Origin of the sequence: Arachidicoccus sp. BS20 (assembly GCF_001659705.1) — a bacterium.
Taxonomy (GTDB): Bacteria; Bacteroidota; Bacteroidia; order Chitinophagales; family Chitinophagaceae; genus Arachidicoccus.
In genome coordinates this window covers 1,612,180-1,669,850 of sequence record NZ_CP015971.1, presented here as the reverse complement: position 1 = coordinate 1,669,850, position 57,671 = coordinate 1,612,180, and the positions used below count along the sequence as shown (strand labels likewise).

General features: G+C 38.9%; 58 protein-coding genes and 2 tRNA genes (2 of these 60 only partly in view). 35 read left to right on the top strand and 25 right to left on the bottom strand.

The window, feature by feature from the left end; all coding sequences use genetic code 11:
• From A9P82_RS07490 to A9P82_RS07440, 11 genes are all read right to left on the bottom strand, one after another.
• Window positions 1-249, bottom strand: partial view of a M20 family metallo-hydrolase gene (locus A9P82_RS07490; RefSeq protein WP_066206194.1) — the beginning only. It extends 873 nt beyond the left edge of the window; 249 of the gene's 1,122 nt are visible here — the first part of the coding sequence; it begins with the start codon at window positions 247-249; its stop codon lies beyond the left edge, outside the window.
• Window positions 250-279: 30 nt separating this feature from the next.
• Complete coding sequence (gene argB, locus A9P82_RS07485) at window positions 280-1,113, bottom strand: acetylglutamate kinase (RefSeq protein ID WP_066206191.1); 834 nt, start codon at window positions 1,111-1,113, stop codon at window positions 280-282.
• 136 nt (window positions 1,114-1,249) lie between these two features.
• Complete coding sequence (locus tag A9P82_RS07480; RefSeq protein WP_066206188.1) at window positions 1,250-1,567, bottom strand: hypothetical protein; 318 nt, start codon at window positions 1,565-1,567, stop codon at window positions 1,250-1,252.
• Window positions 1,568-1,593: 26 nt separating this feature from the next.
• Window positions 1,594-2,571 (bottom strand): Rossmann-fold NAD(P)-binding domain-containing protein, encoded by a 978-nt coding sequence (locus A9P82_RS07475; protein ID WP_066206185.1) that lies wholly within the window; start codon window positions 2,569-2,571, stop codon window positions 1,594-1,596.
• Window positions 2,568-3,410, bottom strand: a complete 843-nt coding sequence (locus tag A9P82_RS07470; RefSeq protein ID WP_066206182.1) for a BRO family protein — start codon at window positions 3,408-3,410, stop codon at window positions 2,568-2,570. The genes A9P82_RS07475 and A9P82_RS07470 overlap by 4 nt, the downstream gene beginning before the upstream one ends.
• A gap of 11 nt (window positions 3,411-3,421) precedes the next feature.
• Window positions 3,422-4,732, bottom strand: coding sequence for a TIGR00341 family protein (locus A9P82_RS07465; RefSeq protein WP_066206180.1), 1,311 nt, complete (start codon window positions 4,730-4,732; stop codon window positions 3,422-3,424).
• 129 nt (window positions 4,733-4,861) lie between these two features.
• Window positions 4,862-6,022: an aspartate aminotransferase family protein gene (locus A9P82_RS07460; RefSeq protein WP_066206178.1), complete on the bottom strand. Its 1,161-nt coding sequence runs from the start codon at window positions 6,020-6,022 to the stop codon at window positions 4,862-4,864.
• Window positions 6,023-6,052: 30 nt separating this feature from the next.
• On the bottom strand, window positions 6,053-6,406 hold the full coding sequence (locus A9P82_RS07455; protein WP_066206175.1) for a four helix bundle protein: 354 nt from the start codon (window positions 6,404-6,406) through the stop codon (window positions 6,053-6,055).
• Window positions 6,407-6,429: 23 nt separating this feature from the next.
• A complete protein-coding gene (argC, locus tag A9P82_RS07450) occupies window positions 6,430-7,443 on the bottom strand; it encodes an N-acetyl-gamma-glutamyl-phosphate reductase (RefSeq protein WP_066206172.1) in 1,014 nt (337 codons plus the stop codon).
• An 87-nt stretch (window positions 7,444-7,530) separates the two neighbouring features.
• Window positions 7,531-8,724, bottom strand: coding sequence for an argininosuccinate synthase (locus A9P82_RS07445; RefSeq protein ID WP_066206169.1), 1,194 nt, complete (start codon window positions 8,722-8,724; stop codon window positions 7,531-7,533).
• A 76-nt stretch (window positions 8,725-8,800) separates the two neighbouring features.
• A complete protein-coding gene (locus A9P82_RS07440) occupies window positions 8,801-9,505 on the bottom strand; it encodes a GNAT family N-acetyltransferase (protein ID WP_066206166.1) in 705 nt (234 codons plus the stop codon).
• A 372-nt stretch (window positions 9,506-9,877) separates the two neighbouring features.
• Between A9P82_RS07440 and A9P82_RS07435 the strand changes: the two genes are divergently transcribed.
• The 11 genes from A9P82_RS07435 (at window position 9,878) to A9P82_RS07390 (ending at window position 19,229) form a co-directional block, all read left to right on the top strand.
• Window positions 9,878-10,906, top strand: coding sequence for a radical SAM/SPASM domain-containing protein (locus A9P82_RS07435; protein WP_066206163.1), 1,029 nt, complete (start codon window positions 9,878-9,880; stop codon window positions 10,904-10,906).
• A gap of 19 nt (window positions 10,907-10,925) precedes the next feature.
• A complete protein-coding gene (locus A9P82_RS07430) occupies window positions 10,926-11,387 on the top strand; it encodes a MarR family winged helix-turn-helix transcriptional regulator (protein WP_066206161.1) in 462 nt (153 codons plus the stop codon).
• 2 nt (window positions 11,388-11,389) lie between these two features.
• Window positions 11,390-12,946, top strand: a complete 1,557-nt coding sequence (locus tag A9P82_RS07425; protein WP_066206159.1) for a glycoside hydrolase family 10 protein — start codon at window positions 11,390-11,392, stop codon at window positions 12,944-12,946.
• Window positions 12,947-13,014: 68 nt separating this feature from the next.
• On the top strand, window positions 13,015-13,560 hold the full coding sequence (locus A9P82_RS07420; protein ID WP_156522623.1) for a hypothetical protein: 546 nt from the start codon (window positions 13,015-13,017) through the stop codon (window positions 13,558-13,560).
• 115 nt (window positions 13,561-13,675) lie between these two features.
• Window positions 13,676-14,851 (top strand): hypothetical protein, encoded by a 1,176-nt coding sequence (locus A9P82_RS07415; protein WP_066206153.1) that lies wholly within the window; start codon window positions 13,676-13,678, stop codon window positions 14,849-14,851.
• A 12-nt stretch (window positions 14,852-14,863) separates the two neighbouring features.
• Window positions 14,864-15,322 carry a methylglyoxal synthase gene (locus tag A9P82_RS07410; protein WP_066206148.1) on the top strand — a complete coding sequence of 153 codons (459 nt, stop codon included), beginning with the start codon at window positions 14,864-14,866 and terminating at the stop codon, window positions 15,320-15,322.
• Window positions 15,323-15,324: 2 nt separating this feature from the next.
• Window positions 15,325-15,819 (top strand): metallophosphoesterase family protein, encoded by a 495-nt coding sequence (locus tag A9P82_RS07405; protein WP_066206146.1) that lies wholly within the window; start codon window positions 15,325-15,327, stop codon window positions 15,817-15,819.
• Window positions 15,820-15,881: 62 nt separating this feature from the next.
• Entirely contained in the window at window positions 15,882-16,913 is a 1,032-nt protein-coding gene (locus tag A9P82_RS07400; RefSeq protein ID WP_066206143.1) for a S66 peptidase family protein, read from the top strand.
• A 45-nt stretch (window positions 16,914-16,958) separates the two neighbouring features.
• Complete coding sequence (locus A9P82_RS15410; RefSeq protein ID WP_156522622.1) at window positions 16,959-17,123, top strand: hypothetical protein; 165 nt, start codon at window positions 16,959-16,961, stop codon at window positions 17,121-17,123.
• 15 nt (window positions 17,124-17,138) lie between these two features.
• Window positions 17,139-18,041 carry a S66 peptidase family protein gene (locus A9P82_RS07395; protein ID WP_066206140.1) on the top strand — a complete coding sequence of 301 codons (903 nt, stop codon included), beginning with the start codon at window positions 17,139-17,141 and terminating at the stop codon, window positions 18,039-18,041.
• Window positions 18,042-18,137: 96 nt separating this feature from the next.
• Window positions 18,138-19,229: an anhydro-N-acetylmuramic acid kinase gene (locus A9P82_RS07390; RefSeq protein ID WP_066206137.1), complete on the top strand. Its 1,092-nt coding sequence runs from the start codon at window positions 18,138-18,140 to the stop codon at window positions 19,227-19,229.
• On the opposite strand, the gene A9P82_RS07385 is transcribed toward A9P82_RS07390, so the two are convergent.
• Complete coding sequence (locus tag A9P82_RS07385; protein WP_066206134.1) at window positions 19,226-19,699, bottom strand: ribonuclease H-like YkuK family protein; 474 nt, start codon at window positions 19,697-19,699, stop codon at window positions 19,226-19,228. The two genes, A9P82_RS07390 and A9P82_RS07385, sit on opposite strands and share 4 nt — an antisense overlap.
• 171 nt (window positions 19,700-19,870) lie before the next feature.
• Here A9P82_RS07385 and ygiD point away from each other — a divergent pair, with 171 nt between their 5' ends.
• Entirely contained in the window at window positions 19,871-20,704 is an 834-nt protein-coding gene (gene ygiD, locus A9P82_RS07380; protein WP_066206132.1) for a 4,5-DOPA-extradiol-dioxygenase, read from the top strand.
• A gap of 55 nt (window positions 20,705-20,759) precedes the next feature.
• On the opposite strand, the gene zwf is transcribed toward ygiD, so the two are convergent.
• Window positions 20,760-22,274 carry a glucose-6-phosphate dehydrogenase gene (zwf, locus tag A9P82_RS07375; RefSeq protein ID WP_066206126.1) on the bottom strand — a complete coding sequence of 505 codons (1,515 nt, stop codon included), beginning with the start codon at window positions 22,272-22,274 and terminating at the stop codon, window positions 20,760-20,762.
• A 369-nt stretch (window positions 22,275-22,643) separates the two neighbouring features.
• On the opposite strand from zwf, the gene A9P82_RS07370 reads away from it, so the two are divergent.
• Together A9P82_RS07370 and A9P82_RS07365 are read left to right on the top strand one after the other, a co-directional pair.
• Complete coding sequence (locus tag A9P82_RS07370; protein WP_066206120.1) at window positions 22,644-23,729, top strand: ParM/StbA family protein; 1,086 nt, start codon at window positions 22,644-22,646, stop codon at window positions 23,727-23,729.
• A 19-nt stretch (window positions 23,730-23,748) separates the two neighbouring features.
• Window positions 23,749-24,207 carry a bactofilin family protein gene (locus A9P82_RS07365; RefSeq protein ID WP_066206118.1) on the top strand — a complete coding sequence of 153 codons (459 nt, stop codon included), beginning with the start codon at window positions 23,749-23,751 and terminating at the stop codon, window positions 24,205-24,207.
• Between the two features lie 175 nt (window positions 24,208-24,382).
• On the opposite strand, the gene A9P82_RS07360 is transcribed toward A9P82_RS07365, so the two are convergent.
• A tRNA-Asp gene (locus tag A9P82_RS07360) sits at window positions 24,383-24,456 on the bottom strand.
• A gap of 134 nt (window positions 24,457-24,590) precedes the next feature.
• Between A9P82_RS07360 and A9P82_RS07355 the strand changes: the two genes are divergently transcribed.
• Both A9P82_RS07355 and dapA read left to right on the top strand, forming a co-directional pair.
• The gene (locus tag A9P82_RS07355; protein WP_066206114.1) at window positions 24,591-25,568 is read left to right on the top strand and encodes an acetyl-CoA carboxylase carboxyltransferase subunit alpha; all 978 of its coding nucleotides are present in this window, start codon (window positions 24,591-24,593) and stop codon (window positions 25,566-25,568) included.
• Window positions 25,569-25,594: 26 nt separating this feature from the next.
• Window positions 25,595-26,476, top strand: a complete 882-nt coding sequence (gene dapA, locus A9P82_RS07350; protein ID WP_066206110.1) for a 4-hydroxy-tetrahydrodipicolinate synthase — start codon at window positions 25,595-25,597, stop codon at window positions 26,474-26,476.
• Between the two features lie 83 nt (window positions 26,477-26,559).
• On the opposite strand, the gene A9P82_RS07345 is transcribed toward dapA, so the two are convergent.
• On the bottom strand, window positions 26,560-27,513 hold the full coding sequence (locus A9P82_RS07345) for a hypothetical protein (protein ID WP_066206107.1): 954 nt from the start codon (window positions 27,511-27,513) through the stop codon (window positions 26,560-26,562).
• 294 nt (window positions 27,514-27,807) lie between these two features.
• Here A9P82_RS07345 and proS point away from each other — a divergent pair, with 294 nt between their 5' ends.
• Entirely contained in the window at window positions 27,808-29,286 is a 1,479-nt protein-coding gene (gene proS, locus A9P82_RS07340; protein WP_066206104.1) for a proline--tRNA ligase, read from the top strand.
• 9 nt (window positions 29,287-29,295) lie between these two features.
• Window positions 29,296-29,676, top strand: coding sequence for an RDD family protein (locus A9P82_RS07335; protein WP_066206101.1), 381 nt, complete (start codon window positions 29,296-29,298; stop codon window positions 29,674-29,676).
• A 72-nt stretch (window positions 29,677-29,748) separates the two neighbouring features.
• On the opposite strand, the gene A9P82_RS07330 is transcribed toward A9P82_RS07335, so the two are convergent.
• On the bottom strand, window positions 29,749-30,735 hold the full coding sequence (locus A9P82_RS07330) for a pyruvate dehydrogenase complex E1 component subunit beta (protein WP_066206099.1): 987 nt from the start codon (window positions 30,733-30,735) through the stop codon (window positions 29,749-29,751).
• A 126-nt stretch (window positions 30,736-30,861) separates the two neighbouring features.
• Here A9P82_RS07330 and A9P82_RS07325 point away from each other — a divergent pair, with 126 nt between their 5' ends.
• Both A9P82_RS07325 and A9P82_RS07320 read left to right on the top strand, forming a co-directional pair.
• Window positions 30,862-31,491, top strand: coding sequence for an ABC transporter ATP-binding protein (locus A9P82_RS07325; RefSeq protein WP_066206096.1), 630 nt, complete (start codon window positions 30,862-30,864; stop codon window positions 31,489-31,491).
• 8 nt (window positions 31,492-31,499) lie between these two features.
• Window positions 31,500-32,609 carry a hypothetical protein gene (locus A9P82_RS07320; RefSeq protein ID WP_156522621.1) on the top strand — a complete coding sequence of 370 codons (1,110 nt, stop codon included), beginning with the start codon at window positions 31,500-31,502 and terminating at the stop codon, window positions 32,607-32,609.
• On the opposite strand, the gene A9P82_RS07315 is transcribed toward A9P82_RS07320, so the two are convergent.
• Together A9P82_RS07315 and A9P82_RS07310 are read right to left on the bottom strand one after the other, a co-directional pair.
• Entirely contained in the window at window positions 32,597-33,205 is a 609-nt protein-coding gene (locus A9P82_RS07315; protein ID WP_066206086.1) for an aminotransferase class IV, read from the bottom strand. The two genes, A9P82_RS07320 and A9P82_RS07315, sit on opposite strands and share 13 nt — an antisense overlap.
• A complete protein-coding gene (locus A9P82_RS07310) occupies window positions 33,189-34,175 on the bottom strand; it encodes an aminodeoxychorismate synthase component I (RefSeq protein WP_066206083.1) in 987 nt (328 codons plus the stop codon). The genes A9P82_RS07315 and A9P82_RS07310 overlap by 17 nt, the downstream gene beginning before the upstream one ends.
• Before the next feature lie 8 nt (window positions 34,176-34,183).
• Here A9P82_RS07310 and A9P82_RS07305 point away from each other — a divergent pair, with 8 nt between their 5' ends.
• Window positions 34,184-34,789 carry an anthranilate synthase component II gene (locus A9P82_RS07305; RefSeq protein ID WP_066206080.1) on the top strand — a complete coding sequence of 202 codons (606 nt, stop codon included), beginning with the start codon at window positions 34,184-34,186 and terminating at the stop codon, window positions 34,787-34,789.
• A gap of 7 nt (window positions 34,790-34,796) precedes the next feature.
• Here the strand turns inward: A9P82_RS07305 and cysM are convergent, their stop codons facing one another.
• From cysM to A9P82_RS07290, 3 genes are all read right to left on the bottom strand, one after another.
• Window positions 34,797-35,669 (bottom strand): cysteine synthase CysM, encoded by an 873-nt coding sequence (gene cysM / locus A9P82_RS07300; protein WP_066206074.1) that lies wholly within the window; start codon window positions 35,667-35,669, stop codon window positions 34,797-34,799.
• A 271-nt stretch (window positions 35,670-35,940) separates the two neighbouring features.
• Complete coding sequence (locus tag A9P82_RS07295; protein ID WP_066206072.1) at window positions 35,941-36,753, bottom strand: serine O-acetyltransferase; 813 nt, start codon at window positions 36,751-36,753, stop codon at window positions 35,941-35,943.
• Between the two features lie 68 nt (window positions 36,754-36,821).
• Window positions 36,822-37,814 carry a sugar phosphate nucleotidyltransferase gene (locus A9P82_RS07290; RefSeq protein WP_066206069.1) on the bottom strand — a complete coding sequence of 331 codons (993 nt, stop codon included), beginning with the start codon at window positions 37,812-37,814 and terminating at the stop codon, window positions 36,822-36,824.
• Window positions 37,815-38,161: 347 nt separating this feature from the next.
• On the opposite strand from A9P82_RS07290, the gene A9P82_RS07285 reads away from it, so the two are divergent.
• The 4 genes from A9P82_RS07285 (at window position 38,162) to A9P82_RS07265 (ending at window position 40,971) form a co-directional block, all read left to right on the top strand.
• Entirely contained in the window at window positions 38,162-39,442 is a 1,281-nt protein-coding gene (locus tag A9P82_RS07285; protein ID WP_066206065.1) for a serine hydroxymethyltransferase, read from the top strand.
• Window positions 39,443-39,541: 99 nt separating this feature from the next.
• Window positions 39,542-39,745: a DUF6496 domain-containing protein gene (locus tag A9P82_RS07280; protein WP_066209709.1), complete on the top strand. Its 204-nt coding sequence runs from the start codon at window positions 39,542-39,544 to the stop codon at window positions 39,743-39,745.
• A 493-nt stretch (window positions 39,746-40,238) separates the two neighbouring features.
• Window positions 40,239-40,312, top strand: a tRNA-Asn gene (locus A9P82_RS07270).
• A 131-nt stretch (window positions 40,313-40,443) separates the two neighbouring features.
• Complete coding sequence (locus tag A9P82_RS07265) at window positions 40,444-40,971, top strand: hypothetical protein (RefSeq protein WP_066206060.1); 528 nt, start codon at window positions 40,444-40,446, stop codon at window positions 40,969-40,971.
• Window positions 40,972-41,283: 312 nt separating this feature from the next.
• Here A9P82_RS07265 and A9P82_RS07260 read toward each other — a convergent pair whose 3' ends face one another.
• Together A9P82_RS07260 and A9P82_RS07255 are read right to left on the bottom strand one after the other, a co-directional pair.
• Entirely contained in the window at window positions 41,284-41,508 is a 225-nt protein-coding gene (locus tag A9P82_RS07260; RefSeq protein WP_066206057.1) for a hypothetical protein, read from the bottom strand.
• A 31-nt stretch (window positions 41,509-41,539) separates the two neighbouring features.
• On the bottom strand, window positions 41,540-41,857 hold the full coding sequence (locus A9P82_RS07255) for a tyrosine-type recombinase/integrase (protein WP_066206054.1): 318 nt from the start codon (window positions 41,855-41,857) through the stop codon (window positions 41,540-41,542).
• Window positions 41,858-41,944: 87 nt separating this feature from the next.
• On the opposite strand from A9P82_RS07255, the gene A9P82_RS07250 reads away from it, so the two are divergent.
• Window positions 41,945-43,150, top strand: a complete 1,206-nt coding sequence (locus A9P82_RS07250) for an IS4 family transposase (RefSeq protein ID WP_066205739.1) — start codon at window positions 41,945-41,947, stop codon at window positions 43,148-43,150.
• On the opposite strand, the gene A9P82_RS07245 is transcribed toward A9P82_RS07250, so the two are convergent.
• Entirely contained in the window at window positions 43,140-44,204 is a 1,065-nt protein-coding gene (locus A9P82_RS07245; RefSeq protein WP_066206052.1) for a phage integrase SAM-like domain and Arm DNA-binding domain-containing protein, read from the bottom strand. The two genes, A9P82_RS07250 and A9P82_RS07245, sit on opposite strands and share 11 nt — an antisense overlap.
• 490 nt (window positions 44,205-44,694) lie before the next feature.
• Between A9P82_RS07245 and A9P82_RS07240 the strand changes: the two genes are divergently transcribed.
• A complete protein-coding gene (locus A9P82_RS07240; protein WP_066206050.1) occupies window positions 44,695-45,516 on the top strand; it encodes a universal stress protein in 822 nt (273 codons plus the stop codon).
• 56 nt (window positions 45,517-45,572) lie between these two features.
• Here A9P82_RS07240 and A9P82_RS07235 read toward each other — a convergent pair whose 3' ends face one another.
• Window positions 45,573-46,502: an AraC family transcriptional regulator gene (locus A9P82_RS07235; protein WP_066206045.1), complete on the bottom strand. Its 930-nt coding sequence runs from the start codon at window positions 46,500-46,502 to the stop codon at window positions 45,573-45,575.
• A 362-nt stretch (window positions 46,503-46,864) separates the two neighbouring features.
• On the opposite strand from A9P82_RS07235, the gene A9P82_RS07230 reads away from it, so the two are divergent.
• The 8 genes from A9P82_RS07230 to A9P82_RS07195 all read left to right on the top strand — a co-directional run.
• On the top strand, window positions 46,865-47,764 hold the full coding sequence (locus A9P82_RS07230) for a dihydrodipicolinate synthase family protein (protein WP_066206041.1): 900 nt from the start codon (window positions 46,865-46,867) through the stop codon (window positions 47,762-47,764).
• A 12-nt stretch (window positions 47,765-47,776) separates the two neighbouring features.
• Window positions 47,777-49,240: an aldehyde dehydrogenase (NADP(+)) gene (locus A9P82_RS07225; RefSeq protein ID WP_066206038.1), complete on the top strand. Its 1,464-nt coding sequence runs from the start codon at window positions 47,777-47,779 to the stop codon at window positions 49,238-49,240.
• A gap of 9 nt (window positions 49,241-49,249) precedes the next feature.
• Entirely contained in the window at window positions 49,250-50,251 is a 1,002-nt protein-coding gene (locus A9P82_RS07220; RefSeq protein WP_066206035.1) for a 4-hydroxyproline epimerase, read from the top strand.
• Window positions 50,252-50,273: 22 nt separating this feature from the next.
• The gene (locus A9P82_RS07215; RefSeq protein ID WP_066206032.1) at window positions 50,274-51,698 is read left to right on the top strand and encodes an APC family permease; all 1,425 of its coding nucleotides are present in this window, start codon (window positions 50,274-50,276) and stop codon (window positions 51,696-51,698) included.
• A 90-nt stretch (window positions 51,699-51,788) separates the two neighbouring features.
• The gene (locus A9P82_RS07210; protein ID WP_066206029.1) at window positions 51,789-54,149 is read left to right on the top strand and encodes a glycoside hydrolase family 127 protein; all 2,361 of its coding nucleotides are present in this window, start codon (window positions 51,789-51,791) and stop codon (window positions 54,147-54,149) included.
• Window positions 54,150-54,433: 284 nt separating this feature from the next.
• Window positions 54,434-55,699 carry an NAD(P)/FAD-dependent oxidoreductase gene (locus tag A9P82_RS07205; protein ID WP_066206026.1) on the top strand — a complete coding sequence of 422 codons (1,266 nt, stop codon included), beginning with the start codon at window positions 54,434-54,436 and terminating at the stop codon, window positions 55,697-55,699.
• A 19-nt stretch (window positions 55,700-55,718) separates the two neighbouring features.
• A complete protein-coding gene (locus A9P82_RS07200; protein WP_197492267.1) occupies window positions 55,719-57,464 on the top strand; it encodes a M1 family metallopeptidase in 1,746 nt (581 codons plus the stop codon).
• Window positions 57,465-57,480: 16 nt separating this feature from the next.
• Window positions 57,481-57,671 carry the 5' end (the start) of an aminopeptidase P family protein gene (locus A9P82_RS07195; protein WP_066206023.1) on the top strand. 1,195 nt of this gene lie beyond the right edge of the window, so 191 of the gene's 1,386 nt are visible here — the first part of the coding sequence; its start codon is at window positions 57,481-57,483; its stop codon lies off the right edge, out of view.

Genomic DNA, 57,671 nt, shown 5'->3' with positions numbered 1-57,671 from the left:
CGGCTTTACCGTGTCGTGATGTGAATTCAATAACAGCGTTGGTTTCAGCGAATCAAAATATTTATTGATTGCCCAAACATTATTCAGAAATCTTTGAGAAGGAATATTTTTGCTTTGAAAAAATTGTTCAATTATCGTAGCTGTTCCGTCTTCTTCTTTGGAAAAAGACGGCGTTGCAACTAATTGTTTTAAGAGATTAATTGCATCGGTGTAAAGTGAATCGTGAGTCGTGAGTCGTGAGTCGGACATAATAATTTTTAATTGTCAATTATTCGTTTTTCAATTGATAAGCGTTCCCTCCGTTTCATCCGTTGTATTTTTCAATAAATCATTCGCATCGCCTATCAGCACTTCTTTCACGCCTGCATCGATTGCAGCAAAAGCATTGTCTATTTTCGGAATGATACCTTCAAATAATTTTTGCTCTTGCAACAGTTGCTGATATTTTTCTTTATTAATATTCCGGATAACTGAATTTTCATCATCCACATTTTCCAGCACGCCTTTCTTTTCAAAACAATAAATCAATCGTGTATCGTAATATTGCGATAATGCAATAGCTAAGAAAGATGCAATGGTATCGGCATTCGTGTTTAAAATGTGTCCTTGTCCGTCGTGCGTAAGCGGCGCAAACACAGGCGTGATGCCGTTTTTAATTATTAATTCTAAATTATTAATTTTTAATTCGCTTGCGTTAATGTCGCCCACCCAACCGAAATCAACACCCCTGTCCCCTGAAGGGGAATTTGCAATAGGACGTTTTGTTGCAGGAATAATATTTGCATCTGCGCCTGTTAAACCGATTGCGTTGCAATTGTTTGCTTGCAGTTTCGCAACAATTTTTTTATTGACCAAACCGCCATACACCATCGTGACTAAATCAATTGTACCGTCATCGGTAATTCTGCGACCATTGATATAATTAGATTTGATGCCCAACCGGTCTCCGATTTTTGTAGCGATTTTTCCACCGCCGTGAACCAAAAGCCCCCGTCCCCTAAAGGGGTGCGCATCAGCACCAAACAAATCCGCAAATTGTTTTAAGAATGATGAGAGATTTTCTTCATTGTCTATTACGTTGCCGCCGATTTTAACTACAAATAATTTATCCATACAAAACAATATTCTTCAGTTTTTTATTTTGTAAATTCTTTTGTGATTATTTCGCCTGTATAATAATCGACAGTAACAGTAAATCCATTCCAACTTGAACATAAAAAAGTTTTTGAATTGTCAATGATTTCAAGTGTCAAATAGCCATTGTCTTTTGCAGTCTTATTGTCTGTTTATTCCAAATAATAGGATTTAGATTAGGAAAACTATCATTTTTAAAAGGGGCTTTAATCGTCCAAACAATATGAAACTTCTCATCTAAACAATAAATATTTGCGAAGCCTGATTTATCCAAAAATTTTTCTGCACTTTCTTTCACGATGATGCAGTTGTATTCAATACGTTTAAACTCTTTAAATTCTGTCCAACGTGGCTTGTGAGTTAAAAGAATATTTCCTTTATCATCAAACAAACAAAGAGTTTTGTTGCCTATCAGTTTAATTGAATTATCCATTTCTCTCACAATTAATTTATTTGCATTTACAAAAACTCACTAATCACCGCTTGCGCAGCCCACACTCTGTTTCCCGCTTCCTGCGTTACAATGCTGTGCGCGCTGTCCAATACTTCATCGCTTAATTCCACATTGCGGCGAACAGGTAAACAGTGCATTACTTTGGCATTGTTGGTTTGTTTTAGTTTATCTAACGTCAACATCCATGACGGGTCGTTTTCATAGATTTTTCCGTAATCATTATAGGTACTCCAATTTTTCACATACACAAAATCCGCGTCTTTCAATGCTTCATCCTGGTTGTGCGTGATGGTAGCACCTTTGGTAAATTGTTCTGCCAATTCATAATGTTCAGGATGCGCAATCACAAATTCGCCTTTGCCGTCCCACGCATTTATCCATTGCGAAAAACTGTTGGAAACGCATTGTGGCAAGGCTTTCACGTGCGGCGCCCAAGTGAGAACAATTTTTGGTTTGCCCCCAACCCCTAAAGGGGTGTTTTGTAATTGCTCGGTAATCGTAATTACATCGGTCAAGCTTTGCAAAGGATGCAACGTAGAACTTTCCAAACTAATCACGGGACGACCGCAATATTTGATGAACTCGCTAATGTACAATTCGCTGTAATCATCTTCCCGATTGACGAGCGAGGGAAACGTGCGAATGCAGAGAATATCAAAATAACTTCCGAGAATAGGCGCGGCATCTTTCACGTGTTCGGAAGTGTTGCCGCTCATAATCGCGCCTTCTTCAAATTCGAGTTTCCAACCTTCTTTGTCCACGTTGAAAACAATGGCTTCCATTCCGAGATTTTTCGCGGCTATCTGCGTGCTTAACCGCGTGCGCAAACTCGGATTTAAAAACAACAGACCGATTCTTTTATTCACGCCCAAAGCCACGTCAGCAAAGGGATTGGCTTTGTATTGCAATGCTTTTTGCACCAATGCGTTTATATCCGCAACGTCTTCTACCGAAGTGAATTTTTTATTTTTTATAAGACTCATTTTAATTTCTTTTTCTCTTCCAATAATTTTTTCGCTGAAATATTTGTAACGATTTTTTTGCCTGTTTTCTCTTCGATTTGCTTGCGTGTATTACCTGCGATGGTTCCGCCTTGCTGCGCAATAATTTTATTTTCCCGAAAATTTTTCGGCTTCTTTTCTTTGCTGATTTCCGTAGTTGTCGCTTCTGCGAGCATATTCAAGACTAACTCAAGATTAGTCATATTGTCGCGCAGGTTTTCTTTCTTCAAGCCTTTGTATTTCTTATAATCTTTCACCGAAAAACCCGACCACGCTTTTGTAATTTCATCGGTCAGGATTGCATATTCCTGTCCTTTCTTCACGCCGCGTTCGTCCCATTCATCCGTCAGTTCTTTACGAACTTCGATGCTTTTCAAACGCTGATTTATCCATTCTTTGCTGTAACCTTTTTTAAGATAAGTTTCCATCAAACGGTCGATGCCGATTTCGGGGTCTTCGATTTCATCAATTCTTTCGCGACCAACTTTCGCCAGCCACAATTTGAAAGGCTCTGCTTTCTTCGACGGAACAGATTGAATAAGACGAAATAATTGTTCTGTGTCTGCAACATCTGTATTGTAATATTTGCCGTCTGCCGATTGCAATTTCAGTTGGTTACAATCTGTAACCGACTGATTTCCTTCCTTTGCTAATCGGTGTTTCAGCACTTTCCAATAATTGCGCGCGCCTTGCTGCGTCGCTTGGTCGGTAAGAACAGCAATTACATCAACAATGGAAAAATACCATTTTTCATCATCATCGCTCCAAACGGAACGAACTTGCTTTTGCTCGAAGAGCTGTATGGACGTTTCTTTTTTCACATTGCAAAAGATTATTTATCGGTTGAAGATAAGACCAAAGTATCTATATTCAGTCTTTTCTTTGCCCAATCTTTGAATTTTATTTTATCGTCATTCTTTAGCAGCGAAGTTGCATTATAATATACCATCGTTATATTTTGTGTGCTGTCGGCAACCGCAATATTTTGATTGGAAACCGCTAACGCATTGATGCCCGGAAACAAAATTTTCGCTTCGGAAAGCAGTTGCTTGTTGTCAAAATTATTTTTTGCAATAATGCTTTCGAGCTTGGCGATTTGTTTGTCTTTATCGTCGAGGATGATTTTATTTTTGCCTACTTCATTTAAAATATCATTGCGCAGCGATTGAATATTTGTCGAGTCATTTTGCTTGATAAAAAGCTGTGTGTTCGACAAGCCGTAGCTTTCCAGCTTTTGACTCAGCGTTTTGACTTCGGCAGGCGAATAATTTTTTTGCCAGAAAGCCAACGTGATTTTTTTAGGATTGGACGAATAATCGGTTTGCTTAAACACCAGAATATCGCCGTTGTTTACAAATTCTTTTGTAATAAAATCATTGGTATTCTGAATAAATTTTTGTTGCTGATACAATGAAAACGCGAAGTAAACACTCGGCACAATCATCAGCACAAGCAACGCTGTAATGCCATACTGCACGCGCTTTTGGTACTTTTTATCGACTTGTGTCGCAGCGGGATATTTCAGGTATTTTACAATTACGAAAGTAGAAATGCAAATAAAAACGCAGTTGATGCTGTACAAAAAAAGCGCCCCGAAAAAATATTTGATATTGCCCGTAGCCAAGCCGTAACCCGCCGTACACAAAGGCGGCATCAACGCCGTAGCAATGGCAACGCCCGGAATAGGATTTCCTTTCTCGACGCGCGTAATGGCGATAACGCCAACCAATCCGCCGAAGAAAGCAATAAGCACGTCGTAAATGTTGGGCGAAGTTCTTGCCAACAGTTCGGACTGCGCTTCCTTGAAAGGGCTTAATAAAAAATATAAGGAAGAAACAATCAGACTCGAAACGGTTGCAATCAACAGGTTGGACAAAGATTTTTTAAGCAAATCAAAATCGTAAATGCCGAGCGCAAAACCCGCGCCCACAATGGGACCCATCAAAGGCGAAATCAACATAGCGCCGATGATAACCGCCGTAGAATTAATGTTCAAACCGATGGACGCAACAATAATGGCGCAAGCCAAAATCCAGAGATTAGAACCTTTGAACGAAATATTGCTGACAACATTTGTAAGCGTTTGACGCTTGTCCTGCTCGCCTCTGTGAAGGTTGAGAAGATTGAATAATGAGTTTTTCATATTTGGAAGTTTTATTTAAATCTATAAATATTCCTTTAAACTTCTTTAAAGTGTATAATCATAGAATTCCAATCCATGCTTTACACGAAATCTGTTTTTACATACAAGTTGTTGGAAACAACATTGTAATTAAACAACAGCATTTTCTTTTACACTCAAATTTTCCACTTCTTCTTTCAACACATCCAAAAACTCATCAACCTGCTTTCTTGTAATTGCCAAAGACGGCAACAAACGAATCACATTCGGCTTTGCTTCGCCTGTAAATACGTGATGGTTCCACAACAGGTTTTTGCGCAAATCTTTAATCGCATCAGGCACGTCAAAGCCAAGCATCAAACCGCGACCACGCACGTTTTCAATGCCGTCAATACTTTTCAATCTGTTCAGTAAATAAGTGCCGCGCTGCTTGGATTGTTCAATCAAATTTTCCTGTTCTATCACTTCCAACACAGCCAACGCAGCCGCGCAAGCCAAATGATTACCGCCGAAGGTAGTTCCCAACATCCCGTATTTCGCTTCAAACTTCGGCGCAATCAAAATGCCGCCAATCGGGAAACCATTGCCCATTCCTTTCGCCATTGTATAAATATCTGCATCAACATTGGCGTAGTCCGTTGCGAAAAATTTACCGCTTCTTCCATAACCGCATTGCACTTCATCGGCAATAAAAACCGCGCCATATTCATCGCACAACGAACGGATTTTTTGCAGGAACGAATCGTCTGCAATCCTTATGCCGCCTACACCTTGAATGGCTTCGATAATAACAGCCGCAACTTCTTTCCCGTTTTCCTTGAAATAATTTTCTAATGCCGCTTCATCATTGAACGGCAAAAAAACAATGTTGTCCGTTTCGTTCACGGGCGCAACAATATTCTTGTTGTCCGTTGCTGCAACGGCAAGCGAAGTACGTCCGTGAAATGCCTTGTTAAACGCAATCACTTTCTTTTTTCCTGTGTGGAACGATGCGAGTTTCAACGCATTTTCATTTGCTTCCGCGCCGCTGTTCACAAGGAATAATTGGTAATCATTCTTGCTGCTAACTTTCACCAATTTATCAGCAAGCTCTTGCTGCAAAGGAATATGCACCGAGTTGGAATAGAACGAAATTTTATGCAATTGGTCTTCAATGCGCTTTACCCAATGCGGATGCGTGTGCCCGATAGAAATCACGGCGTGTCCGCCATACAAGTCAAGATACTGCACGCCGTTTTCGTCCCAAACATAAGAGCCGAGCGCTTTTGTAATGGTTACATCGTTGAGCGGATAAACGTTGAAGAGAGACATAGTTTTAAGTTTTAAGTAATAAGTTTTAAGTTATGCCCGCACTTTGTTTATTAAAGCGATGAGCATTCCTTTTACTTCGTTAACGAGATTATATAATTGATTAAATTTTTCTTCTGATAAATAGTGTAAATCTTTGCTAAGTATTAAAAAATATTCTGCCTCATTTGATAAACCTAACGATATATTTAAAAAATGTGCAAGTTCATTATTTGTATTCTTGCCACAACCTTCTGCAATGTTTGCGGGAATTGATGAGGCGGCTCTTCTAAGTTGATTTGTCAAACTATAAAGTTCTTCTTTGGGAAAAGACTTCGTTTGCTCATATACTTTTAAAGTAAATAAATGAGCTTTCTCCCAAACTTTTAAATCTTTATAATTCTGCATACTTAATACTTATTACTTACAACTTAAAACCCTGTTGCTTTCAATTTTAATCCTGTTGTTTCTTCCAAGCCGAACATCAAATTCATATTCTGAACAGCCTGTCCTGATGCGCCTTTCAGCAAATTGTCCAATGCTGAATGAACAACCAATTTAGTTCCGACTTTTTCCAAATAAATAACGGCTTTATTGGTATTCACAACTTGTTTTAAAAAAATCGGTTCATCACTTACAAAGGTAAATGCTGTGTCTTTGTAAAAGTCTTTATACAAATCATTGAGTTCTGCTAAAGTCAATTTGCAAGTAACAGTTGAACTGATGAAAATGCCGCGTGTAAAATCGCCGCGCCAAGGAACAAAACTCAATGCTTCGCTGTTTTCCTCTGCCAACGGAAAACTGTTTTGCAACTGATGCAACGATTGTTGAATCTCGCCGAGATGTTGATGCGTCAGGGTTTTGTAAGCCTGAATATTATTCGCGCGCCAACTAAAATGCGAAGTCGCAGCAAGTTTTTGTCCTGCACCTGTTGAGCCTGTGATGCCCGTTGTATAAATTTCATTCAGCAAATTTGCTTTTGCCAAAGGCAACAAACCCAACTGAATAGAAGTAGCGAAACAGCCCGGATTCGCAATGCTTTGCGCCGATTGAATTTCCGTTTTATTGATTTCGGGTAAGCCGTAAATGAATTTGCGATTTCTGATTTCTGATTTCTGATTTAACCTAAAATCATTTGCAAGGTCAATCACTTTTATGCCATCGGGAATATTATTTTCCTCCAAAAATTTTCTTGAATCGCCGTGTCCCAAACATAAAAACAAAACGTCAATATCAGCCTCACCCCGACCCTCTCCAAAGGAGAGGGAGTTTGAAAATTTCAAATCCGTTTCGCCAATTAAATCCTGATGAACGAATGAAATAAGATTGCCTGCGTTGCTTTTACTGTTTACAAAAACAATCTCCGCCTGCGGATGATTGATGAGTAATCTTATCAGCTCGCCGCCTGTATAGCCCGCTCCGCCTATGATTCCAACTTTTATCATAATTAAAAATTTCACACAACGAAACAAAGTTTACCAACGAAATAGCGTTGTGTGCTTTGTTTATCGTTGTGCCTTTGTGTGAAAAAATTATTGCCCATTCTTTATGCTCTCATAAATCGCCACCTGATTACCAAAAATCTTGCTGAAACCGCGCACGTCTTCGCCTGTCCAACCATTGTTCATTTCGCCGTATTTGCCAAACTTCGCGCTCATCAAATCGTACTTCGATTCGATACCCAACACCAGGAAACGATAAGGGAACAACTGCACAAACACATCGCCCGTTACGTGCTGCTGCGAGCTTGTAAAAAACGCTTCAATATCGCGCATTACCGGGTCGAGGATTTGTCCTTCGTGTAAATAGTTGCCGTAGAAAATAGCGAGATTATCTTTGGTCGGTAATTGCCATTTACTCAATACATGTTTTTCCAAAGTGTGATGCGCTTTGATGATGACAACAGGCGCAGCCGCTTCAAAACCCACACGACCTTTGATGCCGATAATGGTATCGCCTACATGAATATCACGACCGATTCCGTAAGGCGCAACAATGCTTTGCAAATACTGAATGGCTTCGGACGGATGCTCAAATGTTTTATCGTTCACGGAAGTGAGTTCGCCTTTTTCAAAATGCAATTTTACTTCTTCCGTTCCTGTTTTTGTAACCTGTGTAGGAAATGCTTCTTCGGGCAGAAAGCCTTTGCTGGTCAGCGTTTCGCGACCGCCAACGCTTGTTCCCCACAAGCCTTTATTGATGGAATAAGCCGCTTTTTCAAAATTCATTTCCACTCCTTTCTTTTTCAGGTATTCGATTTCTTCTTCGCGGCTCAGCTTCAAATCGCGAATCGGCGTGATGATTTCAATGCCCGGAACAACGGTGTTTAAAATCATATCGAAACGCACCTGGTCGTTGCCAGCACCTGTGCTGCCGTGTGCAACTGCATCAGCATTCAGTTGCTTTGCGTGTTCCGCCATGTGCAAGGCTTGCACCAAACGTTCGGCACTTACGCTTAAAGGATACGTGTTGTTCTTCAGCACATTTCCGAAGATGAGGTACTTCACGATTCTGTCGTAATAATTTTTTATCGCGTTAATCGTGGTGTGCGTTTTCACGCCGAGCTTGTAAGCGTGTTCTTCAATCTTTTTCAGTTCATCATCATTGAAACCGCCTGTATTTACAATGATGCTGTGAACGTCGTAACCTTTGTCTTCACTTAAATATTTTACACAAAACGTAGTATCCAATCCGCCCGAAAAGCCTAATACAACTGATTTTGACATGATTTTATCCAATTATAAATTAAAAATTATGAATTATAAATTGAGATGCGTAACTTTCTGACTTGGTCTTCCGATTCTAAAAATGAAACCTTTCAAAGAAATGATGCTTCGGTTTTATATCTCCGCCGCCTGCTTCGGCAGTTTCTTTCTTTAAGAATAATTGTTTAAAGCGCAACAGACGCTCGTATATCTTCGATTTTTCTTTAAAATGTTCCCGCGTTTCTTCTGGCTTGTAATGGTCTTTCGGGTCAAAGAGCATTGCGGTACACATACAATTCTTTCTGCCTTTGCTCATCAGGATGTCGTAGTTCACACAGCTTTTGCAACCTGCCCAAAAAGATTCGTCCTGCGTCAGTTCGCCGTAAGTTACCGGCTCATAACCCAAGTCGGAATTGATTTTCATCACAGCCAAACCTGTTGTCAAGCCGAAAATTTTTGCATCGGGATATTTTTTCCGCGACAGCGCAAAGATAGTTTCTTTAATGCGCTTTGCCACGCCGCTTTTGCGAAACTCCGGCGATACAATCAATCCGCTGTTGGCGACAAATTCGCCGTGGCTCCATTCCTCAATATAACAAAAGCCAACCCACGCACCATCGGTCGTAACGGCAATTACGGCTTTGCCTTCGTTCATTTTGTTGGCAACATATTCGGGTGTGCGCTTTGCAATGCCCGTGCCGCGTGCCTTTGCGGACGATGCCATTTCATCTACGATTTGTTGCGCATAATGTGTGTCATTTTCATTTGCCACACGAACGATAATATTATTTGTATTTTCCACTTGTTGTATTATGATAAGACGATAAATTACTTCATGCGCTTAATACACATAAAGCATAATTTGTATTGCCCGAAATTGAACATGATTAGTTTCTCGGTCGTCGTGGTTGTGGAAAGCAGGAGCGGGGAGCGTTAACAACAAAAAAATTAGCGCACATCAACTCGTGATGCGTAGCCAATAAATCGTTTTGTAATTGATAGTTTTTCAACTTCTTAAAAATGAAGTGTGAATAAAAATTGTTAATGCGCTTTTTAATTGCGGCGTAAAATTACAACAGTTCTAAAAACAAAACGTTATTTCTGAATAAATTTTATGTAAAATGTTTATGACAGAAATTTCGCATGGTTCGTATTCTCTGTTTACTTTTGTAATATGTATTTTAATTGGAACGATACTCTTAACCTTGTAAGCAAGCTCACGCCCCGCCGTTTTTGGAATGCGGCAAAAGTGGTGGCAAGCTATCAGTTGAGCAAATTGTTTAAAAAGCCCATACAATGGGGCTTGCCTATTTCTATTTCTTTCGAGCCTACAACATCGTGCAACCTGCGCTGCCCGGAATGTCCCAGCGGGTTACGTTCTTTTACGCGCGGGCGCGGAATGTTGAAAGACAATTTTTTTACCAATACGATTGACGATATTTGTAAAGACATTCTTTATCTCATTTTTTATTTTCAGGGCGAACCGTTTCTCAATCCCGATTTTTTGAAAATGGTAAAGTATGCACACGACAAAGGAATTTATACTGCAACTTCGACTAATGCGCATTATCTTACCGATGCAAAAGCCAAAGAAACTATCGAAAGCGGTTTGGACAGACTGATTATTTCCATTGACGGAACTACGCAAGATGTTTATGAACAATATCGCGTAGGTGGAAAATTGGAAAAAGTATTGGCAGGTGCGCGCAACATTGTGAAATGGAAAAAAGAACTGAACAGTAAAACGCCTTTTGTATTTTTTCAGTTTCTTGTAGTAAAGCCGAACGAACATCAGATTGAAGACGTAAAACGCTTGGCAAAAGAAATAGGCGTGGACGAAGTGCGTTTTAAAACTGCGCAGGTATACGATTATGAAAACGACCCGCATCAGCTTATTCCCACAATTGATAAATACAGCCGGTATAAAGTGGGTAAGGATGGAAAAATGCAAGTGAAAAGCGGCATGAAAAATCATTGCTGGAAACTTTGGCACGCCAATGTGATTACGTGGGACGGACTTGTTGTGCCCTGCTGTTTCGATAAAGACGCGATGCACCGCTTGGGAAATTTAAAAATGCAGTCGTTCCGCGATATTTGGAACAATGACAATTACAAGCAATTTCGTAAAGAACTAATGACAAGCCGGCAAAATATCGATATTTGCGCCAACTGTTCGGAAGGACTTACCGTATGGGAAGATTAATCAACCACAATTAGCTATAATGAAAAGTTTAATACCAGATGATTACAGAAGTAAATATCATCGTGCGAGAGTAAATATTTTGTATTCTGCTATTTGGATAAACGAATATATTCGTGGGTTTATGGAGCAATTTGATTTGACGCCGCAGCAGCACAATATTCTGCGCATCATTCACAGAAGCGACAAGCCTCTGAACGTGTTGCAAATCCGGGATAGAATGTTTGAAAAATTGTCCGATGCAAGCCGTTTGATAGACAGGCTTGAGCTGAAGGGCTTGGTCCAGAAAAAGAAATCTGTCGAAGACAGGCGCTTGGTAGAAATTACTTTAACGGAAAAAGGGAATGCCCTTACCGAAAAAATTCTGGAAGCTATTGCGGAACTCGACAGTCCTATGAAAGAATTAAACGAAGAAGAGGCGGATGTTTTGAGCGAACTGCTGATGAAAATGCGAAAGGAAAATTGTAAACAAATTGAACAATAAAAATGGTTTTGAAAAAACGCCTGTTTTATCTTTTTTATTTAGTCTTTTTTTTGTGCAATGCGCGTGCGCAAACCATTTCCCTGAAATATGAAATGCGCGGCGTGTGGATTGCAACGGTTTTAAATATTGATTACCCAAGTAAACCGGGACTGAGTATTGCACAGCAAAAGCAAGAGTTTGTAAATCTTTTGGATAAAGACAAGCAAATGGGCATGAATGCCGTATTTGTTCAGGTGCGGCCCGCAGGCGATGCTTTTTATCCTTCGCGCTATGATCCCTGGAGTGAGTTTCTTACGGGCAAACAAGGGCAAGCACCTTCGCCGTTTTATGACCCGTTGAAATTTATGATTGACGAAACGCACAAGCGCGGTATGGAATTTCACGCGTGGATTAATCCGTACAGAATGGTATTTGACGTTACAAAATCTTCCGTTGCGCCCAACCATGTTACAAAGCTGCATCCCGAATGGTTTGTGAATTATGGTAAACAAAAAATATTCAATCCCGGACTCCCGCAAAGTATCGACTATCTCGTTGGTGTAGTTTCGGATATTGTAAATCGATACGATGTGGACGGCATTCATTTTGACGATTATTTTTATCCTTATCCTACAAGCCAGCATTTCAACGACGATGCCGCTTATAAAAAATATGGACGGGGATTGAGTCTTGATGATTGGCGCAGGGCAAATTGCGATTCGGCAATCAAGCGTGTACACGATGCGATTTTAAGATTAAAACCGATGGTAAAATTTGGAGTAAGTCCGTTTGGTATTTTTCAAAATAAATCGCAGGATGCTGATGGAAGCAATACAACCGGCTTGACGAATTATCATCAATTGTATGCCGATATTTTGTTGTGGCTGAGAAAAGGCTGGATTGATTACGTTGCGCCGCAATTGTACTGGGCAATCGGTAAACAGGGACAGGACTACAGAGTTTTGCTCGACTGGTGGGCGCATCATACTTACGGAAAAGACCTGTACATCGGGCAGGCGGTCTATCATGCAGATGAAAGAGATGTTTCTGCGTTTTTACGTTCAAGTGAATTACCCAATGAAATAAAATTGTTACGTCAATATCCGCAGGTAAAGGGCAGCATTTACTTTAGCAATAAATCTTTTTTGTCCGACCCCGGCGGTTTCGTGGACAGTCTGGAAGATAATTATTACAAATATCCGGCGCTTGTTCCACCGATGAAATGGGTGGACAACAATGAGCCAAATGCACCTGAACTCTGGATTTCGCCCAATGAAAATTTACAAATTCATGGGATGTTGGATGAAGTTTCGCAAAGCGAAATTGTAAACAAATATGTTTTATATGTATCGCAGGATGCGGCAACGCTTGGACAACAACCAATTCAGATTATCGGCGGAAGCAATGGAATTTCGTGGTTTTATTTTTCTGTATTGCCGCAATATATCCCATCCGGTGCAACTGTTTTTTATGCAGCCGTTACAAGCGTGGACAAAGAAAATAACGAAAGCGGATTGAGCAATATTATTCGTTTTCAAAAGCTGAAAAATGGTAATTGGCGTGGGTTTGTAGGATATTAGCCACAGGTATAAGATTTTGCAAAATCTGTGCATCTGTGACAAAATTGTTTCACACAAAATTTATTCTAATGAAAAAGTACGTTATCATCATATTCCTCACTTTATTTTCTTCACAAATTTTATTTGCACAAGATGAAGACAGAGGAGATTTTCTCGTCAGCAATACCGGCGATACTTTGTACGGAAAATTCAAAAAGAAATTGTTTGATGAACCTTCATTCATCATCAACGGCGAAAAAGTTCCTTTAGACCCCACGCAATATGCAGCGTACAGCTACAAGCATACATTGTTTCGCAGCATACAACTTTCTCCCAACGTAAATCCACAATGGATGGAATGTTTGGAAAACGGGAAAATTTGTTTGTATCAATACCTAATGTTGAGTAATGCCCGTCCCGGACAACAACCGATAAACCGTGTCATTTGGCTGGCGCAAAAAGGCAGCGGAACTTTGATGAATGTCAATGGCATCATGTCTTCAGAGACAATTGCACGCGGCAATCTTGACCGGTTGTTTATAGATAATCCCACAATTTTAAACGCTTTCAGGCAGAGCAAGTTCAGTGCAAAAAATATCCGCTATTTTATTCAGCAATACAATCTTGCGAAATAATTCTTGCTTGTCTTTGTCTGGCAGACAGCAATCTCATTCTCCCCTGTGCAACTTTTCCGGAATAAGTTTAAATAACTTCACTTTCTGTCTTATTTTCGTGTAAAGCATCAGTGTAATGAAAATAATTGAAGTACAAACGCGCAAAGACGTACAAGATTTTTTGGAAGTCGCAGCCCGCATCAACAGCGCGTTTCCGAATTATATAAGACCGTTGGATAATGATGTCGAAGAAGTTTTTAATCCCCACAAAAACAAAAATTTTCAACACGGAAAAATCATTCGCTGGATATTGAAAGATAATGATTTAGTTATTGGACGAATTGCTTCATTTATAAACGAGAAATATAAAAATTTTGGAACAAATTTTCCTGTCGGTAGTGTCGGATTTTTTGAATGCACCGATAATCAGGATGCTGCAAATTTTTTGTTTGATACGGCAAAAAATTGGTTGCAACAGCAAGGCGTGGATGCGATGGATGGACCAATAAACTTCGGAGACCGCGATAAATACTGGGGTTTGCTTGTCGATGGCTTTCACGAAGAGCCGATTTACGGTATGGCTTTCAATCCGCCGTATTACCAAAAATTATTTGAGAATTACGGTTTTCAAAATTTTTACAATCAATATTATTACGCCATGAATATTGATGATGCTTTGCCGGAAAAATACCGTGAGCGCGCCGATAAATTTAAAAGCAAACAAGGTTACATTGCGAAACACATTGATAAAAATAATCTCGAGAAGCATGCTGAAGATTTTGCAACAGTTTATAATGCCGCATGGTCGCAGCACAACGAGGGGAAAGAAATTGCGAAAGATGAAGTGTTGAATTTGTTTCAAAAAATGAAACCGATTATTGATGAACGAATCATTTGGTTTGCTTACTTCAAAGACGAGCCGATTGCAATGTGGATTAATATTCCCGACCTTAATCAATACTTCAAACACTTTAATGGCAAGTTTGGTTTGATTGAAAAACTGCGTTTGTTGTATATGAAAAAGAAAGGCACTTGCAAGCGTTTTACAGGCATTGCATTCGGCGTGGTTCCTAAGTTTCAGGCGCTGGGTATTGATGCATTTATGATTTGTGAAGGCTCGGATTTTATACAAAGTCATCGGTTATATGAACGTTACGAAATGGGCTGGACGGGCGATTGGAATCCGCGAATGCTCAATATATATAAGGGTTTGGGCGGAATACAAAACAGGCAATTAATTACTTACCGTTATATATTTGACAACAAGCATCCTTTTGAACGGCATCCGGAAATGGATTATTCCAAAAAATAAAAATCGTAAAAGATGGCACAGCAGTTTAAGGAAATCGGCAAAACAAAAACCATCGCATTGGTGGCGCACGACCATAAAAAAGAAGAACTGATAAATTGGGTAAATGATAATAAAGAAACATTGAAACAGCACCGGCTTGTTTCAACAGGAACAACAGGTAAACTGATTGGAGAACAGCTCGACATTGAAGTAATTCGTGTGTTGAGCGGACCGCTTGGCGGCGACCAACAACTCGGTGCAATGATTGCGACAGGCAGCATTGACCTTGTGATTTTTTTCTACGATCCAATGGAAGCGCAACCGCACGACAGCGATGTGAAAGCCTTGCTGCGCTTAGGTGTTGTGTGGAATATACCAATGGCTTGTTGCCCCGCCGCCGCAGATTTTATGATTACTTCGCCGTTTATGCAAACGACTTATAACAGTTTGCTTACAGATTATTCAAAGTATTTGAACAGAAAAATCGAATAAAAATGAAAACAATCGGTTTGCTTTCAGATACACACGGACATTTGCCCGAAAATGTTTTCACACATTTCAAAGATTGTGATGAAGTGTGGCACGCAGGTGATTTTGGTACAGAAGAAGTGGTGCAGAAATTAAAAGCGTTCAAACCATTGCGCGGCGTGTATGGCAATATTGACGGACAAGAAATAAGAAGCGAGTTTCCATTGGAAAATATTTTTTATTGCGAAGAAGTAAAAGTGTTGATGAAACATATTGGCGGTTATCCAAAAAAATATGCGCCCGGCGTGAAGGATTTAATCAAGAAAGAAAAGCCGCAACTCTTTATCAGCGGGCATTCGCATATTTTGAAAATCATTTACGACAAAGAATTGGAATGCCTGCACATTAATCCCGGCGCGTGCGGATTGCAAGGGTGGCATCAGGTAAAAACATTGGTTAAATTTTCTATTGATGGCAAAGAAATTAGAGATTGTAAGATAATTGAATTGGGTAAGAAATAATTTCTCACAAAGAAACAAGGACAACAAAGAATAATGATTCATTAATTCGTGTTATAAAAACTATGCAACGAAAAAAATTTCTTCATAATGCGGCTGCCTTAGCGACTTTTTCGTTTTTGCCAAATATAAAAACAGGCAAAGTTGATGAGGACGAACACAGCAATATCATTATTCCACCTTATCTTAAAAAAGGCGATACAATTGGTGTAACAAGTCCGTCGGGATATTTTAAAACTGACGAAATAATTGAAGCCAAAACGCAGATTGAACGTTGGGGTTTTAAAGCGCAGTTTGGTAAAACAATTGGTTTGCGTTCGGGAACTTTCGGCGGCAGTGATGAAGAACGCGCCGCAGATTTTCAGGCAATGTTGGACGATGAAAACATCAAAGCCATTATGTGCGCGCGCGGCGGCTACGGCGCCGTGCGTGTTATTGACAAGATTGATTTTTCAAATTTCCGCAGTCATCCTAAATGGATTATAGGCTTTAGTGATGCGACTGTTTTTCATACACATATTGCAACAAATTTTCGTGTAGCAACATTACATTCAAAAATGTGTAACAGCTTTCCTTTGAATTTTGATGCGTTGCCTTTGATACAACAACAAGCGATCAATTCAATCAGCGATGCATTGAGTAATCGCGTGAAAATGAAGTATGACACGGCTTTCAGCGAATTTAATAAGCAAGGAATTGCCGAAGGAAGAATTGTTGGTGGCAATTTAAGAACAATAGAAAATCTTTCGGGAACAAAATCTGAAATCAATACGAAAGATAAAATTTTGTTTATAGAAGAAGTGGATGAGTATTTGTATAACATCGACAGAATGTTGTGGAATTTGAAACGCGCAGGGAAATTTAATCATATCAAAGGTTTAATAATTGGAGGCATAAGCATTAAGAAACAACCGAATCCTGATGATGAACTAAATCTTTCGTTATATGATTTGGTTTTGGAAAAAGTGAAAGAATATGATTTTCCTGTTTGCTTCAATTTTCCTGTCGGGCATCAGATTGCCAACTTTGCGCTGAAATGCAATGTGCATCATCGTTTGAGCGTAATAAGTGAAGGGACAATTTTGGAAGAAATTTGACTTATTTTTTTGTTGAGAATAATTAACTTTACAAAAAGTGCATACATGAATTATTTAGTCACAAAAGAAGATTTGCTGACCATGAAAGATGAATTAAAAGACAAAATTGCTGACCAATTCAAATGGATGATTGGATTGATTGTTACTTTAGCAATTTTGATTTTAGGTCTTTATGGGACTATTATTTTCGGTGTTTTATTCAAACACTAAAAATACCTTCACTCAATGATTATTCCGCCTTATTTAAAAAAAAATGACACTGTCGGCATTGTATGTCCATCAGGATTTATGGATAAAACTAAAGCATTGGTTTGTATTGAAACGCTGCAACAATGGGGCTTTCGCGTGAAGATTGGAAAAACACTCGGACATCAGTTTAATTATTTTTCAGGAACAGATGAAGAACGGATTGCAGACATTCAATCAATGATTAATGACGAAGATGTAAGCGCCATTCTCTGCGGTCGCGGCGGTTACGGACTTAGCAGAATTATTGACAAGATTGATTTTCGCCCGCTGAAAAAAAATCCCAAATGGATTGTCGGTTACAGCGATATTACTTTGCTGCATTGTCATCTCAACAAAAAAATGAAACTCGCTTCGCTACACGCGCCAATGGCAGGGGCTTTCAACGACGGCGTTGATAATATGTATATTCAATCGCTGAAGAATGTTTTGCTTGGAAAGAAAACAAATTACAAAGTTGCGACGCACGAATTTAATCATTTGGGCAAAGTGGAAGGAGAGTTGGTCGGCGGCAATTTATCCATGCTGATTAACTCCATCGGCACGTCTTCCGAACCTGATGTAAAAGATAAAATTTTGTTTATCGAAGATGTAGGCGAATATATTTATACAGCCGACAGAATGCTGCAACAATTAAAACGCGCAGGTTGGTTCAATCGTGTGAAAGGCTTGCTGGTCGGCACTTTCAGCGATATGCAAGACACGACAAATCCATTCGGTCAAACAATTTATGAAGTGATAAAAGATGTGATTGTTGAATATGACTTTCCTGTTGCATTCAATTTTCCCGTTGGGCATACGCAACAAAATTTCGCTTTAAAATGCGGCGTTGAATATTCATTAAGCGTTACTAAAAAAAGTATTTCGCTGAAAGAAATTTAATCTCACGCAAAGGCGCAAAGAAGCAATGTAGCAAAGTCTTATGTTTGTTGTGGCTTTGTGAGAAACTTTATCTTTGCCCACTCAAATAATTTTATCATGATATACAGAGCAATCGGTTTGATGAGCGGCTCGTCTTTGGACGGTTTGGATATTGCATTTGTTGAATTTGAAGAATCAAGAGGACAATGGTTGTTTACAATATACAACGCTGAAACTATTGATTTTACTGATGTTTGGAAGCAACGGCTTTCAACTGCCGCGCAACTTTCTGCTTTCGATTTTGTACAATTGGATAATGATTTTGGTCGGTTCATCGGCGAAGCGGTTAATAATTTTATAGAGAGAAATAATTTAGAGCATAGAGTTCAATTAATTGTTTCACACGGACATACTATTTTCCATTCTCCTGAAAAATATATTACTACGCAAATCGGTAATGGCGCACAGATTGCGGCACTTACGGGCATCAATGTTATCAGCGATTTACGCTCGCTTGATGTAGCGCTTGGCGGACAAGGCGCGCCTATTGTTCCTATTGGCGAAAAATATTTGTTTAAAGATTATTCTTATTTTCTCAATATCGGCGGCATTGCAAATATTTCGTTGAAAAACGAAAATGATAGTTTCTCAACTTTTGATGTGTGTGTTGCCAATCAGGTGTTGAATTATTTTGCGCAGCAGAAAGGATTGGCGTTTGATAAAGACGGTGAATTGGCGAGCAAGGGAAATGTAAACACAGCTTTATTAACGCGATTAAATGCTTTGGATTATTATCATCAAACTGCTCCAAAATCCTTGTCTAATCAGTATTTTAGAGAAAATATATTACCGTTGATTGAAAATATTGAGCTGAGCATTGAAGATATTTTGCGTACTTATGCCGAACATATTGTAATGCAAATTACTTATGCAATTATTCATAAAACGCAAGGCGAAGCGAAGCAATTATTGGTTACGGGCGGCGGCGCATTAAATAGTTTTTTAATTGATAGACTAAGAAATTCGTTATCTGTTTATAATATAGAAGTCATTATTCCTGAAAGAGAAATTGTAGAATTTAAAGAAGCATTGATTATGGCTTTTCTCGGTGTTTTGCGCTGGCGTGAAGAGAACACTGTACTTCCCGGTGCGACAGGCGCATCGAGAGCAAGTATCGGCGGCGCGGTGTGGATGGGGCAGGAATATTAATTCACAATCTTATCTGCACAACTGCTGCTGGCGAATGCTTCCGGCTTGGCTTTGAACGCAAAGCCCATTCCCAAAATGTAGCCCATTGCTTCTTTCAAAGCGTCGTTACTTTTGAATTGCGGATTGGTATTGATGTCCGCATGAACTTCCATCTCTACATTGTACGAAATAAAAAGGTCGCACAATTCGTAGGCGACCTCAATACTTTTAGACACTTCGAGCAGCATTCTTTCTTTGATGTGAAGCTTTTGCCGTGTTTTGTCATTGTGGATGTACATAAAACCGCCGCAGTGTTCGCGCAGAAAAACGATGACCGTTGCAAACTCGGTTTCTGCACCTTTTACCTGGCTGTCTGTGCCAATGCAGACTTTTAGTTTAACGCCTTTTGCTGATTCTTTTTCGATGGTTTGGCGCACGACATCTTTGATAGGAAGTTGGATGTTATCGCCGTTGAATTTTTTCCAAATCATAAAGTGAAGTTTTGTGAAGTTATGAGTAAATTTAAACCTATCTGAAAATTTCTGTGTAAATTTTTTATTAACAGTTGTTGAAAGGAGTGAAATAAACTAATGCTAATCTTGCTTTGCATTTGCATAATTTGCAGCTTTCTCATCCTAACTTTGCTCTCATATTTCTTTATAATGTCCAATCTTCAGACACTCAAATCTTTTACCGATACATTAAAGCAGCAAAGTGAATATGCGCCATTGCTGTTCATTGGGCACGGCAGTCCGATGAACGGAATCGAGCAAAATACATTCAGCGATAATTGGGAGCTGGTCGGTAAAAATGTTGAACCGCCTAAAGCAGTTTTGGTTATTTCCGCACATTGGCTTACGCATGGAACATATGTAACCGCAATGGAAAAACCTGCCACAATTCACGATTTTGGCGGTTTCCCGCGTGCGTTGTACGAAGTAGAATATCCTGCAAAAGGCTCGCCTGTGTTGGCGGATGAAATAAAAACTATTATCACGAAAACGGATGTGGGTTTGAACCACGACTGGGGTTTAGACCACGGAGCCTGGTCGGTTGTTCGCCATATTTTTCCTGAAGCAAATATTCCGGTTTTGCAATTGAGTATCGATTATCACAAGCCGGCGGCTTATCATTATGCGTTGGCAAAGGAGTTGCACTCATTACGCAAAAAAGGCGTGATGATTATTGGCAGCGGCAATATTATTCATAATCTTAGATTGGTTGATTGGCAAAAGCTTGGCGAAGAAAATTATGGCTACGACTGGGCTCTGGAACTGAATGAATTGTTTAAAAGCAAGATTTTACATCGTGAACATGATGCACTGGTTGATTATCAAAATCTCTCAAAGGCTGCGCTGTTAGCTGTTCCCACGCCCGACCATTATTATCCTTTGATTTATTCTTTGGCTTTACAAAATGATAACGAAGATACTGTTTTCTTTAATGATGCGTTGGTCGGTGGCTCGCTGAATATGACTTCAGTATTATTTGCCTGAGTTATAGCCATAGATATACAGATAAAAAACATCTGTGTATCTATGGCATCCTTTCTTATTTGTCCATATTTTTTGTCATCAATTGTTCGGGAAGTAATACCCATTCAAATTTGTCATTGGTTATTAAATCGTTTGCTGCTTTGGGACCCAAGGTTCCGGGTTTGTATTTTTTCAAATCTCTGGAAGGGAATTTCTTCCAGGCATCTAAAATAGGCATTACTATTTTCCACGCAGCTTCAATTTGGTCGGCGCGCATAAACAAAGTTGCATCGCCTTCCAGCACATCGAGCAGCAAAGATTCGTATGCTTCCGGAACGGCTTCGGTGTATGATTCCCGATAAGTAAAATCCATTTCCACGGGTTTTAGTTTCATGTGCATTCCGGGTATTTTACTTTCAAACAGCAAACTTATTTCCTGCTGCGGCTGAATGCTGAAAATTAAGCGGTTGGGCGATTTGTCGTCTTTAAAAATTTTGTGCGGCGCATCCTTAAACTGAATCACAACTACGGATGCCTGCTGCTCCATACATTTACCTGTTCTTAGATAAAACGGCACACCTTTCCATCGAGAGTTATCAATAAAGAATTTCCCTGCCACAAAAGTTTCGGTAGTTGAACTTTTTGCCACATCTTTCTCCTGTTTATAACCTGCTTGCGGCACACCGTTCCACTCGCCGGCGATGTATTGCGCCCGAACAAAATTATTGAAAACATCATTTGTTTTTATCTTTCGGATGGCATTCAGAATATCCACTTTCATGTTGCGCACATTTTCCGCTTCATAGTTAATCGGGCATTCCATGGCGACCACACAAAGCAATTGCAGCAGATGATTTTGAATCATATCGCGCAGCGCACCGGCGCCATCGTAATATCCGCCGCGTGAGCCTACGCTTACTTCTTCGGCAACTGTTATTTGTACGTAATCAATGTATTTATTATTCCACAAAGGGTCGAACACATTATTGGCAAAACGAAACGCCATAATGTTTTGAACGGTTTCTTTTCCAAGGTAATGGTCGATGCGGAAAATTTGTTTTTCGGCAAAATGTTTTTGTAAAAATTTGTTGAGATGCTGCGCCGTTTTTAAATCGGTTCCAAAAGGTTTTTCAATAATGATTCTGTCAAGATTTTTATCAGCAGTAAGTTTAAATTTGCTCAACGATTCCGAAATGATTTCAATAAATTTCGGAGATACTGAATAATAAAAAATTCTTTCGCCGCGCGATTTGCATTGCTTATCATTTTCTTCAAAAACTTTTCCAAGTGTGATAAAAATTTCATCCTTTGTAAAATCGCCTTGCAGGTAAGTAATGTTTTTTGAAAATGCTTCCCATTGTTTTGCATCTGCCTTGCCACTACGTGAAAAATTGTTGATACCGTCGAGCAAATGCTTTTTATAATTTGCATCGTCGTTGGGCAAATAATCCACGCCGTAAATGGCAAAACTTTTCGGTAGAAATCCGTAGATATAAAGGTTGTACAATGCGGGAAAGAGCTTGCGCCAGGCTAAATCGCCATTGCCGCCAAAAATTACAATATTTGCTGTTTTCAGTTGAGTTTTATTCATCTGTCTATTTTTGTTGTTTATTCAAATGTAGTTCCAAAACATAAAAGGGGAAAAGAAAAATTGAAAAAGGTTTTGTTATGATTGGGATAAATGCCGCTCAAAATTTGAACGGCTTTTATAAATTCAATATTTTTTATTACTCAAGTCGGGATATAGTGAAAACTGCTCCATAAATTCGGGTATATGTTTTAATGAAACAAGGGACTTATTCACACCATCGCCGGCAACCTACAGGCGTAAATATTAAGAAGATGTTTTCATCAACACTCTTTGTATCAGATGCTTGTTATTTAACAATAAGTTAATTATTGTATTTAATATTTTTTCATAGTATTTTCTTACATTTAACCTACATTAAACTAACTTACAATGGACATCCTGTCTATTTCGTTTCCAAGCGTTTTTGAAAATACTTTCGGCAATACGGAAAGTTCAGCTAAAGACCTGCTCAACGGTCTCAAAATAAAAAAAGATGAAGCGTGGTATATTGTAGGTAATCTTGCCAAAAAGGGTGGCATTAGTCCATACAAAATTACCAATGCTTCTCCTGCGGAGGAAGATTTTGATGTATTGTTCCGTTCGGCTTTGATTAATCTTACCGATAAAATTGAACAGCCGATGGCGCTTACGGTTGGCTTTCCTTTCTCGACTTATAATGTTTATAAAAATGCGGCAGAGCAATTTTTGAAAAAGCGACATTTTATGGTGGAATACGATACCAAAACTTTTAATACATTGGGCGTAATTAAAAGGTCGATGTTTGACCTTGACACCTACGACGTGATTCCCGAAATAGTCGGTTGCATCATCGGATTGAAAAAGTTACTCAACGAAAAAGCGCCTGTTAATTTTATGGCAATCAGTCTTGGTTTCGGAACTATAGAAGGTGGGATGGCAAGCGAAGACGGCTTGATACACCGCACTTGCTTTAGCTCGCATGGCATTCAATATGCTATTGATAATCTTAACAGGGAACTGAACAAAACGCATTATCTGAATATGCAAAACGTGCATCAGTTGGATGATGCTATGATGAAGGCATCTATTTTTGTAGATAGGAAAAAAGTGGATTTAAAGGATGTGCGTAAAAACATTCTGAAACAATACTATAAGCAAATAATTACTCCATTATTGAGAAAATTCTTTTCCAATCAGGATTTTGAAACTTGTGAAAAAATTTACCTGATGGGTGGAGGCGCTTTTTATCCTGAGCTGGTAGATGCTTTTAAAGAAGAGTTTAACGATTCTATTCCTGTTGAAATTGCACCGGAACCGGAAAAACTGGCAAGCATCGGCTATTTGTATAACTCTCTGAGAATATCCGACAGAAACTATAAGAGAAGCGTAGGTCTTGACATTGGCAATGCAACCACGGTCATTTCTACGTTTCAATCAAATGTAGCACAGCCGCTTCAATCGACAAGTGTGGAGGCAGGCACATTACCTATTCAATAAATATTTACCGTAAACGCTTATGCAGTGGCTTTGGATAAATAAGAAGAAAAATACTGATACGAAATCAAATAATTTCGCTGCGTTTATTCTTCCCGAAGGTTCAACAATTTATGGAGATATAGAAGCGCTTGTTCCTTCTAATATTGAAGGCGTTGTTGAAGGAAACATAACTTCAAAAGCTACTGTTATTATTTCCGGGAACGCTTTGGTAAAAGGAGATGTAATTTGTACCGATGTTCTTGTATATGGAAAAGTGTGTCGCAATATTTATTGTAATAATAAAGCTACCGTTTTCAATGGAGGGTATGTAGAAGGAAAAATTGTTGCAATGATTACAGACTTACAGGAAAATGCTGTTGTAAAAAATACAATTTTTGAAACAGATAATTCCGGCAAAACAGATCCCTTACCTGATACAACTATTAATGCCATAGTTTCTCTTCCCAAGATAATCATTAATGAACGTACATGGTTCTGATAAAAATAGCTATTGTCTACGCTACTTTTAAAGTCAGGAAGAAATAGAGAAAGTTCTCCCGATTCTCTACCGGGAAGATGATTTTAAATGAGGTAATTTTTTGGATTACAAAAAATAAAAACCCGCGCCATTCTTGAATTTGGCGCGGGTTATGCCGCTTTAATTTTCTTTTTAGCGGACCGGACGAGACTCGAACTCGCGACCTCCGCCGTGACAGGGCGGCATTCTAACCAACTGAACTACCGATCCAATCCTTCAAAACTGCATTGCAGCTGTGTTTTGAGGTTGCAAAATAAGGGGAAATAAATTTATCAAACAAATATTTTTTCAAAAAAAATGCAACTGTTACTTTTACACCCTATTTCATTAAATATAATTGGTTCATGCCCGAATATCCTAATCGTCAATTCCTTGATTTTGAAAAACCAATTAAGGAATTATACGAACAAATTGACCAGGCGAAAAAACTGGCAGAGAAAAATCCTAAAGTTGATTATTCAGACAATATTCAGCAATTGGAGACACATATTCTTGATATAAGAAAAGATATTACCACCAACCTTACGCCTTGGCAACGAGTGCAACTGAGTCGCCACCCCGACAGACCTTACACTTTAAAGTATATCGAAAAAATGACCAGCAACTTTGTTGAGTTATTTGGGGACAGAAATGTAGCTGATGACAAAGCAATGATTGGCGGATTTGCAGAATTGGATGGAGAAACAGTCATGTTCATTGGTCAGCAAAAAGGAACAAATACAAAACAACGGCAAATGCGCAATTTCGGTATGGCAAATCCCGAAGGTTACCGAAAAGCGCTGCGGTTGATGAAACTTGCAGAAAAATTTGACAAGCCGGTTGTTACCTTAATAGACACTCCGGGCGCATTTCCGGGAATGGAAGCCGAAGAACGCGGACAAAGCGAAGCTATCGCGCGTAACATCTATGAAATGTTTCGCTTGAAAGTGCCTGTAATATGCGTTATCATTGGCGAAGGCGCGAGCGGCGGTGCATTAGGCATTGGCGTAGGCGACAGAGTTTTCATGCTGGAAAATTCCTGGTACACAGTTATTTCCCCCGAAAATTGCAGCTCTATTCTTTGGCGCAGCTGGGATTATAAAGAAACCGCAGCTGAGCAGTTGAAACTTACTTCCGATAATATGAGTGAATTTGGTTTAGTCGATGGCGTTATTCCCGAGCCTTTGGGCGGCGCGCATTGGGATTATAATGAAGCGGCTTCTATTCTTAAATCAACTTTGAAAAAATCTCTGGCAGAGTTGAAAAAATTATCTCCCGAAAAAAGAATCAATCAACGAATCGGGAAGTTCGAGAAAATGGGTTTTTGGAACGAAGTATCTTAACACACAAAAATTAATCACACAACAAAATGTCTCTTAAAAATATATTGAAGGGCACAGGTGTTGCCATTGTAACTCCATTTAAAAAAGATTTTTCTATTGATTACGAAGCGTTGGAAAATGTCATTAATTATCAGATTGACAATGGCATCAATTATATCGTAACACTTGGCACAACCGGCGAAACACCCACTATTTCTGTTGAAGAACAAAAAGAAATTATCCTTTTTACTTATGAAAAAATAAATGAGCGCGTGCCGGTTGTTGTAGGCATCGGCGGCAACAATACACAAAATGTAATTGAACATTTACAATCTTATCCTTTGGATGAAGCTGTTGCTGTTTTAAGTGCATCGCCGTATTACAGCAAACCTTCGCAGGAAGGCTTGTATCAGCATTACAAAGCGATAGCATCAGTCTCTCCTAAACCGATATTGGTTTATAATGTTCCGGCAAGAACAGGAAAAAGCATAGATGCTTCGACGGTTGTACGCCTGGCAAAAGAAGTAAAAAATATTGCCGGTATTAAAGAAGCAAGCGGCGATTTTGCACAGTTTGTAAAAATCATCAATAATGTTCCCGAAGATTTTTTGGTAACAAGCGGCGATGATAATTTAATTATCCCACAAATTGCCATTGGTATGCAAGGCGTGATTAGCGTAATGGGCAATGCTTACCCGAAAGAAATATCAACTGTTGTTAATCTTGCTTTGGAAAATAAATTTGCAGAAGCCAATGCTGCATACAAAGATTTAGTTGAAGCCTGTGAACTGATGTTTAACGAAAATAATCCTGCCGGTGTAAAAGCATTTATGCACGAAAAAGGATTATTGGAAAATGTATTACGCTTGCCGCTTGTTGCCCTCAGCGAAAGCAATCATCAAAAAATAAAAAATTATTTAAAGAAATAAAGTTCAGAAAATATTATAACAACAAAAAGCACCGGAAAAATCACGGTGCTTTTTTAATCAATAAACATTCAACTGTAAAAGATTTATCTTCTTCCGCCGCTGCTGCGACCGCCACCACCGTAACTTCTGCTTGGCGCAGAGTAGCTGCGAGACGGTGCAGAATAGCTTCTTGACGGAGCGCTGTAACTGCGTGAAGGAGCTGAATAAGTACGCGATGGCACAGAGTAGCTCCTCGACGGAGTGGAATAATAATTATTGGAGGAAGACTGTGTAGAATAGCTTCTGTTAGGTGCAGTATAGCTGCGAACCCTTGAGTTTCCATAGCTGTAATTTCTGTTAGCAAGCCCGAAACTATTGCTGCGAGATGTAGGATTGTATGCACGTTGTCCGCGTGTATTGCTGATGTTAAAATCACGGTTGTTGACAGCATAGCTGCGTCCGGACCTTGCTAATGAAGCTCCTGTTGCGGTAGTTCCGCCTCTTCTTTGGAAATTAACGTGTCTGTTTACTACATAAGGTGCATATCCCCAATGATGACCGCCGCCATAGTAGCCGCCCCAGCCATAATACGGATAACCCCAACCATAGTAGCCTCCCCAGCCGGAATAAATGCTTCCCCAACCATAATAGCCGCCCCAGCCATAACCTACGCCAATGCCCCAACCCCAGGGATAGAAGCCGCCGCCAAACCAAGGATCCCAGCCCCAGCCGGCGTATATACCCAAACCCCAAAACGGATTGCCTGCATAAAAGTTGCTGTTAAAGTAAGCAGGGTCATACACATAACCGTCATCATAAGCGCCGCTGTTAAAATCTATTTTTGGTTCAGCGCTTGCAGAAGTATCGGCATCCCAGTCATCAGAATAGCCGTCATTAGATTCATTATCGCTGTATTGCTGTTGCCCGTAACCGTATTGCTGAGATTGCTGTGGAGTATTTATTGCAACTCCGTCTTGTCCCGGAACTCCCTGATAAACCACAGTACAACTTCCCATTAATAGGGAAAGAACACCAATACCTAAAATTTTATGTTTCATCGTATGTTGTATTTAAGCAAATTTAAAATTCAATTTCTTTTTGTATAACGGATAATCATGTTCAACTGCTACATTTTTAAACTATAAAATTACTCGTTTCTTACAATTTTAAAACTTTATTTTGCCGCGCGTGAAATAATTAACGAAGTTAGTACTTTTGCCACGCTTTATATTTGACTTTTTAAATAAAAAATATTTAATCCCGCTCTGTTAATCTATCGTTAATCCGGAGATTCGGTTTAAACCTGAATATCGTATTGTTTAACATAGTGGAATTTTCACGACAATTTTTATATGAGTAAAGAAATTACTTCCCGTGCACAGGATTATTCTCAATGGTACAACGACATCGTTATCAAAGCCGACCTTGCCGATTACAGTGCGGTTCGCGGCTGCATGGTTATCAAACCTTATGGATTTTCTCTTTGGGAAAATATGCGCGATGCGCTCGACAAAATGTTTAAAGATACAGGGCACGTAAATGCGTATTTTCCGTTGTTCGTGCCGAAAAGTTTGTTTGAAGCGGAAGAAAAGAATGCGGAAGGCTTTGCCAAAGAATGTGCCGTTGTAACGCATTACCGTTTAAAAACAGACCCTGACAATAAAGGAAAATTAATCGTTGACCCTGAAGCAAAGCTGGAAGAAGAATTGGTTGTTCGTCCTACTTCGGAAGCGATTATCTGGAATACTTATAAAACGTGGATTCAATCTTACCGCGACTTGCCGATTTTGGTAAATCAATGGGCAAATGTGGTGCGCTGGGAAATGCGTACGCGCCTGTTTTTGCGCACGGCGGAGTTTCTCTGGCAGGAAGGACATACGGCGCACGCAACAAAAAATGAAGCGGTCGATGAAGCAAAGCAGATGCTCGAAGTGTATGCCGATTTTGTTGAAAACTTTATGGCTGTCCCCGTAATCAAAGGTGTGAAAACGCCGAACGAACGCTTCGCAGGCGCGGAAGATACTTATTGCATCGAAGCCATGATGCAGGACGGTAAAGCGTTGCAGGCTGGAACATCTCATTTTCTGGGACAAAATTTTGCAAAAGCATTCGACGTAAAATTCAGCGACAAGGAAAATAAATTGGATTATGTTTGGGCTACAAGCTGGGGCGTTTCTACGCGATTGATTGGCGCGCTGGTAATGGCGCACAGCGACGATGAAGGTTTGGTATTGCCGCCGAAAATTGCACCGTTGCAGGTTGTAATTGTGCCTATTTTTAAAGGCGATGAACAAAAGGCTTTAATCGATGCGAAAGTTACAGAGATAACTACTGCGTTGAAAGCAAAAAACATTCGCGTGAAGTATGATGATAATGACAATGCACGTCCGGGCTGGAAGTTTGCAGAGCACGAAAAGAAAGGCGTTCCGGTACGTTTGGCAATAGGTGTGCGCGATATGGAAAATAATGTAGTAGAAGTTGCACGCCGCGACACACGCGAAAAATCAACACAATCTTTGGATGGCATTGCAGATTATGTTGAACATTTATTAGCAGAAATTCAGCAAAGCATTTTCAACCGCGCAAAAGATTTTCGCGACGCGCATATTACGAAAGTTGATTCGTGGGATGAATTTGTAAAAACATTGGACGAAAAAACAGGTTTCGTTTCCGCACATTGGGATGGAACTTCCGAAACAGAAGATAAAATTAAAGAACTTACAAAAGCGACTATTCGTTGTATTCCTTTGAATAATCTACAGGAAGAAGGCAAATGTATTTTGACCGGAAAACCAAGCACACAAAGGGTTATATTTGCAAGAGCTTATTAAAAATTTATTATGCAAACAGTAGGAACCGGCACGCGTGTTCTCAATTTTCTGATTGATACAATTCTTATTTTTATCATCAGTATTATATTTTCCCAATGGTATAATTTTCATGTCATTTATTGGCATTACACGCCTTTAGCGCCATACAGTTTTTTCTTTATTACGTTAGTAATGTATTATTTTTTATTTGAAAGTATTTTCAAACGCACGCCGGGAAAATGGCTTACCATCAGCAAAGTCGTCAGTAAGAAAAAAGAAAAACCGAACATTTTACAAATTTTGATAAGAAGCCTTGCAAGGTTGATTTTAATCGATTGTTTTTTTATTCCATTTCTCAATGGAAGAACTTTGCACGATTATCTCAGCGGAACATACATTGTGGAAGCGTAGTTAATTTTATAGTTAAATAAAAAAGCTTGTTCATTTTTTTTGAACAGGCTTTTTTATTAATCATCAATTTATTTATTTCTTCAAATACATCACTTCTTTTACCAGCTTTACTGTTCTTTCAACATTCGGCAAGTAAGCTTCTATTAAAGTTGGCGCGTAGTGCATCGGCGCATCGGCGCTCGTAATGCGACGAATAGGAGCATCTAAATAATCAAAACCTTCTTTCTGAATACGGTAAGAAATTTCGGAACTTACAGATGCGAAAGGCCATTGTTCTTCCACAATTACCAAACGATTTGTCTTTTGTACGCTCTTCAAAATCGTTTGCCAATCCAATGGACGAATTGTACGCAAATCAATCACTTCCGCGCTGATGCCTTCTTTTTCCAGTTCCGCAGCCGCACCCAAAGCCACTTTCATCATTTTGTTGAAAGAAACAATGGTTACGTCTTTGCCTGCTTTTTTAATATCGGCTTTGCCTAATTCAATATAATATTCTTCTTCGGGAACTTCGCATTTATCGCCGTACATCACTTCGCTTTCCATGAACATTATCGGGTCTTGCTCGTAACGAATGGCTTGTTTCAACAAACCTTTTGCATCATATCCGTTAGAAACCGAAACCACTTTCAAGCCCGGAATATTGGCATACAAAGCTTCAAATGCTGTGGAGTGTTGCGCGCCCAATTGTCCCGCGCTTCCGTTCGGTCCGCGAAACACAATCGGGCAACCAATTTGTCCGCCGCTCATTGCCAACATTTTGGAAGCTGTATTCAAAATCTGGTCTAATGCCAACACCGCGAAGTTCCAAGTCATAAACTCAACAATCGGCAACAAACCGTTTTGCGCCGCACCTACGGCAACGCCGGAAAAACCAAGTTCAGAAATCGGCGTGTCAATCACACGTTTCGGACCAAACTCCGCCAGCATTCCCTGACTTACTTTATATGCACCGTTATATTCGGCAACTTCTTCGCCCATTAAAAACACACGCTCGTCTCTCCTCATTTCCTCGCTCATTGCTTCGCGCAATGCTTCACGAAAAGCTATTTGTCGCATAAAATTGAAATATTTAGTTATGATTTTTGACCGCGCAAAAATATAGGTTTTTTCACAGAAAAGGGAAATATTTTACTTCGGAAATAAACGAAATGCGTAAGTTTAACAACAAATGATTTTGATGGCATGATTGAATTTAACGATTATAAAAAGAAGTTCGGCGATACTGTTGTTCTTGACATTCCCAAATTAAAATTAGAGAAAAATATTTATTGGCTGAAAGGAGTAAACGGAAGCGGAAAATCAACGCTGCTCAATTCTTTGGCGGGTCTGAATAATTTTGACGGAGAGATTTTTATTGAAAACTGCGACATCAAAAAACAGAAAATGCAGCATAGAAAAATAATTAATTATGTGCCCGCCGAAGTGTTGTTTCCCGATTTTTTGACCGGAACAGATTTAATAAATTTTTATGTTGAAGCAAAAGATGGAACGAAAGACGCTGCGCTTGAAATGAGCGAAAAAATATTGCTCCGCGATGCGCTCGATAAAAAAGTAAGCGCCTATTCCAGCGGTATGAAAAAGAAGCTCGCATTAATACTTGCATTTATCGGACAGCCTGAATGGATTTTACTTGACGAACCTTTGATTACGTTGGATGTTGCTTCGGTAAACATCATTTTATCGACAGTCCAACAGTATGCACAAAAAGAAATTGGCTTTATTATCACTTCTCATCAGGATGCGGAATTTGATGCGCAGCATTTGCAATTGAAACCACTTTCGATTACAAACAAGCAACTCGTTTTTGAATAATGCAAGCCTTGCTGAACATATTGAAGAAAGCATTTGTAATTGAATATTACAGAAGAAATCTCGGATTTTTTTTGTTCGTGTTTTATATGCTGTTCGGCATGGAGCAAAAACCGATTTTGTTTCATCGAGAATTAATCGAAAGCATTGTCAGAAGCAAAACGGAATTGCTCGTAACGATCGTGGTTTTTCTATTGTATCATCTGAAATGTTTGTATTTCATTACAAGAAGAATTAAAAGCAGTGAGTATATATTTCTTGCTGAAATGCAGTCGTATTCAATGTTTCAACAAATTGCAGGGTTTGCTTTTGCGTATGTTTTGTTGGCAATTCCCTTTACAATTTATTCCTGTTTTATTATTGCAATGGGGATAAAATTGAAATATATTTTATCGGCGATGATTGTTTTGTTATTCCTGCTTATCGTTCACGCAATCAATATTTTCGTTTGTTACAAAACCATTCAAAATAGTTTTACCCAAAAACAAAAATTATCTTTTCTTGATAAGTTGCCAACTGTAAAAAAATCGATGTTACTGTTGCCACTTTGGTACAGCATCAACAACGGACAAATGCGTTTAATAACCGTGAAATTCTTTTCGTTGCTGCTTCTTTCCGTGATGTGCGTGTGGAACAGAAACGATTATCAGTTCAGTGATTTTTTATTGTTTTTTCAATTCAGCATTGCTGCGCATTCAGCGCTGACCTTGGATTACGTGGAATTTTTTGAAAGTAAATTTTTTATCAGAAGAAATTTGCCGTTGCCTGTTTGGAAAATATTTTTGAGTTATTTGCTTTGCTATTGCATCATTGCTGTACCCGAAATTTTATCGATGTTTTATTTCGGAATCGGTCAGCAACCACCGACAAATACATCCATAATGGCAATAATTTATGTGGGAGAATTATTGTTGTTTACTGCTGTTTTATATGAAAAAGGAATGACGAAAGAACGCTATTTTGCTTATGCAGGCGCAATAGTAGTGTTGATGCTGTTGCTTGCTGCTTTCAAGATATTTTTGTTTGCGGCAATTGCTATTTTGATAATATGTTTTTCGCTTTTTCAAACGCAGTTTTACAAATATGAACCGAATGCGGAAGACAAAAATCAGGAAAAATAAATATCGTTACAATTCAATTCCCATACGTGTTCCCAATCATTCAACGCATTGAACAATTTGATTTTTGAATAATTTTTTAATTGGAAAATGTCAATGTCCGCTTCGTGGATAATTTTTTGCGAAAGCAACTCATTTCTTTGAACGCCTTGCAGCAAAGGCTTTGCAGGCGTGAACCAATTTGTTCCGTCAAACAAAGCAATATTGGTAAAAGAAGTATCGGTAAGCAAATTATTTTTTACAATCAATACTTCTTCATCAGGTTTTAAATCTTTGGTTAAAGCATTTAGTTTTTCCCTGTTTTCATATTTAAAACTGTAATCAATTTCATCGTCAACTTTCACGATTAATTTATTGATTTGCTTTTTTTGATAAGGCGAAAATTCAACTTGTACATTCGCTGAATCATAGACTACACGGCACTTGTAGCGAATGTTATTTTCTTGTGGAATGTTTGATTGAAGAATAATTTTTTCCAAAGACGGATAAATTATTTTACTGAAATTAGCTTCCTGCGTTTTTACAAAACGTTGTTCATGCCAATGAATCAAAGGCATTTCGTTGTTCTCAAATAATATGGTTTCAATAAATCGGCACATACACTTTATCCATCATTTCTTTGTATTCGGTTTCTAAATCGCTTTGCGAAGTAATACCGCCGCCGCTTTTAAAAACAAAGCCGTTTTCAGTTTTTTCAAGATAGCGAATAATAACACAACTATCTAAATCTTTTCCATCAAAAATTCCCCAAACGCCCGTGTACAAAGCTCTTTGGTGAGTTTCTGTGTCTAAAATTATTTCAACGGTTTTCGCTTTCGGCGCGCCGCAAATAGAACCTGCGGGCAACAACGAAGCAAAAATATCCCCGATTTTATTTTTAAAATTATCTCTTAATTCTCCGCTGATTTTTGAACTTACGGACAATAAATTTTTCTGATTGGTTTGTATTTTTTCGATGTAACGAAAATCATCGACGTGAACATTTTTCGCAACGATGCTTAAATCATTTCTCAGCAAATCTACAATTGTAAATTGCTCGTTCAATTCTTTTTCATTTTCTAAAATTACTTTACCGGCATCTTGTAAATTCGCGTCAATCGTGCCTTTCATGGGATATGTGTAAATTTTATCATCCACGATTTTCACAAAAGGTTCAGGCGAAAAATGCACGAATTGATTTTTGTACAGCAATTTATATTTGGCATTTCCTGCATGAAATAATTCTTCCAAGGAATAATTCGTTTCAACTTTTGTAGCGCAGGTCAGGTTCAACAAATATGTGTTTCCGTTTTGAATTTCGGTTTTGATTTTATGGAATTGCTCGGCATAAATTTCTTTTGAAATCGGGAATTTTTTCCATTCTAATTTTTTGTCAAAAACTTTTTTATCTTCTGAAACATTGATGAACAAAGGATTTGAGTAAAATATATTTTCTCCGGATAATTTTCCCAAAGGAATTACTTCGATATGTTCACACAAAAAATCACAGATAAAGAAGAACGGAATTTTGCTTTCGCATAATTCATTCATCTTGTTGAAATATGTTTTCTTTGCCTTCAAATTCATCATAGAAAAGAATGTGCGCAAAAATATTGATAATCGACCATAACGATTCTTTTACTTACAATCTTGTTCAGTTGTTGGAAGAAGCAAATGCTGAAACCATTGCTGTGCGTGCATTTGACGATATTTTTTTCGATGAAATAAATTTATTTGACGGCATCATTTTATCGCCCGGACCAGCATTGCCGAAAGATTATCCTTCGAGTTTGGAATTGATAAAAAAGTTTTATCAAACAAAATCAATTCTTGGCGTTTGCCTTGGAATGCAGATGATTGTAGAATGTTTCGGCGGTGAGTTGTACAATTTGCAAAATGTTCAACACGGCAGGCAAGTAGAAGTTTTTAAAGAAAATGATTGCGCTTTATTCAACCATATTTCTTTTCCTTTTAAAGTTGGTTTGTATCATTCCTGGGCGATGAATAAAGATAAAATTGTAGATGATTTACTTATCACTTCACGAACAAAAGACGGCGTGCCAATGTCGCTGAAGCACAGTGAATACAATACTTTCGGCGTACAGTTTCATCCCGAATCTTATATGACGGAACATGGTTTGCAGTTGATGAAGAATTGGTTGAATTGTATTTCTCACAGAGCGAACGGAGAAACTGAGAAATAGGAATATATTATCCAAACAATTCACTGCTCAAATATCTGTCGCCTCTGTCGCAGGCAATAAACACAATGGTTCCTGAAGAAAGTTTTTTAGCCAAACGTATTGCAACTGCTGCCGCGCCGCCTGTACTCATGCCTACAAATAACGCTTCGGTTTTTGCCAATTCGCGTGTGATTTCTGTTGCTTCCTGCTGCGATACATCTTCCACTATATCAACTTTTGCGGGGTCGAAAATTTTAGGAAGATATTCTGCCGGCCAACGGCGAATGCCCGGAATGGACGAGCCTTCCGTTGGTTGGCAACCCACGATTTGTACTGCTTGATTCTGTTCTTTTAAAAACATAGATGTTCCCATAATAGTTCCCGTTGTTCCCATAGCGCTTACAAAGTGTGTGATTTCGCCATTGGTGTCGCGCCAGATTTCCGGTCCGGTGGTTTTGTAATGCGCCATGTAATTGTCGGGGTTGGCAAATTGGTTCAGTAAAAAATAACCGCTTTGTTTGCCTTTTTCTTCGACATAATCTCTGCACGCTTCAATGCTTTCGAGCAATGTAACTTTTGCGCCGTACGCTTCCATTGTGAGCGTGCGTTCGCGCGTAGAATTTGCAGGCATTACAAGTTCGATTTCCAAATCGAAAAGCCGCGCCATCATTGCCAGTGCAATGCCCGTGTTGCCGCTTGTAGCTTCAATCAACTTCATGCCCGGTTTTATATCGCCGCGTTCCAAGGCGCTTTGAATCATGTTGTAAGCCGCGCGGTCTTTCACGCTTCCGCCCGGATTGTTGCCTTCGAGCTTTGCAAATATTTTTACCTGAGGATTTGGATTCAGCTTTGTCAATTCTACCAAAGGCGTATTGCCGATGAATTGCGTAATGGTGGACATGGTGCGTAAATTATTTTAAAGTCTGTTTAAAAATTTTAATAATTATAACCACATAGGTACATAGTCTATATGTAAAAGATGACCGTAGCGAAATATAAAGTTGCACAATAGATTTTCATCGAAGATGAAAATACTATGCTTTTCTGCGCGTTTAAATTATAACCAAATTTTCATTTCTTATTCTTCGGCTAAATTCCTATGTTGCTATGTGATTAAAGATGATTACTCTTTTCATTCAATATTAAAATGGTTTTTAATTTTAAACAGGCTTTTATTGCGTAATTTTATTTTCAACTACTTCTATCAATGGTTTGTGATAAACGGTTGAGTTTGCGGGAACGCTTTTGGTAAGCCAAACATTTCCGCCGATGATGCTATGATGACCAATTATGGTTTCGCCGCCGAGTATTGTAGCATTTGAATAAATTACAACATAATCTTCCACCGTCGGATGGCGTTTTGTGCCAACCATTTCTTTGGAAACGCTTAGTGCGCCTAAAGTTACGCCTTGATATAACTTCACGTGATTGCCGATAATACTTGTTTCGCCAATCACAACGCCTGTTCCGTGGTCGATGCAAAAATGCTCGCCTATGACTGCGCCAGGATGAATATCAATGCCTGTGTGTGAATGCGCATATTCCGTGAGAATGCGCGGCAGCAAGGGAATTTCGAGCCTTTGCAATTCGTGCGCGATGCGATAAAACGATATGGCTAAAAACCCGGGGTATGTACGAACGACTTCAAACAAACTTTTTGCTGCAGGGTCGCCGGCAAAAATTGCGGCTGCATCTTTGTTGAGCAAATCGTATAAAGATGGAACAGTTGTAAAAAAACTTTTCGCCGAGAGCGTTTTATCACAGTCTTTGCAGGCGTGTGTGTTATTCAGAATTTCAAGCAATGTTTTTTCAAGTTGCGCAAATGCCGCTTCGATTTCCACAACGGATTTGTAATGTTTCCTGGATTGTTCAGGATATAGAAGACGTAACAATTCCAATGCCCACGAAGCGATATATTCGTTTGGCGGAATAGCGCCTGCGCGCTGCTGCTTTTCTAAAATATTCCGGTAAAAATTTTCAGCCATAAGACTGCAAAGGTAGCTAATGCAACGAGAAAATGTTAAACGGAAAACAATCGTTTTTGTTGAAAAAATTATCCAAAATCAATTTCGGTATTATCGCCGATATTTAATGTTCGGCTCAAGCCTTTTACACTCGCATCGTTGCCGATTAAAGAATTGTCCAACACTACTTCAAACAAATTTGAGAACGAACCAATGATACAATCGCGCATTACAGATTGCTCGATTTTTGTGTTTGCTCCAATGGATGAATGTGGTCCTACAATGGAATTGACTAACTTGCTTTCCGCGCCAATGCTTACAGGCGGAATGATGATTGAATTTTCAACCACGGCGGTCGGATGAATATTGTTACCCATTTTTTTCAGCAGCAGCGCGTTGGTTTCCAAAAGCGTTTCTTTTCGTCCGCAATCGTACCAGTGCTTTACTTTGAAAGCCTTGATTTGCGCGCCTTTCTTGACCATACATTGCAACGCATCGGTTAGCTGAAATTGTTCTTCGGTAGTAATTTTTTCATCAATAATATGCGTCAGACAATCGAATAATAAAACCGTTTCTCTTATTTTGTACAAACCAACAAGCGCATTATTACTCATCGGGATTTTCGGTTTTTCAACGAGATTGGTAACGAAATAATTTTCATTGATTTCCGCTACACCAAAGCCGCGCGGGTCATCCACTTTTTGAATCGCCACCATCGAACACGGGCTGTTTACGACTTCGTGTGCATCAAAATCGCATATTGTATCGCCCATCATAATGAACACTTCTGAATCGCCCACAATCTCTTTCGCCAACGCAATTGCCGGTCCTGTTCCTTGTCGTTCCGATTGATATAAATAATGGCATTTGAGTTCGGGATAAACCTGCGAAACGTGTTCCTGAATTTTTTCTCCGAGATAACCGATGATAAAAATAAATTCATCAATACCGATACCCGCCAATCGGTCAATGATAAAGTCGAGAACAGTTTTCCCTGCAAGAGGCATTAAAGCTTTTGGTTGTGTATATGTGTGCGGACGCAGTTTTGCGCCTGTACCCGCAACGGGAATGATTGCTTTCATCAGTTCGTTTCTATTGTTTTATTGCCGGATGGAATTCGCCGAAGCAACGCATCTTAATTGTTATAAAACTCCTTCTCGGCTCATTTCATCGTTTGTTCAAAAGTGAAAAAGTCAAATGTAAAAAGTTTAAAATAAACGGATGGTAGTTTTAGGTAATGACACGAATTAAAGCGAAATGAAATTTGACGAAGTCAATTACTCGAATTATATTATAGATTTTGTATTGTGTAAAAACAGAAGATTGACAGCAGGTCGTAAGTAGCAAAACAATTCGTGTAATTCGTTCTAATCCGTGTAATAAATTGACTAACTTTGCGCGCAATTTCCAATCAAAATTTTTTATACAAATGCAACGCGACACGCAAATTTTCAATCTTATTAATCAGGAATTACATCGTCAAAGAAGCGGTATCGAATTGATTGCTTCCGAAAACTTTACAAGTCTGCAAGTGATACAGGCAATGGGCTCTGTACTTACAAATAAATATGCCGAAGGTTATCCCGGCAGAAGATATTATGCAGGCTGCGAAATTGTTGACCAAACAGAACAATTAGCCATCAATAGATTAAAGCAAATTTTTAATATTGAATACGCGAATGTGCAACCCCATAGCGGCGCGCAAGCCAATGCTGCCGTGCATTTGGCGGTATTGAAGCCCGGCGATAAAATTCTCGGATTAGACTTGAGCATGGGCGGGCATTTGACGCACGGCTCGCCCGTAAATTACAGCGGGAAATTGTACGAAGCACATCATTACGGCGTGGTAAAAGAAACGGGTTTGGTGGATTATGAAATGCTCGAACAAAAAGCGCGCGAACTGAAACCACAATTAATCATTTGCGGCGCGAGTGCATACAGCCGTGATTGGGATTATGAACGCATTCGCAAAGTTGCCGATGAAGTGGGCGCGTTGGTAATGGCGGACATTGCGCATCCTGCGGGATTGATTGCAAAAGGTTTGCTGAACGACCCTTTCGACCATTGTCATTTTGTAACCTCTACTACACATAAAACGTTGCGCGGACCGCGCGGCGGCATCATTATGATGCGCAAAGACTTTGAAAATCCTTTCGGCATTACAGACAATAAAGGCAATGTAAGAATGATGAGCGCATTGCTCGATTTGGCTGTATTTCCGGGCATTCAGGGCGGACCGTTGGAGCACGTGATAGCCGCGAAAGCAATTGCTTTCGGCGAAATTTTGTCGGACGAATACACCGATTATGCAAAACAGATTTTGAAAAATTCGCAGGCCTTGGCAAAAGCATTTGTGGATAAAGATTATAACTTAATCAGCAACGGTACGGACAATCATTTAATGCTGATTGATTTGCGCAACAAAAATATCAGCGGTAAAAAAGCGGAACAGGCTTTGGTAAAAGCGGAAATTACGGCGAACAAAAACATGGTTCCGTTTGACGATAAATCGGCGTTCATCACGTCGGGCGTGCGTTTCGGCGTAGCGGCAATTACCACGCGCGGCATGAAGGAAAACGATATGCAGTTCATCGCCGATGCAGTGGATAAAATCATTACCAATGCAGATGACGAAAGCGTAATTCTTTCCGTGAAAAAATCGGTAAACGAATTTATGGAGCAATTTCCTTTGTATCCCGAGCTGGGATAACAATTATTTATTAAATTAAAAAGCGCAATCGTCTATAAATGATGATTGCGCTTTTTATTTGGCAATATAATTGTTGCTTTAATAAACAAATCTTATGTTATGGCAAAGTATTCAAAAAAAGCACAGGAAAAGGTAGCGGAAGTCTTACATGAAATGAAAGAAGGAAAGTTGAAAAGTTCCTCCGGTCGGAAAGTAACAAATCCTAAACAAGCTATTGCAATCGGTTTATCCGAAGCAAGAGAAGAAGGATTGAAAGTCCCCAAAAAAACGAGTGGTACAAAAAAGAAAGCTATGAAAAAATAGGAAAATATTGTTGTTAGAATCTCCCGTTTCTTGATATGTGTTTTTATGAACAATCTCTACCAAAAATCATAAGGAGTGCAGACAATGAGAAAATTGCATTTATGCGCTGTAAAATCAAAAGAGCACAAAATTGCTGAACAAGTGTATGCTGAAGCAACAGCAATATGTAAAAGTGCCAATGTCTTGCTTTAAGGGGAGTAAAAAATAAAGAAACTGAAGAATTGTTTCTGAGCAATGATTTATAGAAATAGTTTTTACTTTAACAATATCAATCGGAATAGAATAAGTTACTTCTTCTTGCGGAAATTTCATTTCAAGTTCGTTTTAAGTGGAAAAATTAATCAGGAACTATTTGGGTTTGAATTTGCATGAATTGATTTTTTATAATGCAGAAAAAAATAAAGGAAAATAATTGGAATTTTGAAAGGATTTATTTTAAATTTGCACCCCGTTCGGGAACGAAAGGTCTCAGAACGAAGGTTTAAAATAAGATTCTTCCTTAGCTCAGTTGGTTAGAGCATCTGACTGTTAATCAGAGGGTCGTTGGTTCAAGTCCAACAGGGAGAGCTGAAAATCAAGCAGTTATGAATTTAAGTTCATAGCTGCTTTTTTATTTGATACACATTTTAGCACACATTTTTTGATTCTGTAAGTTTTTTTATTTTAGCTTTAAATTTTCACGTTGCAAATTTTAAACGATGATGGATAAAAACCTTGCAGACCTTTCTCAAAAACTAATTGGAAAATACAAAAAAGCACTTGAAAGAATCTCAGAAAGCAAACCCAAATCTACCTATAAGAAAGAAGTAAAAAAAGAAAGAGATATTTTTGATATTGAATTCATTCAAGAATACATTAAAAATAAGCTTCTTTTGACATTTGACTTTGGCAATATTGAAATGTCTAAATTTATAAGTGATATTTTTCACATCACAATCCAAGAGCTACATTCGTTTCGCAGTATAACTTATGACTATGAGCAATTTGAATATTTAAGCAATCAACTGTTGGATGAATTGAATGTATATTCTTTCTTGTTTTTCAAAGCAGTTTTAGAAAGTGTAAACTCTGATGATGCTTATAAGTTACTATTGATTAGGTGCGACCAATTTTTACATAACGATTATAGTTATGAAAAGTCAGAACGATGGATTTCTTTTATCCGAAATAATAGCTTAGCTTCATTGTTATTTTACGAGAGTTTGCCCCTGATTTGTTATTGGTAACTTCTTATTGTGTTGATGATTTTAATATAACTCAATTCCGCAGGTACTTGAACGAATATAGGAGAAGATAGGGCAAAAAAAAGCCCCACTTCGTAAGTGAGGAACGCAACTTTAGGCATTGCGATTGAATGGACGAGCCACTTGCCAGTGCCTTTACTCTTTGAGTAATGCAGTGCAAATATATGACACAATTTGCCACAAAAGCAAGGTTTTTCCGTTAAAATTGCTATGTGGCTGATAATCAATGACGAAGATTCCATACAGTTGTTTACAAGCATGACTTGTAATGCGATAATTACAATAGGAGAACATTTAATTCAGCTTGGGTTTGAATTGGTCGGAAGCGTCGCCCACTCTTCTTAAATACTCTTCGTAAACACTGGTCGCAAAAGTCAATGTTTGCTGATTTTTGTTTCTGAATTTTTGAGAAGTCTGCAAGAGTGAAGCAGTTAAAAGCTCTCCCAATGCTTGATGTAAAAATTCGGCAACTAAGTAGTTATCGTCTGCCATTAGTCGTTCTTTGAGGATAATAGACATAATTAAAGTTTTTGTTGTTTATTAAAAATTATTACGAAAGAGATGAAAAATCAAGTAATGCTTTATTAAATTCTACTTGCTTCTTTTTATCGAAGCCTGAAAAATAATTTTGTGTAGTAGATATATTCGCATGACCAAAGCTTTGCCCGACAAATTCGAGAGGCGCGTTCCCTTCGGTAACTAAAATAGTTGCAAATGAATGACGAGCAACATAAGTGGTAACATTAAAGTCGATTCCTAATTCCTTTGCGATAGCGTTCATCCATTTATTGGTAACTTTAATAAATTGATTGATTTTAGAAATCTGCGTGTCCGCATCATCCTCTTTTGAAATTATATTAAAAACCACTATTGTCCGACTAAAATAGATAAAAAAGCGGTTCCGAAGAACCGCCCGATTAGTTAAGTTTGAGTTACCAAGCTTAAACAATAACTAATGAGTGAAATTATAAAATTTACCGGACAGCCGATATTATCGCAGATATTAAATTTAATAAGCAGTTCTTTGATAAACAAAGCAGTCAGAAAACACCAGTCCAACCGGTACTACAAGAAATTACCGGTACGTATACATTTGATAAGCCTGCTGTATGGTGTATTCAGCTATTGCAACGGTTTGCGGGAGCTGTGCGAGGGGATGTTAGCCTGTGAAGGCAAGTTGGTTCACCTGGGTTTTGATAAAGCGCCTGCGCGCAGCACGCTGTCGGATGCCAACAGCAAAAGAAGTTTTCTGGTGTTCGAAACGATTTATACCGAATTGTTACAGCAATACCACAGTTTTATCTCGGACAGCCGGTTAAGGGGCTTGAGCATCCGTAATCTGAAAATAATTGACAGCAGCACTATTCAGTTGTTCAGCGAATTGCTTCGTGGCGTAGGGCGCAACACTAAAGACGGGAGCCGCAAGAAAGGCGGCATCAAAGTACACACAATGATGGATGCCTTTAGCGGAGTGGCTGAGTTTGTGCGTATGACCGCCGCCCGGGAGCATGACCGTAAGTTTCTGTACGAGTTGGATTTACCTGCCAACAGTTGGCTGGTGTTCGATAAAGCCTACAATGTGTATCGTCAGTTTTTGAAATGGACGGAACAGAAAATATGGTTTGTTACCAGGATGAAGGACAATGCTGTTTTTCACGTAACCAAAGTATTGGTGGACAGAACAAAGAAAAAAAATGCAAAAGGCGTGTTGAAAGAACAATACATCACCATCGGGGTAAAAACCGGCAATGGACAGGAACAACGGCTCAAGCTAAGGCGCATCACGTTCCAGACCCAGGATGGCAAGGCATATGTGTTCATTACCAACAATTTTACTTTACCGGCTTCGCAGATAGCCACGATATACAAAAACAGGTGGATGATAGAATTGTTGTTCAAGCAAATCAAGCAGAACTTTCCGTTGCGTTACTTTTGGGGCAATAGTGTGAATGCTATTAAAATGCAGGTATATTGCGTACTAATAGCACAACTGCTGATGGTGGTCATTAGGAAGAAAGCTGCAACCAGGAAATCTTTTGCCAACATGATCACCGTTATAAGATTGCACCTGATGAGCTATGTATCGTTGTTAGAGTTTATCAAAGACACGTATAAGGCATGGAGAAAAACACACAACGCTTCTTTTGCTTTTACACCATAGAAAAAAAATCGGGGGTACTCCCCCAATTTTGAAACAATAACTTTTTATGCTGTAGTCCTTTACTATAGAGAGTTACAGCAGATTTATACCCGATTTTAGTCGGACAATAATGATTAAAAACCAATTCATCGGGATATTTTGCTTTTTCAACATTCCCCCATTTTTTTATTATTGCGTTTATATATTCATTCCTCATTACAGTAATAGGGTGTGGGTTATGTTTAGTTGTTCGCTTGGTTTTGGAACGTATAAAAACAAATGAATCATCTGAAAAATCGCCCCAAACCAAATTAGCAATGTCGGTAAAATTCATTCCGTTTGCAAGATAGCTGAATAACCAAAAATCTTTAGAACGCTCTTTAAATAAATTGTCATCTGAAATTTTGTAGTCAAATATCTGTTTAATATAAGGCAGTGGAATAGCCTTTTTTACATTTCTTCCTTGCGGTATTTGGTATTTTTTTCTTCCGAAAGGATATTCATTTTCGGAAATCAATTTTTTTTCTTTTAAGATATTCATAATGCTTCTTAAATTTCGTAAATAAATTCCGATAGTCGAATTGCTTTTCTTATTCTTGAGCATCCATTTTTCGTATTCAGATAAAAATTTTACATCTATTTCCGTAGGCTTTATATTTTTTTTAAATTTTGTCAATGAGTTAATTGCGGTTTCATAAGATATCGCTGTCTTAACTTGTTCATTTTTTCGGAGAGTCTGAATGTATTCGGAGAAGTAAAAAGAAAGATATTCTTCTTTTGTTCTTTTATTAAAGAACCTTTCTTCAAATTCTTTAAACGAAAAGGCGGGTATAGATTTTATCACATCTTTCGCCGTTTCCTCAACTTTGGCAATATCATTCCTTATTTTTCGTAACTGGCCTTTGACAGATTCGGAGTTGAGTATATTCCAATCTTCCTCTGTTAATTTAGTCGTTATGCTGTAATATTTTCTTTTTCGTTTGAAGGTCAATCTCATCCTTAAAGGATAAGTGTGATTTTTACTTTCCCTGCGTTTATCAAGGATAACCTTGCAATCAATTCTTTCGTTTTTCATAATGCAAACTTATAAAATGTGATACACATTTTAGCACACATTTTTTATCAAATCTTATTATTAATTGATAACAATTATCACTAACTAATTTTTAATTTATTGATTATCAATTATATAATTAGAAATTTATTATTTGTTGCTAATAATTGATAATTATATAAATCTTTCTGTTAATCAGAGGGTCGTTGGCTCAAGTCCAACAGGGAGAGCTGAAAACCAAGCAGTTATGAATTGACCTCATAGCTGCTTTTTGTTTTTAAAGAAATTTACCAAACAAATCTTGGGGCAACAATAAACGAAGAAAAATATTTTTATTTATCTCGAAACTTCGTTAAAGAAAGTAAAGCATCCGACAAATATTGAGCAATGTAGAAACTCGTTACTGTGGCTAATCTTTCGTATTCTTGATTTTAATCATCTTTTTTATGTTTTCTTGTCATTGATTTTTGGTGCTGTCAAAGATATTTTTGCATAAACAAATTTACCAAAAATGAAAACGATAATCGCTTCGACTGATTTTTCCAATGAGGCAAATAAAGCTGTCGAATATGCTGCAAATGTGGCATTGCAACTGAAAGCAAAGTTGATTATTTTCCATAATATTACTGTTGAGCCGGTTTGGTCGGAATATCCGCTATCGCAAGAAGTATATGATATGGAAATAGATACAAGCAAGGAATTATTGTCTGCATTAGAGCTTGAAATAACGAAAAATACGTCAGGGAAAATTCCTGTTGATACTTGCTTTAAAGTAGGTATCGTTAATTCCGAGCTTGAATTATTGTGTGAAAAAGTAAAGCCTTTTGCTGTTTTTATTGCTGCGCATATGACCGGTTCGTTGGAGCGTTTTGTTTTTGGAAGTCATGCTATTGCTATCGCAAAGTATAATCCGTTTCCTGTTGTGATTATTCCTGTGAATCCTGTAACATTCAATGGTTTCAGAAAAGTTGCCTTGGCAATTGATCTCGAAAATCCTGGCGATATTTCATGGGAACATTTAAGAAGTTGGTTGAAAAGTTTCTCCCCGAAATTGGACGTTGTTTACATAAGTAATGAGAAAAAATCGGGGGCAGACAGTCTTGCAGGCTCAGTTACTGCTGAGCAGCAGCTTGGATGTTTTCAACCCGAATTTCATTTTATCAATAACGATAAGGTTGAAAGCGGGATAGAAGAATATGTAACAAATAATCATCCCGATTTATTGATTATTCATCCCAAAAAACACGGATGGTTTCACAAGAGCGAAAGCAATTCGTTTATTCTTCATCCGCCGGTTCCGGTTATGACATTGTCTTCCGTCTATGAAGATTAATCGGGATTAATTTATCATTAACGATGATTTGCGGCAGGTTCTTTTTACACGTGTCTTTAATAAAGGGCATAATTGGTAAGTGAGCCACCGTATTCAAAGTTTTCTTGTTCAACACCATTTTTCAAAGTTTCCACATAATCGGTAGGTGCTTGTTGTGTTATCGATTTAAAAACGCGATTAAAATTGGAGATACTGTTAAATCCACAATTATATGCAACTCCCGAAATGCTTTCGTAATTTCCTGTTGACAATTGCTTGCGTGCTTCATTAATACGTATTTCGTTCAGGAAAGAGACAAAAGTATGTCTCGTGTGTTTCTTGAAATAGCGGCAAAAAGCTTGCGGTGTCATATATGCCTGCCGTGCCACTTCTTCAAGCGTAATGTCTCTTTCATAATTGCGCATAATATAATTATAGATATGACTGATGCGGATACCGTCGTTTTCATTATTAAATGAAGATGAAATATCTGCCGATAATTTTTCCGGCGAATCAACAGATGCCAGTATTTGCAGTAGTTCTATAAATTGCAGCGTGCGCACAAGACCATTGTCCAACTCCTTTATATGAAGCATCTTGGCAGACACTTTATGCGCCATCTCTTTTGGAACCCTAAAGCCGTTTTGCGCATTTTTCAAAAAAGTGCGGAGATTTCGGAGTTCCGGTATATTCAGCAACGAATCGCAAATAACATCCGGGTCGAAAAATATATCAAGAGAACGGATATGCTTATTACTCTCTTTGATAAAATAAGAAGACGTGCTTTTGAATACGTGTGGCAGGTCTGCGCCTATAACGAATACATCATTGTTTTGAAAAAGATGCATATTGTTGTTGGCGACCAACGTTCCATCGCCCTGTTGTACCCAGGTAATCTGCATTTCTTTATGCTTATGAAGGTACGGATAGAAATAAGGCAATATATCTTCTCTTGCAACAATAGTTTTATCCTGCTGAACAGGGATTGTGAATTGGAGAACTTTCATAATAAATACCGGCGCGTTTGTTCAATAAATATTATTTTCATAGCCAAATTAATTAACTTTTTCTTATTATTCATAATTTATCAGCAAAATGCTAATTTCCGAACAAACTTGGTTAAAATACTGGAAGTGTCCGATGTTTAATATGTGAAATTTAAAAATATGCGCCGTAATGAGGTGGATAAATTTAAAATTGAGATAAAAAATATATTTTATTCATATTTTAATTTATCGTCAATTGAGTAGTTTTTTATAAAAAAACTACTTGGTTAATTTATGGGCATCAACAGATAAAAAACGCAAATATCCGGGAAGATTCCCTTGCTACTTTTACGAAAATTTGTTTACAATAAATAAAAAAGTATATGTCATTAAATTGGAACGGGGTTATTCCCGCCCTTACTACTAAGTTTACCAAGGATGATGAACTCGATTTAAAATTATTTGAAAAAAATCTGAATGCCCAAACAGATGCAGGCGTGAGCGGCATTATCATTGGTGGTTCGCTTGGCGAAGCCAGTACGCTTTCGATTGCGGAAAAAGAAACGTTGGTAAAATTTGCAGTGTCGTACATGAACGACAAATTACCTGTAATCGTTAATATTGCCGAAGGCGCTACAAAGGAAGCCATTGCTTTGGCACAATCGGCAGAAAAATGGGGTGCAGACGGATTGATGCTATTGCCGCCCATGCGCTACAAAAGTACTGATGAAGAAACCGTAAAATATTTTAAAGATGTAGCATCTGCTACTTCTCTGCCGATAATTCTGTATAATAATCCGGTTGATTATAAAACCGAAATTACATTGGAAATGTTTGAGCAGCTTGCCGATGTTCCCAATATTCAGGCAGTAAAAGAATCTACCAGAGACGTAACCAATGTTACGCGCATGAAAAATAAATTCGGAGACCGTTTTAAAATATTATGCGGTGTGGATACGCTTACATTTGAAGAGCTTGCTGCCGGTGCGGACGGCTTGGTTGCAGGCTTGGTTTGCGCGTTTCCGAAAGAAACTGTTGCCATCTATAAATTTATCAAAGAAGAAAAATACAAAGAAGCCCTGGAAGTGTATCGTTGGTTTATGCCGTTGCTGGAGTTTGATATTAATCCGCAGTTGGTTCAGTATATTAAATTGACGGAAGTTTACACAGGAATTGGCAGCGAATATGTGCGTTTGCCGCGGCTTCCGCTTTCGGGAAAGAAGCGTGAAGATGCCGTAAAAGTTATTGAAGATGCGTTGAAAAACCGTCCCTTCTTTGATTAAAATTTATTAATTATGGATGAAGAAAAGGAAATATTATCGGCAGATGAAATAATGAAAAAAGCATTATCCGCATTTGAAATATACAGTCAAACAGACAAAAGAAAAAGAGCCGGTTTTTTAAAAGAAATAGGTGCACAGATAGAACAGCGCAGAGCAGAACTTGTTCCACTTGCAATGCAGGAAAGTCATCTGCCCGAAGCAAGATTGCAAGGCGAATTAACAAGAACTATAAATCAGTTAAATATGTTCGCTCAGCTGTTGGAAGAAGGCAGTTGGGTAGAAGCATCTATCGATACAGGCAATGCGGAACGCAAGCCTTTGCCAAAGCCCGATATTCGCAAAATGTTGCAATCTGTCGGACCTGTAATTGTGTTCGGCGCAAGCAATTTTCCATTTGCATTTTCAACTGCAGGCGGCGATACGGCAAGCGCTTTGGCTGCGGGTGCTACAGTTGTGATTAAAGCGCATCCCGCGCATATCAAAACCTCTGAGGCAATTTTTGAAGCGATAAAAAAAGCAGTTGAAATTTCGCAAATGCCCGAATTTACTGTACAGCACGTGGAAGGTTCTTTTGCGTTGGCAAAAGCGTTGGTGCAGCATCCAATTACAACCGGCATAGGATTTACGGGTTCTTTTTCGGGCGGAAATGCGTTAATTAATTATGCCAAAGAAAGACCAAAGCCTATTCCTGTTTTTGCGGAAATGAGCAGCGTTAATCCTGTTGTTTTATATCCCGAATATCTGGAAAAATTTCCGCAGGAAACTGCGAAGAAATTGGCGACTTCTGTTACGCTCGGCGCCGGACAGTTTTGTACCAATCCGGGTTTGTTGATTGCGATTGAAGGAAACGGTTTGAATGAATTTATTGAGGAACTAAAAAATATTATTCCAACTTCAATTCCTCAGGCGATGCTGCATCACGGTATTTATGAAAATTATATCAATGCTATTCAAAAAATTCAACCTGTTGTTGAAGTAATTGCCCAAGCAAATGACGGCAAAGAAGATGCTGCAACGCCTTTAATTGCAAAGGTTGGAGCAACTATTTTTCTTGAAAATGAAATATTGAAAGAAGAAATTTTCGGGCCTTATTCTTTGTTGGTTATTTGTCAGAATAAAGATGAATTGAAAGCCGTTTTAAAATCTGTCGAAGGACAATTGACAACCACTTTAATGGCAACGGAAAATGATATGGCGCAGCATAAAGATATTTTGCAATTGCAGCAATCCGTTGCGGGCAGAATTATCGTAAACGAAGTGCCGACAGGCGTAGAAGTTTGCAGCAGCATGGTTCACGGCGGCGGCTTTCCTTCAACGTCGGATGCGCGTTATACTTCCGTAGGAACAACTGCCATTAAGCGTTGGGTGCGGCCTGTTGCTTATCAAAATTTTCCGCAACAGTTTTTGCCCGACGAACTGAAAGATGAAAATCCTTTAAACATTTGGCGTTTGGTGGATAATGAATGGAAAAAATAAGAGCTAAGAATGAAGAAAACTTTTTTTTGTATAGATGCGCATACCTGCGGAAATCCTGTAAGGCTTGTTGCAGGCGGCGGACCTGTGTTGGAAGGAAAAGATATGAGCGAAAAACGCCAGCATTTTTTGCAACATTACGATTGGATTCGTCAGGGTTTGATGTTTGAACCACGCGGACACGATATGATGAGCGGGAGCATTTTGTATCCACCCGCCGATAAAGCAAATGACGTAGGCGTTTTGTTCATTGAAACGAGTGGTTGTCTTCCCATGTGCGGGCATGGAACTATCGGTACAATTACAATTGGTATTGAAGAAGGATTGATTGTGCCAAAGCAAAAAGGCATTGTAAAAATGGAAGCCCCTGCAGGTTTGGTTGAGATAACTTATAAAGAAGAAAACGGAAAAGTAAAAAGCGTAAAGCTGGTAAACGTTCCCGCTTATTTGGACAAAACGGAATTGACGGTTAATTGTCCTGAACTCGGCGAATTAGTGTTTGATGTTTCTTACGGCGGAAATTTTTATGCCATCATTGATGTACAAAAAAACTTCAAAGGATTGGAATATTATCCTGTAGAGAAATTAATTTCCTGGGCAAGAGAATTGCGTAAATTAATTAACGAAAAATACGAGTTTGCTCATCCAGAAGATAGTACGATTAACGGCGTGCATCACATTATGTGGACGGGCGCCGTTTTGGACAAAACTTCTACTGCGCGAAATGCAGTTTTCTATGGCGAAAAAGCAATTGACCGCAGCCCTTGCGGCACGGGAACTTCGGCGAGAATTGCACAATGGTATGCAAAAGGTTTATTGAAAAAAGGCGAACAATTTATTCACGAAAGCATTATCGGTTCAAAGTTTATCGGTACAATCGAAGAAGAAACAACGGTTGGCGGCAAGCCTGCCGTGCGTCCCGGCGTTGAAGGCTGGGCGCGCATTTACGGTTACAATACGATAACGATTGATACGGAAGACGACCCGTTTGCTTTGGGATTTTCGGTGCTGTAATTTTTCAAATTCAATATATAAAATGTCTGCATCTTTTAAACGTTCCGTGTCTTTATTAGACGCTGTTATGGTCGTTGCCGGAGCCATGATTGGTTCAGGTATTTTTATCGTGAGCGCCGATATGATTCGGAATGTCGGTTCGTCGGGCTGGCTCATTTTGTTGTGGATTGTTACGGGCATTATTACCATTATCGGTGCTTTGAGTTACGGCGAATTGAGCGGCATGTTTCCAACCGCAGGCGGACAATATATGTACTTGCGCGAAGCGTACAACAGGCGCATCGGTTTCTTATACGGCTGGAGTTTTTTTATGGTTATTCAAACAGGAACGATTGCTGCTGTGGCTGTGGCATTTTCCAAGTTTACGGCGTATTTGCTTCCTGTTTTTAAAGAGGAAAATATGGTGCTGCATTTCGGCAATTTCAATGTTTCCGCAGGACAATTATTAGCAATAGTCATAGTTATTCTATTGACTGCAATCAACAGTTTGGGTATTAAATACGGAAAAACAATACAGACGATATTTACTTTGGCAAAGTTGCTTTCTTTGATAGGATTGATTGTCTTAGGAATATGGCTGGGCGCAAATAAAACTGTCTGGATAAGCAATTGGCACGATGCTTTTAATTTTCAAAAGTTAAGCAGTAACGGCTTTTCAAGTTATACAAGCATGGCATTTATTGGCGCGTTTGCTGCGGCAATGGTCGGCAGTCTTTTCAGTTCCGATGCGTGGCATAGTATTGCTTTTATTGCAGGCGAAGTAAAAAAGCCGGAACGCAATATCGGCTTGAGTTTGCTGTTAGGAACTTTGATTGTAACGGTTTTGTATGTTGCTGTCAACCTTGTTTATCTCGCTGTGTTGCCTTTGCATGATATTGCTTTTGCACCGAACGATAGAATAGCTGTTGCTGCGATGGATAAAATTTGGGGAAACAGCGGCACAATCATCATGGCTGCGCTAATCATGATTTCGACTTTCGGTTGTGTGAACGGATTGGTTTTGACGGGTGCACGAGTATATTATTCTATGGCAAAAGACGGCTTGTTTTTTCAACGGGCAGGTCATTTGAATCGTGCGGGTGTTCCGTCTTTCGGCTTGTGGATTCAATGTATTTGGGCTTGTGTTTTATGCCTGAGCGGGCACTATGGCGATTTGCTGGATTATGTAATTTTTGTAGTGCTTATTTTTTATGTCTTAACCATTATTGGTGTTTTTCGTTTAAGAAAAAATAAACCGGATTTGCCAAGACCATACAAAGCATTTGGTTATCCTGTATTGCCTGCAATTTATATTGTAGTTGCATCGGTTATTTGTATTGCATTGTTGTTTACAAAACCGAGATATACATGGTTTGGATTGATTATCGTGTTGCTCGGTTTGCCTGTGTATTACCTCGCAGAGAAAAAAGGAAAACGGTCTTTAGCGAATGCAGAAAATTCAAATTAATTATGAAATGAGCCATAAGACATATGCCTGAGAGCAAAGATTATCTTGGCTCATTCCATCTGGCAATTAAAAAATAATAAAGGTAAACAGATGAAAAAAAATCTTTCAATAATATTTCTATTTGCGGCGTTTTGTTCTTTACAAGTATGTGCGCAATCGTACATTCCTGTAAAAAATGAAAACAGATTCAAAGTAAAGCCTGTTGTTCCGATTGATGTGTACGGCTTTAATTTATCGGACGTCCGTCTTTTGCCGGGAACACCGTTCTTTAACGCGCAGGAAAAAGATTCGGCGTATTTGTTGGAGTTAGACCCAAACCGTTTATTAAGCAGATTTTATAAAAATGCGCATTTGCCAACCAAAGGAAAAGAATACGGCGGCTGGGAAAGCGAAGGCCTTTCGGGACATACGCTTGGGCATTATCTTTCCGCAACAAGCATGATGTATGCTTCAACAGGCGATACAGTTTTTAAGAATCGCGTTGAATATATTGTCGGAGAATTAGCAAAGTGTCAGGCTGCAAGAAAAACCGGTTATGTGGGCGCAATTCCAAATGAAGACAGCATTTTCTATAAAGTTTCCATTGGCGATATTCACACGGGCGGTTTTGATTTGAACGGCGGTTGGTCGCCCTGGTACACGGTGCATAAAGTAATGGCAGGATTGGTGGATGCTTACTTGTATTGCGGCAATCGGCAAGCGTTGAAAGTTGTAACAGGCATGGCAGACTGGACAGGAAATATTTTGAAAAATCTCAATGAAGAACAATTACAAAAAATGCTGCGTTGCGAATACGGCGGCATGAACGATGTATTGGCTTATGTTTATGCCATCACAGGCAACAAAAAATATTTAGACATTTCCAATAAGTTTTACGATGATTTTGTAATGCAGCCATTATCAAATCATATCGATGCTTTGCAAAACAAACACGCAAATACCAATATCCCAAAAGGTATCGGCGCTGCAACACAATACATTTGGAGCGGCACCCCAAAAGACAGCGCTATTGCGGGTTTCATGTGGCGAACGATTGTAGAGCATCATATTTATGCCAACGGCGGCGAAGGCAATTACGAATATTTCGGCGATGAAGATAAATTGTCCGACCGTCTTAGCGACGACAACACAGAAACTTGTCCGTCTTACAATATGCTGAAACTCACGAGGCAATTATTTGCTTTGCATCCAACTTCAGAATTGGGCGATTTTTACGAAAGAACTTTAATCAACCACATTCTTGCTACGGAAAATCCAGAAACGGGAATGTTCTGTTATTTCGTTCCGTTAAGGTCGGGCGGAGAAAAGCAATTCAGCGATGAGTTTAATACATTTACCTGCTGCGTAGGCACAGGCATGGAAAATCACAGCAAGTACGGTGAAAGCATTTTTTATGAGGGAAGCGACGGCAATAGTTTGTATGTAAATATGTTTATTCCTGCAACGCTCACTTGGCGCGAGCGGCAAACACAGGTTACAGTTGCTTCGTCCATTCTTTCAGGAAATGATATTTCAATTTCCATCAATGCCAAAAAGAAACAACATTTTATACTCAAACTGCGCAAGCCGAAATGGTCAAACGATTACGCCATTGATATAAACGGAAAATCAGTTCCAACGGTTTTGGATAAAGACGGTTTTGTGGAAATTGACAGAACCTGGAAGCCGGGCGATAAAATCACGTACCATTTGCAAAGAACATTATATACCGAAGCAATGCCCGATAATCCGAACCGCATTGCCATATTTTACGGACCTGTTTTATTGTCGGGAAACCTCGGCGATACAATGCCTGACCCTGTCATGGGAATTCCTGTTTTGCTGACGGATGATAAACAGCCTGCAGACTGGATTAAGCCTGTTGATACAAAAAATTTACTCTTTAAAACTGCCGGTGCAAGCAAGCCTTTCGATGTGAATCTGCAACCTTTTTATGCTTCCTATAAAAATTATTACAATGTTTATTGGGATTATTTTACAAATAAAGATTGGACAAATAAACAAGCTGCTTATAAAGCGCAACTCGAAAAAGAAAAGTATCTGGAAGCGCATTCTGTCGATGTTTTTCGCATCGGGGAAATGCAGCCCGAACGCGACCATCATTTAACCGTTTCTGGAAACAGTTATGTGAGCGAAGCATTCGGCAAACATGGAAGAGAAGTGCGTGCCGGCGGGAAATTTTCTTTTGATATGAAAGTGGATGGAAATGCTGCCGACAGTTTGGTAATTACTTATATCGGTGCAGATAAAAATCATCATTTCGACATATTGGTCAATGGCGTTTTGCTCGCAACAGAAAATTTAAAGGATGAGAAAGCGGATGCGTTTTACGATAAAACTTATTCAATTCCACAAAATCTTATAACAGGAAAAACAAGCATCAGCATTACGATTGATGCAAAATATAATTCAACGGCAGGAAGGGTTTTCGGTGCAAGAATCATTCATTAAATTACTCAAAAAAAATAATAATAACGAACCATATAGTAACATAGTTTTTATATAGATGAGCAGAACGAAGACATTAGCAAAACATAGATTTTCATCGAAGATGAAACGCAGTTCTATTCGACAAAAAGAATCGCAGCGAAGCTGCAAATACAAAATATACGAATAAAAATACTATGATACACTTATTAAGGTTGAATACTGAATATTCAAATTCTTATTTCTATAATCAATTTTCTATGTTTCTATGTGGTTGAAACGGGTTACAAATTTTTATTGATTTCAAAATGTCTAAAGTAGTTATCATAGGCGGCGGTATATCCGGATTATCTTCTGCGCGTTATCTGGCAAAAGCAGGTTGGGATGTAACTGTGTTGGATAAGAATGACTTTACCGATAATTGTTCTTACGGAAATGCGGGCTTTGTTTGTCCAAGTCATTACATACAATTAGCAACGCCGGGTATTGTAAAGCAAGGTGTCAAATGGATGTTCAATTCCACAAGCCCGTTTTATATTCAACCGAGATTAAATAAATCTCTGATGAACTGGGGCTTGTCATTTATCAAAAGCGCTAAGGAAAAAAATGTAGAAAAGCATGGCGTTCCGTTGCGCGATATTGGCTTGCTGAGTTTGCATGAATATGAAAACATTTGGCAAAAAGAATTTGATTTTGCTTATGAACACAAAGGAATGCTCGAAATTTTTCAGACTGAAAAAAGCAAGGAAGAATGCGCGCACGTGGTGGCTTTCGGGCAAAAACTTGGTCTTGATGTGGAGTTGATTGATGCGGAGGAATTGAAACAATTAGAACCGAATACGCCCATCAATGCAATCGGCGCCATTAATTATAAATGCGACAGTCATCTAAGTCCGGGCAAGCTGATGAACAATTTGATTGCATCGCTGCGACAAATGAGCAATGTTCAATTAATATCCAATGCAGAAGTAACGGATATAGTTACAGATAAAAAGCGAATACGCGCGGTATTAACCGATAATGATGCTTATGCAGCGGATGCTTTTGTATTGGCGGCAGGCGCGTGGAGCGGCAATATTTCATCAAAGCTCGGATTAACGATTCCTTTAGTCGGCGGACGAGGTTATTCGTTTACGTTGCCAATTGATAAACAAGAATTAAAAATACTGCATCCCGGAATTTTGGTGGAAGGGCGCTGTGCATTTACGCCGTTGGAAAGCGATAAAATCCGTTTTGGCGGAACAATGGAAATCACTTCAACAGACACGCCGCCGAGATATAACCGCGTAACAGGAATCATCAAAGCCGTGCATGATTTCTTCCCTCAAATTAATTTGTCATTCGATGAAGTAAAAGAAAAAATATGGTTTGGTTTTCGTCCCGTTTCCGGCGACGGAATGCCGTATATCGGTAAAACTTCTTCTTACGAAAATTTAGTAGTTGCAACAGGTCATGCGCAATTGGGCATCAGTCTTGGCGCGGCTACTGGCTTATTGGTTTGGGAGTTATTGGAAGGGAAAAAGACGAGTGTTGATATTGCAGCGTTTGATGTGGAACGCTTTGCGAAAAGATAAATCTGAAAATAAAATTGATATGAAATTATTACATTTTTTCATCGGAGCAGTTGTAACAGCAAGTTTGCCAATGATTGTATTTGCTCAGGCAACTCAACCGAATGCCGACAGCGTCCGTGCAAGAAGAGCGCGTATGTTACAAGAGCAACGCGAAGCGTATGAGCATCGTGTTTTTACGCACGCCGATACTTTGCGCGGCAGCATTACGCCTGAGCGTGCATGGTGGGACGTGCAGCGATACGATATTACCATAAAGCCCGACTTTGATAAAAAATATACGGCAGGAGATAACCTTATTACGTATAAAGTTATGAGTGAAAAGCAACCTGCCATGCAGATAGATTTGCAAGAACCGTTGCTTATCGACAGCATCGTTTATAATGAAAAAGAAAAATTGTCTTTTACAAAAGAAGGCAATGCGTGGCATGTAAAAACGCCGCATCAAAAAGCCGGAAGCATCAACAAGGTTGATGTGTTTTTTCATGGTTATCCTCAAACAGCAAAGTTGCCGCCTTGGGACGGCGGTTGGACATTTACCAGAGATTCTCTCGGTCGCCCTTGGATGACAGTTTGCTGCCAGGGTTTGGGTGCATCTGTTTGGTATCCTTGCAAAGACCATCAAAGCGATGAGCCGGACAAAGGTGCTTCCTTAACGATGATTGCGCCCGATACTTTGGTCGCAGTTGCCAATGGAAGATTGCAGTTCCGTAAAGAAAACAGCGATGGGACAGCCACCACAAAATGGGCGGTGGTAAATCCAATCAGCAATTATTGCATTATTCCGTACATAGGAAAGTATGTCAATTTTCACGAAGATTTCAATGGGTTGAAAGGTCATCTTGATTTGGATTACTGGGTGCTGGATTATAATCTGCAAAAAGCAAAAAATTATTTGCCCGAACAAGTGCATAATATGTTGCACAGCATGGAATATTGGTATGGACCTTATCCTTTTTATGAAGACAGTTATAAGCTGGTAGATGTTCAGCATACAGGCATGGAACATCAAAGTGCGGTGGCTTACGGCAATCATTATGCCTTTGGTTACAGAGGTCGTGATTTGTCGGGAACGGGTTGGGGTTCGAAATGGGATTTTATTGTTGTGCATGAAAGCGGGCATGAATGGTTCGGCAACAGCATTACCACAAAAGATTTGGCGGATATGTGGGTGCATGAAGGTTTTACCAATTATTCCGAAACCTTATTCGTAGAATATATGTGGGGAAAAGATGCAGGCAATGCCTACAATTTCGGCATCAGAAAAAATATTGTCAATGACCGACCGATTATTGCACGCTACGGCGTGAATGAAGAAGGCAGCGGCGATATGTATTACAAAGGCAGCAATATGTTGCATGCTATTCGTCATAGCATTAATGATGATTCTTTGTTCAGAAAAATATGGCATGGTTTAGCATCAACATTTTATCATCAAACGGTAACTTCTGCGCAAATAGAACATTACATTTCAAAACACGCAGGATTTGATTACAGTAAAGTGTTTGACCAATATCTTCGAACCACGCAGATTCCCGAATTGGAATATTATTTCAGCACAGATAAAAAAGAAGTGTATTACAGATGGACGAATTGTGTTACAGGCTTTAATCTTCCGTTGGCATTGAACAGCAAAGATACAGGCATTAAAATTTATCCTGCAACGACATGGAAACACACTACGTTAAATGAAAAACAAACAGCATTGTTTAATCCGAAAGATATTGAATATATGTATTATATTTCGGTTAAGGAAAGCAAGGAATAATTTAAAATAAATTCAGATGTTCAATACAGAAATATACAGGCAAAGACGTTCCACATTAAAGTCGAAAGTTGAAAAAGGCATCATTCTTTTACTGGGTAATGATGAAGTAGGAATGAGTTACGAAGCCAATGTTTACCGCTTTCGACAGGATAGTTCTTTTTTGTATTATACGGGAATTGATGCACCGTCGCTTGCGTTTGTTATAGA

Excerpts from the sequence above, each read along its gene's own strand:
- A9P82_RS07370 (WP_066206120.1), top strand. The coding sequence starts at position 22,644 with ATGGACATCCTGTCTATTTCGTTTCCAAGCGTTTTTGAAAATACTTTC.
- A9P82_RS07295 (WP_066206072.1), bottom strand. The coding sequence starts at position 36,753 with ATGGCTGAAAATTTTTACCGGAATATTTTAGAAAAGCAGCAGCGCGCA.
- A9P82_RS07480 (WP_066206188.1), bottom strand. The coding sequence starts at position 1,567 with ATGGATAATTCAATTAAACTGATAGGCAACAAAACTCTTTGTTTGTTT.
- A9P82_RS07305 (WP_066206080.1), top strand. The coding sequence starts at position 34,184 with ATGTGCGCAAAAATATTGATAATCGACCATAACGATTCTTTTACTTAC.
- dapA (WP_066206110.1), top strand. The coding sequence starts at position 25,595 with ATGTCTCTTAAAAATATATTGAAGGGCACAGGTGTTGCCATTGTAACT.
- A9P82_RS07435 (WP_066206163.1), top strand. The coding sequence starts at position 9,878 with ATGTATTTTAATTGGAACGATACTCTTAACCTTGTAAGCAAGCTCACG.
- A9P82_RS07315 (WP_066206086.1), bottom strand. The coding sequence starts at position 33,205 with ATGTGCCGATTTATTGAAACCATATTATTTGAGAACAACGAAATGCCT.
- A9P82_RS07400 (WP_066206143.1), top strand. The coding sequence starts at position 15,882 with ATGCAACGAAAAAAATTTCTTCATAATGCGGCTGCCTTAGCGACTTTT.
- A9P82_RS07425 (WP_066206159.1), top strand. The coding sequence starts at position 11,390 with ATGGTTTTGAAAAAACGCCTGTTTTATCTTTTTTATTTAGTCTTTTTT.
- A9P82_RS15410 (WP_156522622.1), top strand. The coding sequence starts at position 16,959 with ATGAATTATTTAGTCACAAAAGAAGATTTGCTGACCATGAAAGATGAA.
- argC (WP_066206172.1), bottom strand. The coding sequence starts at position 7,443 with ATGATAAAAGTTGGAATCATAGGCGGAGCGGGCTATACAGGCGGCGAG.
- A9P82_RS07355 (WP_066206114.1), top strand. The coding sequence starts at position 24,591 with ATGCCCGAATATCCTAATCGTCAATTCCTTGATTTTGAAAAACCAATT.
- A9P82_RS07345 (WP_066206107.1), bottom strand. The coding sequence starts at position 27,513 with ATGAAACATAAAATTTTAGGTATTGGTGTTCTTTCCCTATTAATGGGA.
- argB (WP_066206191.1), bottom strand. The coding sequence starts at position 1,113 with ATGGATAAATTATTTGTAGTTAAAATCGGCGGCAACGTAATAGACAAT.
- A9P82_RS07385 (WP_066206134.1), bottom strand. The coding sequence starts at position 19,699 with ATGATTTGGAAAAAATTCAACGGCGATAACATCCAACTTCCTATCAAA.
- A9P82_RS07405 (WP_066206146.1), top strand. The coding sequence starts at position 15,325 with ATGAAAACAATCGGTTTGCTTTCAGATACACACGGACATTTGCCCGAA.
- A9P82_RS07330 (WP_066206099.1), bottom strand. The coding sequence starts at position 30,735 with ATGCGACAAATAGCTTTTCGTGAAGCATTGCGCGAAGCAATGAGCGAG.
- A9P82_RS07395 (WP_066206140.1), top strand. The coding sequence starts at position 17,139 with ATGATTATTCCGCCTTATTTAAAAAAAAATGACACTGTCGGCATTGTA.
- A9P82_RS07460 (WP_066206178.1), bottom strand. The coding sequence starts at position 6,022 with ATGTCTCTCTTCAACGTTTATCCGCTCAACGATGTAACCATTACAAAA.
- A9P82_RS07365 (WP_066206118.1), top strand. The coding sequence starts at position 23,749 with ATGCAGTGGCTTTGGATAAATAAGAAGAAAAATACTGATACGAAATCA.
- A9P82_RS07250 (WP_066205739.1), top strand. The coding sequence starts at position 41,945 with ATGAGTGAAATTATAAAATTTACCGGACAGCCGATATTATCGCAGATA.
- A9P82_RS07265 (WP_066206060.1), top strand. The coding sequence starts at position 40,444 with ATGATGGATAAAAACCTTGCAGACCTTTCTCAAAAACTAATTGGAAAA.
- A9P82_RS07390 (WP_066206137.1), top strand. The coding sequence starts at position 18,138 with ATGATATACAGAGCAATCGGTTTGATGAGCGGCTCGTCTTTGGACGGT.
- A9P82_RS07445 (WP_066206169.1), bottom strand. The coding sequence starts at position 8,724 with ATGTCAAAATCAGTTGTATTAGGCTTTTCGGGCGGATTGGATACTACG.
- A9P82_RS07335 (WP_066206101.1), top strand. The coding sequence starts at position 29,296 with ATGCAAACAGTAGGAACCGGCACGCGTGTTCTCAATTTTCTGATTGAT.
- A9P82_RS07415 (WP_066206153.1), top strand. The coding sequence starts at position 13,676 with ATGAAAATAATTGAAGTACAAACGCGCAAAGACGTACAAGATTTTTTG.
- A9P82_RS07310 (WP_066206083.1), bottom strand. The coding sequence starts at position 34,175 with ATGATGAATTTGAAGGCAAAGAAAACATATTTCAACAAGATGAATGAA.
- A9P82_RS07475 (WP_066206185.1), bottom strand. The coding sequence starts at position 2,571 with ATGAGTCTTATAAAAAATAAAAAATTCACTTCGGTAGAAGACGTTGCG.
- cysM (WP_066206074.1), bottom strand. The coding sequence starts at position 35,669 with ATGTCCACCATTACGCAATTCATCGGCAATACGCCTTTGGTAGAATTG.
- A9P82_RS07245 (WP_066206052.1), bottom strand. The coding sequence starts at position 44,204 with ATGAAAAACGAAAGAATTGATTGCAAGGTTATCCTTGATAAACGCAGG.
- A9P82_RS07215 (WP_066206032.1), top strand. The coding sequence starts at position 50,274 with ATGTCTGCATCTTTTAAACGTTCCGTGTCTTTATTAGACGCTGTTATG.
- A9P82_RS07260 (WP_066206057.1), bottom strand. The coding sequence starts at position 41,508 with ATGTCTATTATCCTCAAAGAACGACTAATGGCAGACGATAACTACTTA.
- A9P82_RS07420 (WP_156522623.1), top strand. The coding sequence starts at position 13,015 with ATGAAAAAGTACGTTATCATCATATTCCTCACTTTATTTTCTTCACAA.
- A9P82_RS07465 (WP_066206180.1), bottom strand. The coding sequence starts at position 4,732 with ATGAAAAACTCATTATTCAATCTTCTCAACCTTCACAGAGGCGAGCAG.
- proS (WP_066206104.1), top strand. The coding sequence starts at position 27,808 with ATGAGTAAAGAAATTACTTCCCGTGCACAGGATTATTCTCAATGGTAC.
- ygiD (WP_066206132.1), top strand. The coding sequence starts at position 19,871 with ATGTCCAATCTTCAGACACTCAAATCTTTTACCGATACATTAAAGCAG.
- A9P82_RS07200 (WP_197492267.1), top strand. The coding sequence starts at position 55,719 with ATGAAATTATTACATTTTTTCATCGGAGCAGTTGTAACAGCAAGTTTG.
- A9P82_RS07430 (WP_066206161.1), top strand. The coding sequence starts at position 10,926 with ATGAAAAGTTTAATACCAGATGATTACAGAAGTAAATATCATCGTGCG.
- A9P82_RS07280 (WP_066209709.1), top strand. The coding sequence starts at position 39,542 with ATGGCAAAGTATTCAAAAAAAGCACAGGAAAAGGTAGCGGAAGTCTTA.
- A9P82_RS07240 (WP_066206050.1), top strand. The coding sequence starts at position 44,695 with ATGAAAACGATAATCGCTTCGACTGATTTTTCCAATGAGGCAAATAAA.
- A9P82_RS07325 (WP_066206096.1), top strand. The coding sequence starts at position 30,862 with ATGATTGAATTTAACGATTATAAAAAGAAGTTCGGCGATACTGTTGTT.
- A9P82_RS07205 (WP_066206026.1), top strand. The coding sequence starts at position 54,434 with ATGTCTAAAGTAGTTATCATAGGCGGCGGTATATCCGGATTATCTTCT.
- A9P82_RS07235 (WP_066206045.1), bottom strand. The coding sequence starts at position 46,502 with ATGAAAGTTCTCCAATTCACAATCCCTGTTCAGCAGGATAAAACTATT.
- A9P82_RS07455 (WP_066206175.1), bottom strand. The coding sequence starts at position 6,406 with ATGCAGAATTATAAAGATTTAAAAGTTTGGGAGAAAGCTCATTTATTT.
- A9P82_RS07410 (WP_066206148.1), top strand. The coding sequence starts at position 14,864 with ATGGCACAGCAGTTTAAGGAAATCGGCAAAACAAAAACCATCGCATTG.
- A9P82_RS07285 (WP_066206065.1), top strand. The coding sequence starts at position 38,162 with ATGCAACGCGACACGCAAATTTTCAATCTTATTAATCAGGAATTACAT.
- A9P82_RS07210 (WP_066206029.1), top strand. The coding sequence starts at position 51,789 with ATGAAAAAAAATCTTTCAATAATATTTCTATTTGCGGCGTTTTGTTCT.
- A9P82_RS07220 (WP_066206035.1), top strand. The coding sequence starts at position 49,250 with ATGAAGAAAACTTTTTTTTGTATAGATGCGCATACCTGCGGAAATCCT.
- A9P82_RS07290 (WP_066206069.1), bottom strand. The coding sequence starts at position 37,814 with ATGAAAGCAATCATTCCCGTTGCGGGTACAGGCGCAAAACTGCGTCCG.
- A9P82_RS07230 (WP_066206041.1), top strand. The coding sequence starts at position 46,865 with ATGTCATTAAATTGGAACGGGGTTATTCCCGCCCTTACTACTAAGTTT.
- zwf (WP_066206126.1), bottom strand. The coding sequence starts at position 22,274 with ATGAATAAAACTCAACTGAAAACAGCAAATATTGTAATTTTTGGCGGC.
- A9P82_RS07225 (WP_066206038.1), top strand. The coding sequence starts at position 47,777 with ATGGATGAAGAAAAGGAAATATTATCGGCAGATGAAATAATGAAAAAA.